Source organism: Sphingomonas sp. CFBP9019 (assembly GCF_034045155.1).
GTDB lineage: Bacteria > Pseudomonadota > Alphaproteobacteria > Sphingomonadales > Sphingomonadaceae > Sphingomonas > Sphingomonas aerolata.
Window position 1 is genome coordinate 670,447 of sequence record NZ_JAXCWK010000004.1, and the last position, 47,673, is coordinate 718,119.

Consider the following 47,673-nt stretch of genomic DNA (forward strand, 5'->3'; position numbering starts at 1 on the left):
TCGTGCGACGGGCACCGGCTGGGCAAGGAAAACTGGAATGCGCCGATCGTCTTTCCCGCGGGCACGCCGATCGAGCTGACCAGCGCCGCTCGGCTCGATTTCCTGATCACCGCGACTCAGCGCGGCGCGATCAACGCAACGATCGAATATCTCCACTGGATCACCCGCCGCGTCCAGGACAATGGCCGCGGCGTGGCCAAGACGCAGATTGTCGTATCATGACCACATTCCCGACCCGATCCGCCCCCCCGTCCGCCTCCCTGTCCGCACGTCCCGGCCATGCGACGCATGCGGCAATGCCCACGCAGCTGGGCGGGGCGTTCGACTTTTCCGATGTCGCAGGCCGCCCGATCGGGCCTTCGGACTTTCGCGATCGCTGGACGCTGCTGTTCTTCGGGTACAGCCGCTGCCGCGCGAGCTGCCCGATGGCCATTCCGCGGATGGTGCAGACGGCGGAACGGCTGCGCCAGTCGGGGATCGCGGCGCGTGCGCTGTTCGTCGACATCGACGTGCCGCCGCTCGGCGTGGTGCGATTCCGCCGGCCGGGCGCGGCGGCGGCGATGGCGTTGCAGGCGCCGCCGCATCACGGCCATGGCGAGCTCGACCGCATTGCGGCGATGCGCGCGCTGGCCAAGAAGTTCGACGGGCGGCTGGTGGTCGCGACGGGCACGCGCGCACAGCTGTCCGCCGCGACCCAGGCATTCAACGTCGCGCGCGAGCACATCCCGCCAAGGCCCGGCGAGATGGGGCACAGCATCAACCACTCCTCGCTCATCTATGTCCTCGCGCCCGACACGCGTGTCGCGGGCTATGCGATGCACGACCAGCCGTCGGTCGCGCTCGAGGACATGATCCGTCATCTGGCACGCCGCCGGGGCTGACCCGGCGGCTTTTGTGTCCAGTATCGTCTCGACCGGCTGACTCGCTCGCCGGATCGGGACCCCGCCGCCGGAACGAGCCCCCCCTCACTGGCGGCGGGGTAGCGCCGCGCATGGCCCCGCTCGACCTCGCACAGACCGGGATTCGAAGCGTGTTCGGGTCCATCGCCAGGCGAAGCGGCCGCGAACCCGGCCGTTCGGCCTAGGACGGGGCCTAGGCTGCCAGGGGCCGGCGTAGGTCCTTCATGGGCCTTATCCAGCCGAACGAAGAATGGAAGGTTGGCGTCACGACGTGTGCCGGTCTTCGATCACGACCCGATCACGATCGCTCGAGACGTTTCGCGTTTCGTCATTCAGAGGGGAAATTGCATCATGTCTGGTGACTTTACCGTCGATCTGGGAGACCTGAACTTCATCCTGGCGCAGATCAGGATCAGCGAGCGCAATGCCGCTGGCGAGTCACTCGCGGATATCCTGGGCCCCCAGGCGCAATTAATCCCCTATGGTCTGCGGACCGTCGACGGCAGTTACAACAACTTGCTGCCGGGCAATGCGGTGCTGGGCGCGGCGGACCAGCTGCTGCCGCGGCTGACGACGCCCGTTTTCCGCAATCTGAACGACGGCGCGACGTTCGGCACCGGGCCCGGCGGACCGGTCCTGACCAACACCAATTACGGCACGCCGGGCAGCGTGGTCGATGCCGATCCGCGGCTGATCAGCAACCTGATCGCCGACATGACCAACACCAATCCCGCGGCGATCGCCGCCTGGTACGTCAACGCGCATGCGCAGGCGGCCTATGCCGATGCGCATGGCGGCGACGCGCCACCCGATGGCTATATCCCAACCAACGAGGAACTGGCGTCGATCCCGAACCTGTCGCCGGACATCGGCCTGTCGCCGTCGTTCAACGCGTGGATGACGTTCTTCGGCCAGTTCTTCGATCATGGGCTCGACCTGATCACCAAGGGCGGCAACGGCACGGTGCTGATCCCGCTGCAGCCCGACGATCCGCTCTATGTGCCCGGCGGCCCCAATTTCATGCCGCTGACCCGGTCGACGCAATATGACGCCAACGGCAACCCGGTCGTCGGTGGGACCGAAACGGTCAACACGACGACGCCGTTCATCGACCAGAACCAGACCTATACCTCGCATGCGTCGCATCAGGTGTTCCTGCGCGAGTATAAATTCTCGGTCGATTCGGACGGCGACGGGGTCAAGGATTCGCATGCGGTCTCGACCGGGCGGCTGCTCGACGGCGCGATCGGCGGGATGGCGAACTGGGCCGAGACCAAGGCGCAGGCGCTGACGATGCTCGGCATCCGGCTCGACGATTACGACGTGCACAATGTGCCGCTGCTGCTGACCGACGCGTATGGCCGGTTCATCCCCGGCGCGAACGGCTATGCCCAGATCATGCTGAAGGACGGCACGCTGCTCGAGGGGACGGCCGAGGGCGTCGCGGTGCCGGCGAACGCGTACTTCACCGGCCACGCGTTCCTCAACGACATCGCGCATCATGCCGAACCGGTGCTGGTCGACCTCGATCACAATCCGGCGACGCCCGCGGTGCGGCAGACCGCCGATACGGACATGCTCGACTTCAATGGCGACGGCGTGTCCGACGAGGCCGACCTGGTCGCGGGCGAGGGGCGGATCGTCGATGTGGATGGCGACCACGCGATCACGCTCGACGACCTGCGCGACGTCAATCTGGACGGCGTGATCAACGCGCGCGACCTGATCGCCGACGACAACAACCCGCTGACCTATGACGACGAGATGCTCGACGCGCATTTCGTCACGGGCGACGGCCGCGGCAACGAGAATATCGGGCTGACCGCGGTCCACACGGTCTTCCATTCCGAGCACAACCGCGTGGTCGAGGCGGACAAGCTGACGATCATCGCATCGGGTGACCTTGCCATCGTCAACGAATGGCTGCGGCCCGCCGCCGACGGTACGCGCACCGCGATCACGCAGGCGGAGCTCGATGCGATCGAGGCGCTGACCGGGACGGCGAAGACGCAGGCGATCGCCGCGCTCGACTGGGATGGCGAGAGGCTGTTCCAGGCGGGGCGGTTCAGCACCGAGATGCAGTATCAGCATCTGGTGTTCGAGGAATTCGCGCGCCGGATCCAGCCCAATATCGATCCGTTCATCTTCAGCAATACCGCCGACATCGACCCTGCGATCACCGCGGAGTTCGCGCACGCCGTGTACCGGTTCGGCCATTCGATGCTGACCGACACGATCGAGATCACCGATCCGACGCTGTCGACGCAATCGCTGAGCCTGGTCGAGGCGTTCCTGAACCCGCAGGCCTTTGGCGAAGCGGGTCTGGATCCCGTCACCGGCGAGGAGGATGCGGCGATCGCCGCGGGCGCCATCATTCGCGGGATGACGCGCGTCGAGGGCAGCGAGATCGACGAGTTCGTGCCGGATTCCCTGCGCAATTTCCTCGTCGGGCTGCCGCTCGACCTCGCCGCGCTCAACATCGCGCGCGGCCGCGATGCCGGCGTCGCGGCGTTCAACGTGGTGCGTGCGGAGCTCTATGCCTCGACCAACGAGTCGCAGCTCAAGCCCTATACGAGCTGGTTCGACTTCGCGCAGAACATCAAGAACCCGCTGTCGATCGTCAATTTCATCGCCGCTTATGGCACGCATCCGCTGATCACCGGCGAGACGACGCTGGAGGGCAAGCGCGCCGCCGCGACCCTGCTGGTGATGGGCGGCGCGGATATCGTCGTCCATGCGAATGCCGCGATGGGCGTCGAGGAGCATGTGCTCCAGGCCCCGGCCGATCGGCTCAACTTCCTGCAGAGCAAGGGCAACTGGGCGCCCAACATCGTCGACGGGGTCAATAGCCACGAAACCGGGCTGAACCTGGTCGATCTGTGGATCGGCGGTCTGGCCGAGGAGAAGATGGAATTCGGCGGGATGCTGGGTTCGACGTTCAACTATGTGTTCGAGCACCAGCTCGAAAGCCTGCAGAACGGCGACCGCTTCTATTATCTCAGCCGCACCCAGGGCATGAACATGCTCAACGAGCTGGAGAAGAGCAGCTTCGCCGATCTCGTCATGCGCAATTCCGACCTGGGCGACGTGCATTCGACGCATATCGACGGCCAGATCTTCAACACCGCGGACTATATCCTCGAACTCGATCCGCTGACGCCGCAGGTCACCAATATCGGCGAGGACGGCACGTATCTGGCGGGCGGCACGTTCGATCCGGTCTGGGAGGACAGTTTCCAGCAGGCGTTCGATCCCAAGGTGGATCGGATCGCCCCGGGCGAGGACGTCGACGGCGACGGCCATGACGATGGCGGGATGCTCAAATATAGCGGCGGCGAGCATGTCGTGCTCGGCGGGACCGAGGGCAATGACCGGCTCTATGGCGACAAGGGCATCGATACGCTGTGGGGCGATGGCGGCGATGATTACCTGAACGCGGGCACGGAATCCGATCAGGTCTATGCCGGTGACGGCGACGACATCATCGAGGATCCGTTCGGCGACGATTTCCTGCGCGGTGGCGAGGGCAATGACGTCGTCAGCGGCGGCTCCGGGCTCGACATCATGTTCGGTGGCGGCGGCCAGGACTTCATGGTCGGCGGCACCGACGCGAAGGAGATGTTCGCCGGCCGCGGCAACGACTTCCTGCTCGGCGGCAGCGGCAGCGACGGCCTGATGGGCAATGAAGGCGACGACTGGATCGAGGGCGGCGACGGCTTCGACAGCGTGACGGGCGAGAATTCGAACCTGTTCTTCAACAGCCCGATCATCGGCAACGACATCCTGAACGGCGGCGGCAACGACACCGATTATGACGGGGAGAGCGGCGACGACATCATGATCCAGGGGGCGGGGATCCAGCGCAACAACGGCATGGCCGGGTTCGACTGGGTCATCCACCAGGGTGATACGACCGCCGCCAATTCCGATCTCGGGCTGAGTGCCGCGGTCAACCAGCAGGCGTTCACGCTGCGCGACCGCAACGACCTGGTCGAGGCGCTGTCGGGCTGGAAATATGCCGACACGCTGACCGGCCGGCAGATCCCGCTCGGGCTCGTCAGCACGGGCGCCAATTTCCCGGACCTGCTCGGCGACGACAATCCCCGGATCCTCGGCAACAACCTGTACGAGGACGGCGTGCGGCTGATCACCGGGCTGCGCGAGCTGCTGAGCTTCAAGACCTGGGATGCGAACGATGTCGATGCGCTGGTGATGGACGGCAGCACGACCGACGACCTGCTGATCGGCGGCGGCGGTGCGGACGTCATCAAGGGGCGCGCGGGCAACGACATCATCGACGGCGACGCCTTTATGCACGTCTTCATCAGCGTGCGCGAAAACAAGGACGGCTCGGGCCCCGAGCTGTTCCGCGCGGATTCGCTGACGGAGATCCAGGCGCGACTGCTGAACGGGACGATCAACCCCGGCCAGCTCGTGGCATCGCGCGAGATCGTCTACCGCGAGACCGTCAACGGCTATGCCACGGGTGCAGCGACGATCGGGTCGGGGATGGATACCGCGGTCTATATCGGCAACCGCTCCAACTTCACGATCACGCTGCGGCCCGACGGGCGGGTCAGCGTCGTCGACAATATCGGCGACGAGGGCAGCGACATGCTGCGCAATGTCGAGCGGATCCAGTTCGCCGACAGCATCGCCGAGATCAACCGGCAGCATGTCGGCAGCTTCGGGATCGATAACGTCGAGCCGGAAATCGATCAGGTGCTGACGGTCACGACGGGCAGCTTCATCGATTATGACGGCACGACGAGCTTTGCGCGGCAGTGGCAGCGTGAAGTCGAGGGGACGTGGGTCGATATCGCGGGGGCGACCGGCGATACCTATCAGGTCACCGTCGAGGATATCGGCCAGCCGCTGCGCGTCGCGACCAACTATACCGACAATCGCGGGTTCAGCACGCAGGGGACGAACCAGCCGGAATCGGTGGTCTATTCCGACGCGACGATGGCGGTCGCGATCCCCGATTACGCGATCCTCGGCGACGAGGAGGCCAATGCGCTCACCGGCACGGAGGACGCCGACCTCGTCTTTGCGCGCGGCGGCGATGACACGCTGGTAGGGCTCGACGGGGACGACCGTCTGTTCGGCGAAGACGGGAACGACAGCCTCGATGGCGGCAGCGGGGCCGACCGGATGGCGGGGGGGCTGGGCGACGACACCTATGTCGTCGATGACGGCGGCGACACGGTCGTCGAGGGCAGCCTGGGCGGCACCGACACGGTGACCAGCAGCATCAGCTACACGCTGGGCGCGAACGTCGAGAACCTGGTGCTCGGCGGCTCTGCGGGGATCAGCGGTACCGGCAATGGCGGCGACAACGTGCTGACCGGCAACGGTGCCGCCAACACGCTGACGGGGCTCGCCGGTGCCGATTTCCTCGATGGGGGAGCGGGCGCCGACACCATGGCGGGCGGGCTGGGGGACGACACCTATGTCGTCGACAGCACGGGCGATGTCGTCAGCGAAAGCGGGGGCGACGGGACCGACACCGTCATCAGCAGCATCGCCTACACGCTCGCGACGGGGCTGGAAAACGTCACGTTGACTGGAAACGCGGCGCTGAACGCCACCGGAAACGCGGTCGCGAACGTCGTCACCGGCAATGACGGGGACAATAGTCTGGCGGGGCTTGCGGGGGACGACCGGCTGACCGGCGGCGGCGGCAACGACCGGCTGGACGGCGGCACCGGTGCGGACACGATGGCGGGCGGGCTTGGCAACGACACCTATACGGTCGACAATGTCGGTGACGCCGTCGACGAGACCGGCGGGGACGGGGTCGATCTGGTCAACAGCAGCGTGAGCTTCGCCCTGGCGGCCGGGGTGGATAATCTCACGCTGACAGGCACTGCGGCGATCAACGCGACGGGCAATGCCGATGCGAACGTCTTGACAGGCAATGCCGGGGTGAACCGGCTGACCGGTCTCGACGGCGCGGACACGCTCCGCGGACTGGCCGGCAACGACCAGCTGTTCGGCGGCGGCGGGGCGGACGATCTCGACGGCGGCATCGGTGCCGACCTCCTGTCCGGCGGCACGGGCGACGACATCTATACCGTCGACAGTGTCGGCGACGTCGTCGACGAAATCGACGGCGACGGCGTCGACCTGGTCAAGAGCAGCGTGACCTTCACGCTCGCCGCCGGTGTCGAGAATCTGACGCTGACGGGGAGCGGTTCGCCCAGCGCGACGGGCAACGCCGCCGCCAACATCCTGACGGGCAATGGTGCGGCGAACACGCTGACGGGTCTCGACGGCGACGACACGCTGATCGGGCTGTCGGGCAACGACCGGCTGAACGGCGGTGCGGGCGCGGACATCCTGAACGGCGGCACCGGCTCGGACATCATGACCGGCGGCGACGGCGACGATCTCTATAGCGTCGACACGACCGGCGACATCGTCGACGAGACCGCCAGCGACGGTATCGACACCGTCACCAGCAGCATCACCTACACGCTCGGCACCGGCGTCGAACGCCTCACCCTGACCGGGACGGGGGGAATCGCGGGGCGGGGCAATGCCGCTGACAACGTCATCACCGGCAATGACGGCGCCAACGCGCTGTCGGGTTTTGCCGGCAACGACCAGCTGTTCGGCGGCGCGGGCACGGATACGCTCGACGGCGGCACGGGCCAGGACGTGATGTCCGGCGGGCGTGGCAACGACAGCTATGTCGTCGACGATATCGGCGACGTGGTCGACGAGACCGGCGGCGACGGCCTCGATACGGTCACCAGCAGCGTGTCCTTCACGCTGGGGGCGGGGGTCGAGCGTCTGACGCTGAGCGGGGTGGCGGCGATCGATGCGACGGGCAGCGCGGATGCCAACATCCTGACGGGCAATGCCGGCGTCAACATCCTGTCGGGGATGGAGGGGGCCGATACGCTGCGCGGGATGGCCGGCAACGATCAGCTGTTCGGCGGTGGCGGCGCCGACACGCTCGACGGCGGCACCGGCGCGGACGTGATGGCGGGTGGCCTGGGCGACGATATCTACATCGTCGACACTCTGGGCGACAGCGTCGACGAGACCGACGGGGACGGCGTCGATCTCGTCACCAGCAGCATCACCTTCACGCTGGCCGACGGGCTCGAGAACCTGACGCTGACGGGCACTTCCGGGGTGCACGGCAACGGCAATGCCGGCGCGAACGCACTGACGGGCAATAGCGCGGGCAATATCCTGTCCGGGTTCGACGGCGACGACCTGTTGCAGGGGCTGGGGGGCAACGACCAGCTGCTGGGCGGCGCGGGGCAGGACCGGCTCGTCGGCGGCACCGGCAGCGACCGGCTGACCGGGGGCACGGGCGACGACGTGTTCGTGTTCGTGACCGGGCAGGGCAATGACACGGTGGTCGATTTCGACTTCGATGCGGCCGGGGGACAGGACCTGCTCGATGTTTCGGGTTGCGGCATCACCGCCGCCAATTTCGGGGCACAGGTGCTGATTTCGCAGGTCGGCGTCAACACGGTGATCACGATCGGCACGCAGACGATCACGCTCACCGGGGTGAACGCGACGACGATCGACCACAGCGATTTCGGGTTCTGATCGATGATGCAGATGTTCGGGGACCGGCTGGCGCAGCCGGTACGGGATGCGGTGACGCGCTGTCGGTCGCATCTCCTTGCCGCCTTGCTGTTCAGCGCGCTGGTCAACATCCTGTACCTCGCGCCGACGCTGTACATGATGCAGGTCTATGACCGGGTGGTGCCGACCGGGGGCGTCGTCACTCTGGTGATCCTGACGCTGGTGCTGGGGGCGGCGATCGCCACGATCGGGGTGCTGGAGGCCCTGCGGTCGCGGCTGATGGTCAAGGTGTCGCTGCGGCTCGACCAGCGCGTGTCGCGGGCGATCCTGGCGCGGCTGATCGAGCGCGGTCACACCCGGCAGCGGGACCCGACGACCGCACAGGCGATGCGCGAGTTCGACACGCTGCGGCAGGTGATCACCGCGCCGACGCTGGTCGGGATCTTCGATGCGCCCTGGACGCCGATCTATGTTCTGGCTGCGGTGCTGATCCATCCGCTGCTGGGGCTGTTCATCATCGCCGCAGGCGCGTGCCTCGCGGTGCTGACATGGATGTCCGAGCGGGGGACGCGCGGGCTGATGACCGTCGCGCACACCGCCAATGCCCGGTCGGCGATCGTCCAGGAGGATATCGCCCAGCAGGCCGAGCTCGTCCGCGCGCTGGGCATGGGCCGGGCGATGGTCGACCGGCAGATCGCCGAACGCAGCGACGGGCAGGCGGCGCTGGCCGCGGCGCAGATGGCGACCGCGCGCTATGCCGCGATCGCCAAGTTCATGCGGTTGTTCCTACAGTCGCTGGCGCTCGGGCTCGCCGCGATCCTCGCGGTCCAGCGGCAGATCTCGGTCGGATCGATCATCGCCGCCTCGGTGCTGCTCAGCCGTGCGCTCCAGCCGGTCGAGCTGCTGATCGGTGGCTGGTCGAACCTGCAGAGCGCGAACGAGGCGCTGAAATCGCTGAAGCAGCTGTTCGACACGGACGCGGCGGCGGCGCCCGCGACCGTCCTGCCGGCGCCGCTCGGCCGGATCACCGCGCGCAAGATCACCACGCGCAGCGCCGATGGCGCGGCGATGCTGCTGAAGGGCGTGAGCTTCGACCTGCAGGCGGGGCAGATGCTGGGCATCGTCGGGGCATCGGGGGCGGGCAAGACGACGCTGATCCGCATCCTCGCCGGGGGTATCGCGCCCGAATCCGGACAGGTGCTGCTCGATGGCGCGGATACAATCCTCTGGGATGCGCAGCGGCTAGCGCGGTACCGCGGCTATGTGCCGCAGGAACCCGGCTTTCTGACGGGCACGGTGGCGCAGAACATCGCCCGGTTCGCCGATCCGAACGCGGTGGACCCGGTCTCGTTCGACCGGCGGGTGATCGACGCGGCCAAGGTCGCGGGGTGCCACGCGCTGATCCTGTCGCTGCCCGGCGGCTATGACTGTCCGATCGGGCGCGGCGGCCTGGCGCTGTCGGCGGGCCAGCGGCAGCGGATCGCGCTGGCGCGGGCGATGTTCGACGATCCACCGATCCTTCTGCTCGACGAACCCAATGCCGCGCTGGACGCGGAGGGCGAGGCGGCGCTGATGCGCGCGCTGGAGACCAGTCGCCAGCGCGGCGCGACGATCGTGATCGCGGCGCACCGCACCAGCGTGCTGGCCGCCGCGGATCGGCTGCTCGTCCTCAACGCCGGATCGGTCGACTGCGAAGGTCCGGCCGAGGAGGTTCTGGCCGAGCTGGCGCGCCGCGCCGGCGGGAGCCGCGGCAATGTCGTCGGACTGAAGGGGGCTGTGTCATGAGCATGATCGACGATTCGGCGCGGGTGGAGATCCGGCGCGGCCTGCGCGTCGCGGCGCTGTTCTTCATCGGGCTGCTGGGGGGCGCGTCGATGATGCCGCTCGACGCCGGCGTCTATGCCCGCGGCGCGGTGATCGTGTCGGGCAAGCGGCAGGCGGTGCAGAATCGCGACGGGGGCATCGTCACGGCATTGCGCGCCGTCGAAGGCCAGAAGGTCGCGCGCGGGCAAGTGCTGCTCGAGATCGCGTCGGCGGATCTGCACGCGCTCGAACGCGGGATGACCGCCGAGCTGATGATGCTGTTCGCGCAGCGCGAACGCCTGCTCGCCGAACGCGACCGGCGCGCGGTGATGGCCGAGCCGGTCGAATTCCGCGCGCTGCCGGCGGCGGACCGGGTGCTGGCGGAGGATGCGCTGCGCGGGCAGCGGTTGCTGCTGGCGGCGCGCCTGCGGACCGCGCAGACCGAGAAGGCGGTGTGGATGCGGCGCGCCCACGCCAATGCCGAACAGATTGGCGGGTTCGGGGAGCAGATCACGGCGAACCGCCGGCAACGCGCGCTGCTCGACGACGAGCTGACGGGGATGCGGGTCATCGCCGCCAAGGGCTTTGCCTCGATCAACCGGATCCGCGCGCTCGAGCGCACCCAGGCCGCGCTCGACGGCGAGCATGGCGCGCTTGGTGCGCAGATCCTCCAGACGCGCGATGCGATCGGCGAAGCCGAACTGTCGGCCGCGGGCGTCGATCGTCGCCAGATCGAGGAGGTGGAGGGCAGCCTGCGCGATCTGCTGGTCCGGATGAACGAGCTGCAACCCAAGTTGCTCGCGGCGCGCGAACAGCTCGCCCGCTCGATGGTGCGCGCGCCGGTGGCCGGCACGATCGTCGGCCCGACGATCTACACCATCGGCGGGGTGGTCTCGCCGGGGCAGACGCTGATGGAAATCGTGCCCGATCGCAGGGCGCTGGTGATCGAGGTGCAGGTCTCGCCCGACGATGCCGACGACATGCGCCCCGGCCAGACGACGCAGGTCCGCTTCACCGGATTCCACGACCGCGCGATGCCCGCGCTCGACGCCCGGATCGACACGGTGTCGGCGGACAGCTTCACCGAGGAGCGGACCGGCAATCGCTTCTTCCGGGCGGAGGCGTCGTTGCTGCCGGAAAGCTATCGGACGCTCGTCGCGCTCAAGGGGCCCGGCGCACTGACGCCGGGCATGCCCGCTGAAATCCTCGTCCCCCTCCGGAAACGGTCCGCGCTCGACTACCTGATCGGCCCGTTGAAGGAGAGCCTGTGGCGCGGCGGTCGTGAAGCCTGAGTGAGTGCGGGGTCAGGCGGCCAGCCCGTTCGCCTCGACATGCGCCGCGATGTCGCCGGCGGTGGTCCACCAGATGCGCGGATCGTTCGCCGCGCGGAGTTCGGTCAGTACGCGGGCCAGTGCAGGGACGCGGTGTGCCTGTCCCATGATATAGGGATGGAGCGCGATGCCGAGGACGAGCGGACGCCGGTCGCATTCGGACAGCAGCTGTTCGACGCCGTCGCGGATCATGGCCGCGAACGTCACCGCCTCCTGCTTGCGCGCGATGATCGCGGGCAGGTCGTTGATTTCCTGCGAATAGGGGATGGAGAGCAGTCCGCCATGAGAGGTCGCGAGCCGGGTCGGCTGGTCGTCATGCGCCCAGTCGAGGACATAGCGATAGCCGTTTTCGGCGAGCAGGTCCGGCGTGGCGTCGCTCTCCGATATCCACGGTCCCAGCCAGCCGGTGGGACGTACGCCGAGTGTCGCCAGCCGCTCGGTCACGTCGGCGATCATCTGGTTCTCGCGCGGGTGCGCAAGGGATCCTTGCGCCGTTGCATTGGTGCCGCCATGCGCCGCGATCTCGTCGCCGCGGTCGCGGCACGCCTCGGCGAGCCCCGGGCAGCGATCAAGGACGTCGGCGTTGAGCAACGCGGTGGTGTGCAGGCCCAGCCGATCGAACAAGTCGAACAATCGCCACGCCCCGACCCGGTTGCCATAATCGCGCCAGGCATAGTTCATCACGTCCGGGTCGGTCTGCGCGGGGGCCAGTTCCGGACCCAGCCCGCCGCCGAAATCGAACACCTCGTAATTCACCCCGAAATAGATGGCGAGGCGGCGGCCGTCGGGCCAGTCATAGTCCGGGCGGTCGACGATCGGGCGATAGGCGTAGCGGCCATGTTGCGACGTGCTCATCACGCTGGAACGCGCGGGTCGCGGGATAGAAACGCCATGATGCAGATACTTATGGAATCCATGATCGCGGCCGGAGCGAGCGAGCCGTCGGGTCCGACCCGCTCAGCCGTCCACAGGGGCGAAACCCTCGATGGTGGCACGGTACAGATCGGCGCGCGCCTGGCTCAGGGCGGCGTCCTGGTCGTCGCCCTGGCCGACCACCAGTCCCGCGAGCGCGCGAACCGGGCCGATCCATGCGCCGCTGCCGCGCAGCCTGAGGCGGCGGGTTTCGAAGGCGGCGATGGCTTCGTCGGCGAGATCGCGGGCTGCCGTCAGGGCGACGTCGGTGACGACCACAACGAATTCATTGCCGGTCCAGCGGATGATCTCCTCGTCGGGAAATACCCGTCGCAGGTTCGCGACAAAGGCGCTCAGCACATTGTCGCCGACGGCGTGGCCAAAGCGTTCGTTGACCCCGGCGAGATCGGCGACGCTGAAGATCATGAGGACATAGCTTCGCGCCTGTTCGGCAAGCTGTGCGAAGATCGGCCGCGCGCCCTCGGACGTCAGCGCGCCGGTGGCTGCGTCGCGCATCGGATCCTGCCGCGCCGTACCGAGCGAACCGAGGTCGGACTGGAGCCGGGCGACGTCGCGGCGCAGCTCGGCCAGCTCGCGTTCGGCATCGGCCAGCCGGGTCACGAGCAGCGTCGCATCTGGCCAGTTCTCCGCCTCGCTCGCCATCGCGCTGACGTCGTGGCTGAGCGACCGCGTCAGCGTCTGCGCATCGGTGGTCAGCGCGCCCAGCTCGTTCGCGCGGGCTGTGACCGCGCTGTCGCGTTCGGCGGTCGTGTCGCGTTTGATCGCAAGATGGCGTTCGCTGAGCGTTTCGAGCGCGCGTGCGGTCAGCCTCAGGCCGCCATCCGTCTCGGCCGCCACGGCGCGCGCCAGGTCCGATCCGGGATCGGCGACCACGGCAAGCGCGAACGTATAATTTTCAGCAACCGGTGCGAGACGATGTGCCTCGAGAAAGGCGAGCGCGTCGCGCGCCGCACGAAAAGCCTCTGGCATGCTTGTCTCGAACCTTTTTATGTACTGGATTGTACAACGCGGGATCGCGCGCGTCCGTTTCATCCCGCCGCCCCCTAGCGCGAAAGAGCTTGCGATCAATCCTTGCGCGGCGATCGGTTCCGCGTTCGGGGGCGTGTCGCTGCGACGGGTGGCGGCTGATCGCGGGCGGCAGCGGCGCGGTTTTTCTTATGATGGGGGGCATGTTCCGGGATGGGACGGCCCGCCGGCGCCCGTTGTCCGCTATAGAGGGGTATGTTGCGCCAAGGGGGGAGTCCGGTCGTACCGGTTTCAGTCCATTGCCGGAATAGCTGCACCGGGCTGCTGGGCGGTGCTGCGCGCATGCTGGGGGCGCTGCGACGACGGCAAGGTGGTGGCGGTGGCATCGCGGCGGCGGGCCGCGTTGCGCAGGCGGCGCGGTGCGTGCCGACCGGGTGGCGCCCCGATGGGATGAGCCGCGCATCTCGGCTCTGGTTTCTTCAAACCGCCTATGGCAGAGCCTTGGCCCTGCTGAGCATAAGTCGAGATTGTGGCGGGCAGGGAGCTGGCACTGTGGAAAATACTAAAGTTACCGGCACGCGCGGTGCAGTGTTCGATCGTTTTGGCTCGACCTCGCATCGTCACCAACTGCGCATCGCTCTTTATATCCTGTTGGTGTTTGCTGATCTGCTCGCGGTGGTTGCTGCATTCGAGCTCGGTATATTTGCAAAATATGGCCGTTTTGCTGTTACGTCGCATATGAACGTCGTCATCGTCACGGCGCCGATATATGTGCTGACGGCGTTCAACAATGGCGCCTACTCGATCGACGTGCTGCGCAAGGCCCGGGCCGGCATCATGCGCTCGGCGACCGCGCTTTTACTAGCCTTTTCAAGCTTCTTGTTCATCTCCTACTATTTTCGGGCGGTGCAGGCGGAATCCCGGGGCGTCATCAGCATCGGAATGCTCGGCAGCTTCGTGCTTCTCGCAGTCTTTCGATTGGTCATCGATCGGTTTGTCCGCCTGACGATTGGCGGCAACGTGACCACCGATCTGGTGATCTTGGACGACGTCGAATTCGCCGTGCCTGCACATTGCAAAGTCGTTGAGACGCGGGCCGCGAACCTTCGCCCGAACATGCAGGATCCGATGATGCTCGATCGACTCGCGCGTCAATTGCGTGGTGTCGACCGCGTCGTGATCGCCTGTCGGCCCGACAAGGAGCGCGAATGGGCGATGCTCCTGAAGGGGGCGGGCATTCGCGGCGAGATTATTTCGAACGAAATCGACCAGGTCGGCGCGATCGGGCTCGACAATTTCGTCGGGCGGTCGACCCTGGTTGTCGCGGTCGGACCGCTGAGCACGCGCAACCGGATGATCAAGCGGACGTTCGATCTGGCCTTTGCGGTGCCCGCGCTGATCGTCGTGCTGCCGCTGCTGCTGATTACCGCCGCCGCGATCAAGATCGACAGCCGGGGACCGGTCTTCTTCCGGCAGGATCGCGTCGGCCGCGGCAACGCGCTGTTCAAGGTGTTCAAGTTCCGGTCGATGCGGGTCGACCAGTCCGACGCGAGCGGCAGCGTTTCGGCGTCGCGCACCGACGACCGGATCACGCGCGTCGGTCGCGTGATCCGCGCGACCAGCGTCGACGAGCTGCCCCAGCTGCTGAACGTGCTGCTCGGATCAATGAGCATCGTCGGGCCGCGACCGCATGCACTGGGGTCGCTGGCGGGGCAGCAGCTGTTCTGGGAAGTCGATGAACGCTATTGGCACCGTCACGCGCTCAAGCCGGGGATCACCGGTCTCGCGCAGGTGCGGGGTTTCCGGGGTGCGACGCATCGCCGCGACGATCTGACGCAACGCCTTCAGGCCGATCTGGAATATATCCTGGGCTGGTCCGTGTGGCGCGACTTTGGCATTCTCGTATCTACGGTACGGGTCGTTGTGCACCGCAACGCATTCTAGCGCACCGTAAAACACGTACAAAAAATGCCGCGACAGCAATTTAACATACGCTTTCTTAACCACCAGTATGGCATGGTGTCGTCATGCCCCTTCACGCACCTCTTGCTAACCTGGCTGACCCCGTATCGCCACATGCGGCGTTTCGTGGCGGCGATCCGCTTTCCGGCGCTACGACGGATTCGTTCGACGGGGCGCGATCCGTCGCAGACCCGCTCGGGGCCGAGCTTCAGGTCGTCGACCCGCGTGCCGCCAGCCCGTTGGCCGGCGACCGGATCGACTACGAGAACTGGCTCCTCCCGGTCGAGCCCGCCTCGCTGGGTGAACGCGCGATCCGGGCCGGTTCGACCATCGCCGGCGTGGCGGTCTTCGCCGCGGCGCTCGCTGGTGTCCTTGCCTGGATCATCTAGCGTGCGGGCGGAGATGACGGCGATCGAGCCGGTGGCCGAGCGCCGGCGAAAGCCGAGTCGTGCGGCAATAGCGCGCGCGAGCACGGTCCGTGCGGCCGATGCGCGGGCGATCGACGTCCGTGTCGAGGATCTGTCCGAAGGCGGTTTCCGATTCTCTAGCGCCAGCGTCCTGCCGGTCGGTGCCCATATCCGCGTCGGCCTGGCCGGTGCGGGGCAGGCGACGGCGCGGATCGCGTGGCGCGACGGCGAAGCGCATGGTTGCGCGTTCCAGCCCCTGCTGACGAACGACCAGATCCAGTCGGCCTTCACGCACACGATCTGCGAGTCTGCGGTCCTGTCGTTGATTCCCGAAAGCGCGGTGGTGCCCATGCCCGCCGCGGGTGCGGCGCTGGCGCCGCCGCAGCGCTTTGCAGCGCCGGTGCGGCTTATCCTGCTGGTCGTGGCGAGCTGCTCATGCTGGGCTCTCGCGACGCTGCTGCTGCGCGGACTTTCATCGTTCTGAACCGACGCTGACGCTGGTGTGGTGGTCTGCGCGTTGCAGCCCTGCCCCGGGGGCGTCTGCCGGCCTTGCCGACCCGCTGAACGCACAAGATTTTCAGGATCTTAGCTAATTTTGCGCTCGTCTAGATATTAGTATTGATTATTTATGACCCCTGTCCCATGTTGAGACAAGACGGTTGAAACGACCGCTGAGGAGAGTGTTCATGACTGCGCTTCCCGGCCCGGCTATCCAGGCCCCATCCTATCCCGAAATCCCCTCGGCCGTGCTCGGTCTTATCACTGGCCTCGCGGTCAGCGTTGCGCTCTGGGCACTGATCGTCCTGATGGCGTTTTTCCTGGCCTGATTTCGAGCACATGGGCGGTCGCTATCTCGCGTCCGCCTGTGTCTGACGATCCCGGTCGTCGGATTGCCAAAGTGCTTGGTTGCCCGGGGTACGACGGTTCGTTTTTGCCCTAAGGCCGCCGTGATCTTCAGGCTTGAGCGTTGGCCTGACCCGCTCGACGCAACAGGCCTTGTACGTTCGCGGTGACGTCGCCGTCGGCGGTATAGGCATCGTAATCGATGCCGAGCGACGATACGCTCCTCCTCGGCGAATCGCCCCGGAATATGCGGCCAAGTACCCCGACGTTGTCAGCCCTGCACGCCGCGCTTCCGCAGGACATCTTCATACACATCGGCGAACTGCCGCGCGACGCTACGCCAGTCATAGACCAGACTCGCGGCGATGTTGTTCGCGCGGTTCGACTCATAGGCGGCGCTCGCATCGCGGTGCGCGGCTTCGATCCGGGCCGCGCCCGCCTCGACATCGTCAATGTCGAACAGGATGCCGCTGCCGGACGAGCGGACCAGCCGGCGGAAGGGCGGGATGTCGCTGACGATCGGGGTTAGGCCAGCGGACAGGCCTTCGACCACGCTCAGCCCGAAGCCTTCATAGCGTGACGCCGAGCCGATATAGCTGGCCTCGCCGATCAACGCCTTGATGCCCTCATCGCTGGGCGAGGGCACAAGCGTGACCGCCCGTTCGGTACCGGTCCGGCGCATATGCTCCTCGATCTGTGCAGGCGTGACGTCGGCCGGGCCGCCCGCGATGATCAGCCGCCAGTCGCCGTGAAGCCGGCCGAGCGCGGCGACGAGGTCGATCAGGCCGGTGATGTTCTTGTTCGAGGAAAAGCGGCCGATATAGATCATCGTCCGCGTCGGCTGCGGCGACCCTGCGCCCTGCCATTTGCCGATGTTGACGCCATTCTCGATCGTCACCGTCTTGCTCGCGGCGATCTCGTTGAACCGGGCGGCGTCGCTTTCGCTCGAGGCGATGATCCGGTCATAGGCGAGCGACGACGCGCGCGTGACGCTCGCGAAATAGGCGAGCTTCAGCCGGCTGGCGAAATCCGTGTGGAAGAAACCGCCATGCGTCGAGGCGACCATCGGCCGGCGGTGGAGCGGGCGGGTGAGCGCCATGCCGTCGAAGAACGAATCGATCGCATGGACATGGACGATGTCCGCCTGGCCGAGATGCTGCAGTACGGTGGGTGCGAGCGGATAGCGCGTCGAGCCGCGGAACGGGATCCGCTGCACGGGCACGCCCTGATAGGTGTCGCGCGGCGGCAGCGTCGCGTCGAGACGCGAAAACTGCCGGTCGAGCGTGACCACCGACGTCGTGATTCCGCAGTCCCGCTTGAGCGCGACCGCGAGATTGCTGACGGCGTCTTCCAGCCCGCCAATGGCCGGATAAAATTGACGAACGACGTGAAGAACGTGCATCGGCTTCCCAACGTGATCCAGATTGCCAGCCCCTTTGTCTGATTACGGCCAACCGTCCAGCCCAAAGTCGATGGAGTGTCATGCATGTCCGATAAGCCAGCGCCGGCGCAGCCTAAGCGTTCCCGTGTCGTCATCCTGTCGGCATTTCAGGATTACCGGACGCCCAAGCGCGCCAGCATCCACCAGGTCGCGCATGCGCTGGCGCAGGATGGCTGCGACGTGTCGTTCATCTCGACCCGGTTCAGCCTGATCTCGAAGAAGAAGGGCGATTCGCGCCTGTTCCTGTGGGACCAGGCCAATGCCTGGCACAAGGTGGACGGCGTCAATTGCTATCTCTGGCGGACGCCGCTGCATCCCTTCGCGACCAACAACGCGGTCGCCGATGCGGTGATGGCGAAGCTGTTTCCGCTGTTCGCCAGGCTGCCCAATGCCGATATCGACGGCGCGTTCCAGGCGGCGGACTTTATCGTCATCGAATCGAGCGTCGCAGCGATCTTCATCGACCGGATCAAGCGGCTCAACCCGACCGCCAAGATCATCTATTACGCCACCGACCGGCTCGATACCGTCGGCGCGCATCCCTATGTCCGCCGCCATCTGGTGAAGAATGCGCGGCATATCGACCATGTCTGCCTGCGGTCGACCAAGATGGTGTCGGATTTCCTGTGGGCGAAGGATCGCCTGTACCGCGCCGAATTCGGGATCGATCCCGCCGACTTCGAGACCGTCGGGCCGTCGCCCTATACCGCGCAACGCAATGCCGTCGCGGTCGGGTCGATGCTGTTCGACGAAAGCTTCTTCCATGCGGTCGCGCCGCAGTTTCCCGATGTGCATTTCCACGTGATCGGATGCGGGAAGAGCTTCAAGGGGCCCGACAACGTGTTCGTCCACAAGGAAATGCCGTTCCGCGACACGCTGCCCTATATCAAGCATGCGAGCATCGGCATCGCACCCTACCGGCTGGCGCCGGGGGTCGAGTATCTTGCCGAGTCGAGTCTGAAATTGGGACAATATGAATATCTGCAGATCCCCGCGGTCTGCCCCGATTTCGCGGTCGGGACGAACCCGTTCCGCGCGGGCTATGTGTCGAACGATCCGGCGTCGATGATCGCGGCGACCGAAAAGGCGCTGGCGCTGGCGGGGCAGGTGCCCGCGCGGCATTTCTCGACCTGGACAGAGGTCGCCGACCGCGTGCTTCGTCCCGAAAACTACCCTGACGCCCGCATCGTCGCGGACTAAATGAGCGGGGCTGGCGCGTCGCCCGCGGGCGCGGGCCGGCCCGCCAACCCTCTCGGATATCGGCGTTTGATCGGTATCGGCACGGATCGCTGGAGCAGCGTACCGGCCCGCCGCATCAGGTGAACCACCTTATTGATGGCTGGCGGTTCATCTTCTAGGAGTTCCGCCGAATATCAATGTCCGTACGACGATCGTAGGGACCAACATCGTCTGAGGGATTATAATGCGCATAGCGATGGTGGGATCGGGTTACGTTGGTTTGGTGTCGGGCGCATGTTTCGCCGATTTCGGACATGACGTCATCTGCATCGACAAGGATGCCGGCAAGATCGCGGCGCTCGAAAACGGCATCATGCCGATCTACGAGCCGGGTCTGGATGCACTGGTGGCGCGCGGCGTCGAAGCCGGGCGGTTGCGCTTCGGTACCGATCTTGCCGCAAGCGTGAAGGGCGTCGACGCGGTCTTCATCGCCGTCGGTACGCCGTCGCGGCGCGGTGACGGTCATGCCGACCTGTCCTATGTCTATGCCGCCGCCGAGGAAATTGCCGGCGCGATCGACGGCTTCACCGCGATCGTCGACAAGTCCACGGTCCCGGTGGGCACTGGCGACGAGGTCGAGCGGATCATCCGCCGGGTCAATCCGAATGCCGACTTCGCAGTCGTGTCGAACCCCGAATTCCTGCGCGAAGGCGCCGCGATCGACGATTTCAAGCGTCCCGACCGCGTCGTGATCGGCAGCGACGATGAGAAGGGCCTCGCGGTCATGCGCGAGATCTATCGTCCGCTCGCCCTCGGTCGTTCGCCGCTCGTCGAGATGAGCCGGCGTGCTGCCGAGCTGACCAAATATGCCGGCAACGCGTTCCTCGCGACCAAGATCACCTTCATCAACGAGATCGCCGATCTGTGCGAGAAGGTCGGCGCGGACGTGCAGGACGTCGCGCGCGGCATCGGCCTCGACAACCGCATCGGCTCCAAGTTCTTGCATGCCGGCCCGGGCTATGGCGGCTCGTGCTTCCCGAAGGACACGCTCGCACTGCTCAAGACCGCGCAGGATCACGACGCGCCGCAGCGCATCGTCGAGGCGGTCGTCGCGGTGAACGACAATCGCAAGCGCGCAATGGGCCGCAAGGTCATCGCCGCCGTCGGTGGCGACGTTCGCGGCAAGACGATCGCGGTGCTTGGCCTGACCTTCAAGCCGAACACCGACGACATGCGCGACAGCCCGGCGATCGCGCTGATCCAGACGCTGCAGGATGCCGGCGCGACGATCAACGTCTATGATCCCGAGGGTCATGAGCAGGCGAAGGCGGTCATCAAGGATGTGACCTATTGCACCGGTCCCTATGAGACGATGGAGGGCGCCGAGGCGCTTGTCATCGTGACCGAATGGGACATCTTCCGCGCGCTCGACTTCAAGCGCGTCAAGTCGCTGCTGGCGTCGCCGGTGCTCGTCGACCTGCGCAACATCTATCCGCGCGACATGGTCGAGAAGGCCGGGCTGACCTATCACGCGGTCGGCCGCTGATCGACCGGGACGGGCGGCGCGCCGATCGGTGCGCCGCCTGTCTAACTAAGCCAAGGGCCAGTCCGGTTATTCGACCAGGCTGGCATATTGCATATGATCCGGGTCCCGCATCGTGTCAGGGGGGATGACCGCATCGTCGGTATCGCTGGTGGCTGGTGTGCCCGCGTCGGCGCCGGTCGCCGGTGCAGGTGGTGCCGCTGCTGCAACCGCAATACCGGATTCGCTCGGTCCGGCCCCCGACCTGACGACGACGATCCCCGCCTGTTCGGGGGTTTCGACCGCGGATCCGCAGGCGGCGAGCATCGCCAGCGCTGCGATGCCGACCATGCCGCGCAGGGCAGCGCCGATGCGGGCAGGTCGACCACCATCACAAAGTGAGCGCGGCAGGACGCGGTTCAGGGCATGCGGGCGAGCGGCCGGGGCCGTCGCGGCGGACGCGACGGCGCGATGCGCGTCGTGGATCAGGGGCATTGGAAATTCTCCGTTGGCACCCGATCCTTCATCCGGCCGGTGCAAAGGAGGCCTCTTCAAACCTGGTTAGCGGCGGGTTTAGGGTAATGGAGATCCTGTTCTACCATGATCAACCGCCGCTGCCGGGGCCGGCGAGTCCAGCCGGCCGGATCAGCGCCCGGGCAGGGATGGGCGCAGCACGTAGAAAATATAGGCGACACTGGCCGCGAGCACGAGCACGGCGGGGATCGCATAGCCTTCGTTGCCGAGCCAGTTGCTCAGCGCACAGGCGATCGCGGGCGGCAGATAATGCCACACCGTATCGACCGGCTCATCCTCCATCGAGCGTTGCAGATAGAGCAGCGCCAAGCCCGCAAATACCGCAACGCTGAGCCAATCGTAAATTGTTTCCATGATATACTTCCCAAGCCGCCCGGAACCCGGCCGGCGCCACATTCCGTCAGAGGCGATCCCTATGCCCGGTCCTTCTAGATTTTCTCACCGTCTCGGGCAAATGCAGTATCTTGCCCCCGCTCTCGCGCTGGGACTGCCCTGACGACAACCGCGGCGCTGCGCCAGACCCCGAGCGGCCGCGACATCGAGGGCTGACTGGCTCACGACCACGCAGCTGCAAACGGGAACCAGCCAGCGTCAGGCGGTGCTGCGAAAGGCGGCAAAGATCGACTATGCGAAGGGCTTCGCGCCCGAGGTCAGCCCGACGCCAAATTCTTGAACCGCGCGAGCATCGCCTCGGACAGCCGCATCGGGTCGAGCGGCTCCAGATCGGGCCGGCCGCCCGGTGGGCTGGTGCGAAGCGTGTCGATGCTCGCGCGCAGCGCCGGCGGCGCGAGCGGGGGATCGAACACCGTGACCCAGCCGCCGGCGATCTCCGCCGCCAGGCTGGGCAGCGTGCCGACCGCCGGGGCCAGCAGCGGGCGGTCGAGCGACAGCGTGACAAGCGCGGTGCCCGAATTGAGCGTCGAAATCTGGTTCATCAGGCACGCGTCGCAGGCGGCGATCGCCGAGGCGAAGCGCGCATCGTCGAGCGGACCTGTCACGATGCGGATCGTCCCGTCGGACCGGTCCGCGACCGCGGTCAGCTGCGCGGCGATGTCGTCATCGCCCGCATCGCCGGCGATCAGCAGCATCTCATCGGGCCGGCGGATCGCGAGGAACGCCTCGGCGGCCTCGACCAGGTTCTTGCTGGGGCGCAGCGACCCGATCATGCCGAGCACCCAGATACCGTCGGGGATCGCCCAGGCCGCGCGCGCTTCGGCGCGGGGGATCGCGGGATAGTCCTCACGATAATGCGGGTGCGGAATGATCGTCCCCGCGACCGCGGCGATCGCCGGATGCGCGGCGCGATAGCGCTCGAGCGAGGCGGCGGACAGGCCGATCAGGTGATCGATCTGGCCGAGGAGCGGTGCATGATAGGCGTGCCAGATCCGGTGCCGCCAGCCGGTCAGGTCGCGGTGCGGCGTGACATTGTGCGCGGTCACGACGAGCTTGCCGCCCGATCGCCGGATCCCCCGCGCGGCGTTCAGCACGCGCGCGGCCTTCGCCGCGACGATCGCCGGGTTGTTGCTGCCCGAGCCTTCGAAGATCCCCTCGGGCCAGTGGATATGGAAGATGTCCGCGGCGGGGATGCGCCGCATCAGCGGACGGAACGCGGTGACCGAGGCCGCGGGCGCGCGGAACGCGCCGTACATGCGGCGGACATAGGGGTTGAGGTCGCTCGGATCACCGGCGGGCCAGGCGAGGACGCGGAGCGGATCAGCCACGGGCCACCGCCGTCCGCGCGAAGCGAATGAGCGCGAGCATGTCGCGGCGGCCGATCACGAACAGTGCCGCGGCATAGACAACCGCGCCGACCGCGACGTGGATGACCAGCGCGAGCAGCGGGGAGGGGACGTCGATCGTCCGGTGCAGCAGAAGCAGCGCCCCGACCATCACCGCGGATGCGGCAAGCGAGGGTGCTATGCGAGCAGCATAGGCCATCGGTTTTATCCTCAGCAGGTGGAGGGCCGCGCCGACCGAAAGCGGGTAGAGCAGGACGGCGCGGACGGTGAAGCCGATCGCGAGCGCCTGGAGACCATAGCGCACGACGACGAGGAACAGCGATATGTTGCTGACCGCGTAGATCGAGGTGAGGACCGTCTGCCAGTGCGGCTTGTCCTTCACCAGGATGATCGCCTGATTATACTGGCCGATCGTCGTCAGATAGGCGGTGCCGGCGATGATCGAGATGATCGGTGCCGCCTCCATCCATTTCGCGCCGAGCGCGACGCGCACGACCAGATCGCTGACCGCGATGAGCGACAGGAACATCGGCGCGGTGATCGCGGTGGTGAAGGATACCGCGTTCAGAAACGCGCCACGGAGCCGTTCCTCGTCGTCGCGAAGCCCGGCAAAGGTCGGCAGCGCGACGCGCGACAGCGCGGACGCCATCAGCTGGTTGAGGCCGAGCAGGATGCGCTTGGCGGCGTTGTAGATGCCCGTCGCCGACGCGCCGAGATAATAGGACGAGAAGAAGGTGTCGCTCTGCGTATTGGCGAAGTTGGTGAAGCCGGTGATCGCGACATGGCGGCCATAGCGCCAGGTCGCGAGCAGCTTGGCGCGCTCGACGCGCAGGCTCGGCCGCCAGTCGCTGACGACCCAGAGCAGGATCGTCGACAGCAAGGAGGTGGTGAGCTGCTGGACGACGAGCGCGGTCAGGCCCCAGCCGTTCATCGCGAGGAACAGGCCCGCACCGCCGCCGACGAGCAGCGCGAGGATCGAGCGGATCGCGAGCGGCTTGAACAGCAACTGGCGCGTCATCCACGCCTCATGCGTGCGCGACAGTCCTGAACTGAGGAGCAGCACCGAGGTCAGCCGGAGCGCGAACTCGATCCGCTCATTGTGCATGATCTCCGAGATGAACTGCGCCGACAGCAGCATCAGCGCCGCGCCGATCACCGCGCCGATCTGGATCAGCAGGAAGCAGGCATTGTAGTCGCCGGCGTCGGGCGCACCGCGCGAGACGATCGCGGTGGCGAAGCTTTCGACCGAGATCTGCTTGAACAGCTCGACGAAGAGCAGACAGGTGGCGAGGATGCCGAAATCGGCGACCGGGACGAACCGCGCGGTCACCAGGAAGACCAGGAGGTTGATGACCTGGACGAGCGCGCTGTTGACGACCGACCAGATTGCGCCGCGTCCGACCTGTTTACCTAATGAGGGGGCAGCCATGACTCACTCCCACAAATCGTGCGGGAATGTCGCGAGCAGCGCCTGGGGATCGAAGGATATCGGCGGCGCGCCCCCCATTTCGAGCGCTTCGGCGACACTGTTCGCGGAGTCGATGCCGGATCGTCCGGTCCCGCGCGCATAATCGTCATATTTGAACGGCGGCTCGGTCTCGGTCAGGCGGACATGCCGCGCGGGAATGCCGAAGGCCTCGGCGATCACGACGCCGTGGAGCGAGCTTGCGAGCACCAGATCGGCACCGACGATCTGCTCGACGACCGCGTTCCAGCCGCGCAGCGGCGACACGAACGGCAAGCCGAGCGTCGGCGCGAGCGTGAGGTCGTGGAGGTTGGGGACGAACAGGACCGGCCGGGCGCTGTGCCGCTTGAACCGGTCGGGGAACAGCGTCGGCAGCAGCAGCGCGGGGTCGCCATAGACCGCCGGGACGTTCAGCCCGCGCTCCGCGAGGAAGGCCGCGGTCAGCGGACCGCGGACCGCGCGGATGTCGAGTGCGTCGAAGGCGTGGCGGTCGGCGGGAATCTTGCCGTTGACGCCCGAGCCCCAGACGGTGTCGCCGGTCTTGGCGAAATGCATCACCGATCCGACCGTGAACAGCGTCGCGTCGCGCGCCGTCTCCTCGTCGAGGCTGCGCCCGTGCAGCGCGAGGACACGCTCGGCGACGACCGTCGCCAGCCGGTCGCCGAAGTTGATCGCGCTGCCCGCGGGACGCCATTCGAACACGTCGACGCTCGGATAGCGTTCGTCATAGGAGGGCGGCGGGGCGTTACGCAGGCGCGAGAGTGCGCGGTGCAGGCGAGGAGGCATCATCTGTTTCATCGCTTCATCCGTTGTCCGAGCGTCGCGGCCAGGAAGGTCGCGTTGCCGACGAGATAGCGAGACGCCATCCGTCGGGGCTCCTGCAGAAGGCGGAAGGTCCATTCGATGCCCGCACGCTGCATCCAGAGCGGCGCGCGGACGAACTGGCCCGCAGTGAAATCGAGAAAGGCGCCGATGCACAGGATCACCGCATCGACCGCGCCAGCATTGGCGGCCGCCCATTTTTCCTGCCGCGGCTGTCCCATGCCCGCGAGCACGAGTCGCGCGCCCGATGCGCGGATCTGCTTCGACAGCGCGGGCGCCTCGTCGGCGCTGAAAAAGCCGTGATGGCTGCCCGCGATACGGATGTTTGGGAAGCGCTCTGCAAGGATCGCGCCGGCCCGCTGCGCGACGCCCGGCGGGCTGCCGAGCAGGAAGACGCCCGTTCCCGCCGGCAGCGCGGCGAGCACCGCGGGCGTCAGGTCGGTGCCGTTGAGATTGGCCGGGAAGCGCGTGCCGTAGAGCAGCCGGCTGGCGATATCGACGCCGCTGCCGTCGTTGAAGAACACGCCCGCCCGCGTCGCGGTCACGAAGGCGGGATCCGCCCGCGCAAGGTTGACGCTGTGCGCATTGCAGAAGCCGAAGATGGCCGGACCGTCGCCTTCTACCGCGGCAACGACCTGTGCAACGGCACCCGGTACATCGGTGGCGACCACATCGATGTGGCCGATTCGCCGAATCTCCATCATGCCCACCATGCTCAATCGATCAGGATCGAGCCGAGCACGGGGGTGGCATGCTCCTGCAGCACGGCCGCGGCGTTGCGCAGCGCGCGCGCATCCGACCGGTTGCGGCGCGCGACGATGATCGCCGCGTCGAGCCCGAAACAGGCCTCGAGCTGTGTCGCGCTGGCGGGGCCGGCATCGAAGATGACCAGCCCATAATGGTCGCGCAGCGGATCGAGCGTGTTGGCGAGACGCTGCCGGTCGAAGAGTTCGGACGCGTTGGGGACGCTAGGACCCGCCGACAGCAGCGACAGGCCGGGGATCGCGGTGGTCTGGGCGATCGCCTCGACGCGGCCGCCCGACGACAGCAGCGTCGACAGACCGGTGCGGTTGGGCAGGCGGAAGAGCCCGTGCTGACGCGGTGCGCCGATGCCGCCATCGACCAGCAGCGTCGAATAGCCGGCCTGGGCGCACGCGACCGCGAGATTGGCGGTGAGCACGGTGGTATGCAGCGTTTCGTCGTCGATCCCGATCATCGCGATCCCCTGAAGCGGAGAGCCGTCGGGACGGACGTCGCGCGTCACGATCGCGCGAATGTCGCGCGCGGTGACCGCGATGGGATCGTCGGGCGCGAATGCTGCGACGACGAGCGGATCGACGCGCTCATCGCCCTCGGGAAGAACGGTGAAGCCCTGCTGCAGCTCGATCGCGCGGCGCACCTGCTCCTCAGTCGCGAAGCCGAGCTGGACCGCCGCCTCGCCGAACAACAGCCCGGTTTCAGCCTGGCGGTGCTCGATCTGGCGATGCGCCTCGGGCGACAGCGACAGCAATTTGCCCAGAAGCTGCCGCTGGCTGGGCGCTTCGGCACCCGGCGCGACCGCGGGACGAACGACATTTGCCGTTTCGCTCGAACGAAGCCTCATAACGTCTGCCTTCCACCCAGCAGCGACGCGACGCGCGACTGCGAAAACGATACCGAGCCCAGCACGGGCACACCCATGGCCGTCGCTGCGCCGCTCGACGTCCGCACCCGCGGCCGCCACAGTTCGAGCGCCAGCGCCGTCCCCGCTGCCAGCATTCCGCCCAGCACGAGGCCGAGCGCCAACCGCATCGGTACGTTGGGCGAGGAGGGGAACATCGGCGGCTGCGCGACGTCGAGCTGGACGACGTTGGTCGACGGCGCCTCGCTCTGGAGCCGCATCGTGCCGAGACGCTGGGTCACGGTGTCATAGGCCGCACGGGCCGAATCGACGTCGCGCTGGAGCACGTCGAGCTCGGCGCGGTCACCCGCCAGCGACAGCATCTTGCCGCGCTGCTGGTTCAGCAGGGCGCGCATCTGGCTTTCCTTGCTGCTCGCCGCACCGCTGGCGACGCGCACCGCATTGGTGCTCGTCCCGGTCTCGACCGCGAGCCGGCGACGCAGCGCCGACAGTTCCGCCTCGGCGGCCTGGCGCTGCGGGTGGTTCGGGCCGAGATCCGCGCTGAGCTGTGCGACTTCGGCTGTCTTGGCCGAGATTTGCGTGCGCAGACCCTGGACGACACCGGCCGACTGCACGTCGAGCCCGGTGCTGCCGCCGCCAGCGCGTGCGCCGGCATCCGCCGCCGCCGCTTCGGCCGCGGTCAGCTGGCCGGACAATTCGGTCAGGCGGGCGGCGTCGGTGTTGTTGGTTGTCGTGTCGACGATCCCGGTGCGACGCTGGAACGCGGTCAGCCGGCCCTGCGCCTGCTCGAGCGCGGTGCGGACCTCGCGCGTGCGATCCTCGAACCAGCGCGAATAGGTGCGGGCGGGATCGGTCTGCAGTTGCAGGCGCGCATCGAGGTAGCTGGTGGCAAAGCCATTGGCGACCTGGGCCGAGAATTGCGGATCGGCCGATTTGAAGCGGATCGCGAGCACGCGCGAGGTCCGGCCCGGTATGACCTCGAGCCCGCCGAGCAGCTGACGACCATACCAGGCGTTGACGTCGCCGGCGCCACCGGTGCGCGCACGCCACTGGTCAGCAACCTGCGGGTTGGCGGCAAGCTTCAGGTCGCGGACGACCGCGGCGGCGATCGCCTCGCTCTGCAGGACGTCGGCCTGGGTCGCGACGAGCGCGGCCACGCCATCCTGCTGCGGCGCCGCCTCGTCGGTAACCGACTGGGCCGGGCCGCCGTCGAACAGCAGCGAGGACTGCGCGACATAGGTCTTGGGCGTGACGGCCGTCCAGAGTGCGACCAGCACGACGATCAGCAGAATGATCGCCAGCTCGATACGCCAGCGCGCCTTGAGCGACGCGATCAGATCAGCGGGTATTAGCAAGGTTGCTCTCCTGCGGTGCGCCAAGCCGGGCCGCCGTGGTGGAAACAGGGGTCGTCATCAACAGCGCGATCAGCATCTGCGGCGCGGTACTGTCACGGAAATACACGCCATCGTGTTCGCCGTCATTGCCCCGTTCGCGGACCAATGCGGGGTCTAGCATCGAAATGGCACGATCATATCGATCGGTATCAAGCAAAACGACGTCCATCGTCGCGGCGGTGCGCGCCAAGGCCTCGAGCGCATCGCGCTGTTCGAGCGTGCAGCCGAGCACGACCTTCGCAAACAGCCGTGCATCGGGCTCGTTCATCTGCGCCCAGTGGCTGAACGCATCGACGAAGCCGGTGCGGGTATGCGCCTTGGTGACGATATCCGCGTCGCTGCTGACAGCGGCGAGCGACGAATGCCCGGCCAGCATACGCAGGTGATAGGGCGAGCCACAGGCGGCATCGGCGATCATCGCGCGCGCATCGGTATCGAAGCGGACGCCGGTATTGGCCTCGCCGCGTGCGATCAGCGCGTCGACGCTGTCCGCGCCGATCCGGCCCAGCGACACGATCCGCATGTGCCGGCGCAGCGACGGGTGGCCGGCGACGACGTCGGACACGGTCCGCGCGATCCCGACCAGCACGAACAGCACAGGCACGAGCGCGTCGGACAGCAGCTTCATCGCCGCAGCGACGTCGCTCTTCACGCTCGCATCCTCGATCCGGTCGAACTCGTCGAAGATCAGGATCGTCGGCGCGGTGACGCGGTCTGCCACCAGATCGACGAACGCCCGCGGGCCGAAATTCTCCGGCATCTGTTCGAGCTTCTGCGCAAAGGCACGCTGTCCGCCCGGCGCGAAGGCTGCGGGCGGGAGCGCGTCGAGATAGAGCCTGATGATGTCGGCGAAGGTCGCATGCGGTTCGCACGCGAAATAGAGCACGACGGCGCCCGATTCATCCGCATGCTCGCCGAGCACGCGCACCAGCGACGTCTTGCCCGAGCCACGCGCGCCGTGGATCACCGCATGCTGATGAAAGTCGAGCGTCGCGGCGAGCAGATGGTCGAGCTCGACCGCGCGTCCGAACAGCTCGCCGCGGGTCCGCACCGGGCGTGCGGCATCGAACGTGTCCGCGATCCGGCGCCGGTCGCCGATCAGCCGCGTCGCGGTGCTTGCCGGGGCGGGATCCGCGGGCAGGTCGACGACCGGCGCGGCGGGCGGGGTGTAGCGATGCGTCAGCTCGATCACGGGGGGCTCGGCCCATCCGCGGCCGTCCAGCCAGCGCGTCAGCGATGCAATCCATGACTTCAACATAATTCTTGTATCTGCCTTGCCGATCCGGGGAGCGGGTACGCGACGTTGCTGCAACGCACAATAGGATTGCCGTACGGCTCCACGGGGCCACTATACCCTGTGATCATTAAGATTTGTGCCGTATCAGGATAGACATTTGCGGTTTGTCCCCGGTCTTGTCGGGTTGAACGCTGTACATATACGGCCCCCACAGGGCGCCGCCTGCCCAATAGGTCCAACCGAGCCAGACGTCCGAGCCCGCGTCAAGTGTGCCGAGCACCGCATCGAGCGCGGCGAGGCAGTTCGGGTCACCGCTGACGCCGAATTCGCCGAGAAATCCCCGTGCCTTGTTGGCACGCAGCCAGGCGGTGGCCGAGTCGAATGCCTGTGCGGCGGCCTTTGGCGACACGCATTCCGGATGCGTTCCCGAAGAGTCGGCATCCGGATATTGATGCATTTCGAACGCCATGTTGTTCGCCGGGTCGACGAGCGTTTTCAACGCATCGCCGTTCGAGTCGCTGCCTTTCGTCCAGGAATGGGCACCCGACCAATTCGTTCCCGGGACGAGCACCAGATTGCGCGCGCCCGTCGCGCGGATCGCCTGTAACGACGCCTCCGCAATCGGTCGCCACGCCGTGGCGGAGAGGCCATTGGGTTCGTTCATCATGCCGAACGCGATACGCTTGTCCCCGGCATAATGGCGGGCGAGGCGGGTCCAGAGGTCGGCGAGCATCGCGCCGCGCTGGTCGATCTGGTCGAGCCGTTGGCCCCGGTATTTGGCGTAATTGTGCACGTCGAGGATGATCAGGCCGAACCCGCCGAGCCCCGCGATCGATTCGTCGAGCCGTGCGAGTTCCGCGGCGTCGATCGGGGCATTGGGCCGCGGTTGCAGCCGTTCCCAGAGAACGGGCACGCGGATCGCGTTCATGCCCGCGGCGACGAAGGGCGCGGTCTCCTGGGGCTTGGGGTAGAAATAGTCGAAGCCGTAGCGCCCGGGAATGCGCTTCGAGGCAAAGCCGCCGGTCGCGATGTTGACGCCGGTATAGCGCGGATGCGCAGGCTTGCGCGGCCCAGTCGCGGAGGGGGCATCGGCGGCGGGATCGAGCGTGATCGGTAGACCGGTTCGCGCGGGCGCAATCATGACCGCAACGCCGGCCGTCGCGACCAGCGCAGCGCCTCCCAGCGCGATGAACAGGCCGTTATGTCGCATCGGCACGCCCATCACCCAAGCCGGTGACCCGTGCAAGCATCACACGACCAACGCCGGGGGAATCGCGACGGCTGGCCCGGGTAGCGGGGTGCGCCGGCGCTGGCGGCACGGGACATGGCGGGGCACTAGGGTATGAAAAAGGGCGCCCCGTTGCCGGAGCGCCCTCTTCTCAGGCCGTGGCCGCAGACGTCAGGCTGTTGCGAAACAGACCTGGCGACGACGAATGCGCAGGGCATCGCATGAAACGAGACATCCCGGCCACCGGAATCCGATCACTGATTCAGAGCCATTTTTCGTTGATGAAGACCGAGTCCTCGGCCTTGAGTTCGCCGTCGAGATCGACCTTCTTCAGCTTCTCGCCGTCGCGGAAGATCGTGACGTTCCGCGTCGATCCGGCGAGCGTCGGACCACCGGCGCGGGCCAGCGCCTGGCGAACCGTCATCCCGGTCTTCAACGGGAAGGATCCGGGCGAATTCACCTGGCCATAGACATAGATGACGGGCGCGACCGGAACGAAGAGCGTGTCCTTCGCCTCGAGCAGCGTCGCCGCGCTCCATTCGCCGCTGAGGTCCGACAGGAGGATACGGTGTTCGACCGGATCGCCGACGCGCTTCAGGATCGCAAAGTCCGCGCTGGTCCCACGCGTGCCGCCCGCGCGGGCGAGCGTCATGCCGACGGTCAGCTGCAGATCGAGCGGATAGATGCCGGGGGTTCCGACCTCGCCGAACACGGTCACCGAACTGCTGACGAACTGCGTGACCTCAACATTGACGACGGGCTTGACGAAATAGCCGCCGCTCCGCAGCCGGGCGGCGATATCCGCGGCCAGTTCACGCGCGGTCTGGTTGCGCACCTGGACCGCGCCGAGGAACGGCAGGGTGATCGTGCCGTCGCTCTTGACGCGCGTCTTGACCACCTGGCCCGGGCCCTGGCCGAAAATCGTCACCTCGACCTCGTCATCGGGGGCCAGGCGATAGCCGTCGTTGGGTACGGCACCCGCCGGCGCGGGTGTCGGGCGCGCGGTTGGTACCTGCGCCCCGGCGGCCGCAGCGGCCATGAGCAACGGCAGAACAAGCGAATGCGCCATGCGGATCTTCATCATCATCCCCTTAGAAACGGGCCGTGACACCCGCCGATGCGGATGTGGCCGTATAGTCGTAAATCGCATTGTCAGCCGTGCGGCGCTGGTGAGCGACGTTCAGGCTGAGCCGTAGCGACCGGTGAAAATCGAATGCATAGCTTCCGCCGACGACGTTCAGCCTGTCCTTGCCGCGTGGTGGCTGAAGCGTGAGCGCCAGATCCTCGCCGCGCGGATCGCGTCGCGCGCGCTGGGCGAACAGCGTGGCGGTGCTACGCGCCGAGAGCAGATAGGACACGTTGAGGTTGTAGCTGTCGGCGATGATATAGGTCGCGCCAAACGAGCTCTGATTCTGCACCGCACGGCGGCCGGAGCCGACGATCGTGAACCGGGGCACCGGGCGTATCGTCACCTGCGCGTCGAACGACGGGCCGCTGAAGGACGGCACGGCCGCGCGCTTGGGGTCGGCATGCGTGATGCCGCCGCCAAGCCGGAAGCTGACGCGCGGCGCGACCGAACGTTCGAAGACCAGCTGGACGTCGGTGATCATCGTCGAATCGTCGATCCCGGTCAGATCCTCGATACCCGGGCGCGCGATCTTCGCAACCGAGCCAATGAGCTGCAGCGTACCGAGGCTGGGCCGCCCATAGCCGATCCCCGCGCGCAGCGCCGACTGGTTCGTGTCCAGAACCTTGCGGCTGCTGTTGGTGAGCGACACGCGGTTGACCCCCACCGCGGGAAAGAAGCCCGCCGCGGCGCGGCAGCTCGCGCCGACGTCATAGACCTGGCGCAAGAAGCTCTCGGTCACCACGGTGTTGGTGTCGCCGAGATCGAACTGCGCGCGTTCGAGCGCCGCGCTGCCGGTCACGCTGCAGGGCGCGCCGACCGGGGTCGTCACGCTCGAAGTCAGGTTGATCCGCTCGCGATCGAGGCCGCTGAACCGGGTGTTGAAATCATAGCCGACCGTGCCGCCGGCGGTGACGCGGGTGCGTCCGAAGATGCGATTCAGGTCGACGGCCAGCGCCGGCGAAACGCGGATATTGTCGCGCGGCCCGCTCCCGCGCGCGTCGTTGAGACGCAGCACGTTGCTGTCATAGACACTGGTGATCACCGGCACGACACGAAACCGGTCGACATTGCCCGCAACGGGCACGCTGACGGGTGTGTTGACGTTGACCGTCTGTGCCTGCGCACCGCTCACCAAACCGCCAGTCATGGCCGCCGCGAGCGCGACCTTGCCGATCCGTGCAGTTCGCTCGTCTCGAGCCCTTCGCATTGTTTCCCGTCATGTTTTCAATTGCTACCCGCATGATGCGCGGTCGCATTTCGTCCTTCGAGCTATTCCGGCGCTTGTCAAATCTCGACTCGCGGCACCGGGCCCAAGGGCACCGCGTCTCGATAAGTGAAAAGCGCGATCAGGTCGAGTGACGGCGTCGCACGGTGCTGTCCCTTGATCGTACACCGGGTCGCGACGATTCGGGTGTCAGGCCTCGGCGATCAGGCTGAGAACGTCGCCGATCAGGCGTCGCATCGCGTCGCGCGCACCATCGGCATCGCGCGCGGCGATCGCGACGGCGACCGCGGCATGGTCGGCGATGTTCGCGCTGCGCCCCTTGATCCGGTTGGTGAAGCGGATCGAGGTGCGAAGCGCGGTTTCGACCACCGACTGGAACTGTGCGTAGAAGGGGTTGCGCGACGCGCGCAGGACGGCGACGTGGAACGCGATGTCCGCGTCGAGCGGATCGTCATAGCTGCGCTCCGCAGCGGCCATCCGCGCCAGCCCCGCCTCGATCGCGACGATGTCCTGTTCGGTGTGATACAGCGCCGCGAGCGCCGCCGCTTCAGGCTCGATCCCGATCCGCAACTGGTTGAACTGCTGCAGCAGCTCGACCGAAAATTTGCGGTCGAGCAGCCAGCGCAGCACATCGGTGTCGAACAGGTTCCAGCTGCTCGATGGCTGGACGATCGTGCCCTGTCGCGGCCGCGCGCTGACCAGTCCCTTGGCGGTCAGCATCTTGACCGCCTCACGGGTCACCGATCGGCTGACGCCATGCGCCACCGCGATCTCCGCCTCGGTGGGGAAGGGCCGATCCGTATATTGGCCGGTCACGATGGCCTTGCCGAGCAGGTCGAGCATGCCATGCGTAAGGTTCCGTCCCAGATCCCGATTCTCCAGGGCAACGACGTCGGTCAGCACACGCTCCATAAAGCCTGTGTGGCGCAAACCGGTCCGGCTGTCACCCACTGCAAGCAACTGGGCGGGGTGGATTGTCATATAATTCTGTCGCGCGTGTGCCGGGAAGGCGCTGCGGAAGGGCGAACGGGCAATAACGCTATCGCCGGCGGACCGAACCGCCTAGACGGCGCGCTCCCCGGGGGGCCGCTGACGCGCGGCTGAGAGGTGGGCTGCAGCCCATGACCCGCTGAACCTGATCCGGTTGATACCGGCGTAGGGAGGGCTGGCGGCGCGTCCGTCGTCCCTCCGTGTGGAGTGGACGCAAGACCGTGATGATCCTTCGATTTGACCTGATGACGGGCCGGCCGCCCCGTGTTGCATGCAGCGCGCTGGCAGCGGCACTTGCTGCTGTGGTGGCCTTCGCCCCCGCCGGCGCGCAGACGCGGGCGGATGCGCGGGACGGCGCCGACCCGGTCGATATCCGCGTCGTCGGTCTTCTCGATCCCGAGGGGCTGCTCCCCGACCAGACGGTGCCCAAGTCCGAGAGCGCGATCGCCGCGGCGTTCATCACCAAGCAGGCGCCGACGCTCAACGCGTTCCAGCTGGTCAATCTCCTGCCCGGCGCGACCGTCGCGTCGAGTGATCCTTACGGTCTGTCGACCAGTTCGAGCCTGACGTTGCGCGGGCTGGGGCAGGACGAGATCGGCGTGACGATGGAGGGCGCGCCGCAGAACGACATTGGCTATTATTACGCCTATCCCTCGCAGTTCGCTGATACCGAGAATCTGCAGCGCATCGCGCTGGCGCAGGGCGCGGTCGATATCGCGTCGCCGACGCTGGGCGGTGCGGGCGGGTCGCTGTCGCTCTGGCTCGACGATCCGAGTGCGGCGCCGCGCGGGCTCGTCGACCTGTCGATCGGATCCTATGCGGCGCGGCGCGGCTTCGTCCGGCTCGATAGCGGACGGATCGGCCAGACGGGGCTGCGGGCCTTCGTCTCTTATTCGAACACGCGCGCGAACAACTGGCGCGGTGCCGGCCATGACACGCGCCAGCATGTCGATGCCAAGCTGCTCGGCGAATGGGGCAACGGCAACCGCGCGAGCCTGGCGCTGTCGTTCAACGACGCGAACTCGTCGACCTATCGCAGCCCGACGCTCGCCGAATGGCGCGCGCAGGGACGCGATTTCAACTTCGATGCGCGGTACAGCGCGGGCAACACCAATTACTGGCGGCTGTACCGCGCGCCGTTCCGCAACCTCTATGCGTCGGCGCCGGTGCATCTGGCGCTGGGCGCAGGGGTAACGCTCGACAGCACCAGCTATCTGCAGTTCGGCTACGGCAATTCGCCCTATGGGACGCAGCTCGGCACGACCGGCAATTTCCTCGGCATCGAGCCGCTCGCCGATCCGATCGCGCTGCCGGGTGCGGTCGACGGGGTCGCGACGGTGCTGGGCAATTATACCGGCGACCAGCGCCGCGTGGGCACGGTCAACACGCTGACAATCGAGCGCGGCATCCACCGGCTGACCGCGGGGCTGTGGTTCGATCACGGCACCGACCGCGTCGTCCAGTCCTACACCGCGGTCGGCGCCGACGGCGCACCGGCCGATCGCTGGGGGTATCGCGCAAAGGCGATCCGGACCGCGGACGGCCGGTTGCTCGCCTATGAGAACCAGCGGACCGTGACGGTGACCAAGGCGGCGTTCCTGGCCGACCATGTCACGCTGACCCCGCGTCTTGCGGTCGATATCGGGTTCAAGGGCGTCAACGTGCTGCGCAGCGGGCGCAACTACCTGCCCGGGCCGCAGGACCGCGTCCGCCTCGACAGCTTCGCCGCGCTGCCGCGGGCGGCGGTGCATTACGAGATCGACGACCGGCAGCAGCTGTTCGCCAACATCACGACGAACTTCCGCACGCCGAACGAGTTCACGCTCTACGACAGCTATGCGGGCGGTGCGCTGGTCAGCGCGGGGACGACCGCGCTGAAGAACGAATATGCGGTCTCGCAGGAGCTGGGCTATCGCTATATCGGTACAGCGCTGTCCGCATCGGTGACGGGGTTCCATTATGATTTCCGAAACCGCCAGCTGGCGACGGTCATCAATAGCGGCGGCGCGCTGGTCAATTCGACGCTGAATGCCGGGGGGCAGAGCTCCTACGGGATCGATGCCGAGATCGATTACCGCCCGGCGCGCGGCGTCAGCGTCTATGTCTCGGGCGAATATCTGCGCGCGCGGATCAGCGACGACTTGCCGGTCGGCGACGACTATCTGCCGACCCGCGGCCGGCATGCGGTCTCGAGCCCGACCGTCCAGGTCGGTGGCGGCGGGACCTATGACGACGGACGGTTGTTCGGCAGTGTCGCGGTCAAATATGTCGGCCGGCAATATGCGACGTTCGTCAACGACGAGAGCATTAAGGGCTATGCGACGCTCGACCTGTCGGTCGGCGTGCATCTGGCGTCGATGCTCGACGGCAAGCGGACCGACCTGCGGCTGAACGCGATCAACGTGACCGATCCGCGCGTGCTGGCGGGCGTGCAGTCGGTCTCGACCAATGCGCGTGACGTGATCGGGCGCGGCGGGACGCTGATCGCGGGATCTGCGCCGACCTATTATGTCGGGAGTGGTGCGGCCGTCATGGCGACCATCTCGCGCGGCCTGTGACCGGTGCGGGCGCGATGATCGGCGCGGGCTCGCCGGCGGCGCATCTGGTCCACGGGATGGGTACCGACATGGCCGCACCGAGCTGGCCGGCAATCACCGCCGAGGAAGCCGCGACCGTGGTCGCGCAGTTCCCGGCCGCCGGTCCGCTCGAGCGCGTGCACTGGCATTCGCCGCGGCCCTTCTCCGCGGCGGCGCTGATCGAGACCGGGCAGGGGATGTTCCTGCTCAAGCGGCATCATCGCCGGATGCGGACGCCCGATCAGCTCGGCGCGGAACACCGGTTCATCGCGCACCTGCGCCCGCACATTGCGGTGCCCGAGATCATGAGGCTCGCCGCCAGCGATAGCGGCGCGCTGGCCCGCGGCGACTGGACCTATGAACTGCATCGCAAGGCCCCCGGCGTCGACCTGTATCGCGACCGGCCGTCCTGGACGCCGTTCCTGTCGCTGGCGCAGGCGCGGGCGGCGGGCGTTGCGCTGGCGCGGCTGCACCGCGCGTCGCAGGGGTTCGACGCGCCCGCGCGCGTGCCGCAACCGCTGGTCGCGAGCTTCACCATCCTGCCCGATCCCGACCCGATCGCGGCGGCGGAACGCTATGTCGCGGCGCGGCCGGCGCTCGCCGCCTTCCTCGCCCCGCGGCCGTGGCGGCGCGAGCTCACATCGCTGTTCAGCGCGCTCGGCGACGGGTTGCAGCCACGGCTCGCCGCGCAGCCGGCCTTGTGGACGCATAATGACTGGCATCCCTCCAACCTGCTCTGGCAGGAGGAGGACGTGCGGACCGTCATCGATTTCGGGCTGGCGGACCGGACCTGCGCGCTGCACGACCTGGCGATCGCGCTCGAACGCAGCGGTGTCGCCTGGCTGGCGCTCGGGCAGGGCGCGGACGCCACGATCGGCCAGCCCGAGGCGGCGTGTGCGCTGCTGGCGGGCTATGCGGCGACGACCGCGTTCGGTGCGGAGGACGGGGCGACGCTCGTCCGGCTGCTGCCGCTGGTGCATCTCGAATTCGCCCTGTCGGAGGTCGCGTATTTCGCAGGGGTGCTCGGCGACATGAGCGCGGCGGCGCTGGCCTGGGACGGCTATCTGATCGGCCATGCGGCGTGGTTCCTGTCCGAACCGGGGCAGGACTTCCTCCGCGGGATCGCCGATGCGGAGAGCGGCGCGTGACGACGCTCGAGATCGCCGCGGTCGCGGTCAGTTTCCTCGGCATCTGGCTGACCGCGGTGCGGCGGCTGTGGTGCTGGCCGGTCAACTTGCTGGCCTGTGCGCTGTACTTCAAGCTGTTCCTCGACGTGCGGCTCTATGCGGACATGATGCTGCAGGCGGTGTTCGCGGGCGCGCTGGTCTATGGGTGGCGCAACTGGACGCGCGGGCGGCAGGATGCGGGTGACGTCGCCGTCGTGCCGCTACGGCCGATCCCCGCGCTGGCGGGGCTTTGCACCGGTGCGGGTGCCGCGATGGGAATCGGGTTCGTCATGAGCCGCTATACCGACGCGGCGCTGCCCTGGATCGATGCGACGCTGAGCAGCTTCAGCCTGGTCGCGCAATATTGGACCGCGCGGCGGCACAGTGCGAGCTGGCTGCTGTGGATCGTCGTCGACATCGTCTATGTCGGGATGTTCGTCGCGAAGGGGCTGATGCTGACCGCGGGGCTCTATGCGGCGATGATCCTGCTCGCGCTGTTGGGCTATCGGCAGTGGCAGGCGGCGCGTCAGAACCAGGCGCGCACACCGAGCGCGAGCGAGACCCCGCCCGTCCTATCACCATCCCTGCGCGCATAACGCGCGGTGGCGCCGTAGCGCCGTTCCCAGGACAGCCCGACATAGGGCGCGAGTTCGCGGCGGATCTCGTAGCGTAGCCGCAGGCCGAGTTCGGCGGTGGACAGCCCCGCGCCGATCCGGCTGCCGGGCATGTCCTGCGCGGCGAGGTTCAGCTCGACACGCGGCTGGAGGATCGCGCGCTGGGTGATGCGCTGGTCGTACCAGGCCTCCGCACGCGCCAGCACGTCGCCCTTGTCGGACAGGAACAGCGTGCCCTCGACGTCGAACCAATAGGGCGCCAGGCCTTCGACCCCGAGCGCGGCATAGGTTCGTTTGGCGCCTGCGCCGAGATCCTGGCGGACGCCGGCTTGCAGGTTCCAGTACGGATCGAGCGCGCGCGAATAGAGCGCCTGCACTTCGGCGGCCTCGACCCGGTCGCCGAAACCGCCTTCGCCTTCGGTCTTGACGACCAGCCGGTCGATATCGCCGCCGAACCAGCCCGCGCCGTCCCAGCGATAGCCGTCGCGACCGCTGCGTACCTGCACCTCGGCGAGGTTGAAGAGGATCTGGCTGAAGCGCATGCCGCCATGCTCGTCGCGCATCATCCGGTTGGCCTTCGCCATCGTTGCGGGATCGTAGAAGCGCGCCGCCGCGAGCGTGGTCGGCGGCGCGGGGGGCGGTGCGGTGCCCGCGGGCTGGTCCGTGCCCGCCGGGGCGGCGGGACCGTCAGACGCGGCCGGGGTGCAATGGCCCATCGCGGCGTGTTCGGGCGAGCAGGCGGCGTCTGGCATGGCTGGCGGGGGCGTGATCGCGCCGGCGGCCGGTTGGCAGTGGCCCATTGCGGCATGCTCGGCCGTGCAGGCGGCGGTCGGGGACATGTCCATCGCCGGCATCGCCGATGCGGCGGGCTTCGCAGCGCGCGCCCGCGCCGGCGTCGCCTTGCGTGCCGCGGGTTTTGCCGGGGCGGTCTTTTTGGGTGCCGGCCTTTTTGGTGCGGGCTTTCTGGGCGCGGGTTTGGCGGGCATCGTCATGCCGGGCATCTTCATTCCGTGCATCTCGTGCATCTGCGCCGCGGCGGGCGTGGCGGTGACGGTCGCGAGGAAGAGAGCGAGCGTCTTCATGCCGCTGCTCCCGCTTCGCTGTCGGGGCGGACGGTGACGACCTGCATCATGCCCGCGTGCATGTGGTAGAGCATGTGGCAATGGAACGCCCAGTCGCCGACCGCATCGGCGGTGAGGTCGAAGGTCGCGGTGCCACCGGGGGCGACGTTGATCGTGTGCTTGCGCGGCGCATGATCGCCGTGCCCGGTCACCAGCTCGAAGAAATGGCCATGCAGATGGATCGGGTGCGCCATCATCGTGTCGTTGATCAGGGTGACGCGGACGCGTTCGCCCTGGCGGAACGGGATCGGCGCCTTGACCTCGTTCAGCTTCACGCCGTCGAACGCCCACATATAGCGTTCCATGTTGCCGGTCAGGTGGATCTGCAGCTGCCGCGTCGGCGCGCGCAGGTCGGGATTGCGGTCGAGCGCGACGAGATCGCGGTACACCAGCACGGTGTGACCGGTGTCGTTCAGGCCCTGCGGCGGCTCGCCGGTGCGATCCATCGGCATCGGCGCGACGGTCTGCACGGTCGGCGTTCTGGGCAGGCCCGGCGCGTTGGCAAAGTCGCGCATGCTGTGGCTCATGGCCGGCATCGGTGCATCGCCGGCGGGAGCCTGCGCGGGCTTGTCCATGCCCGGCATTGCGCCGTGGTTCATCCCCGCCATGCCGCCCATCGCGCCATGATCCATCGCGGCCATGTCGCCCATGCCCATGTCCTTCATCGTCGCGAGCGGGCGTCTGCGCAGCGCAGGAACCGCAGCGACCATCCCGACGCGCGGCGCGAGCGTGGCGCGCGCCATGCCGGACCGGTCCCAGGCCTCGGCGACGAGCGTGTGGGCGACGGGCGCGGCGGGTTCGACGATCACGTCATAGGTTTCGGCGACCGCGATCTGGAACTCGTCGACCGCGACGGGGCGCACGTTCTGGCCATCGGCCTGCACGACCGTCATCTTCAGTCCCGGAATACGGACGTTGAAATTGGTCATCGCCGAGGCGTTGATGATGCGTAGGCGGACGCGCTCGCCGGGCGTGAACAGCGCGGTCCAGTTGTCCGCGGGGCCATGCCCGTTGACGAGATAGGTATAGGTCGCGCCCGTCACGTCGGACACGTCGGTCGGGTCCATCCGCATCCCGCCCCACATCCGCCGTTCGCCCGCCGGCTGGTCCCGGCCCGCGAGCAGGCCGCCGAGCGTCTGCTTCTGATAGTTGAAATAGCCGCCTTGGAGCTTCAGCCTGCGGAAGATGGCGTGCGGGTGAAGCGGGCTGTGATCCGACAGGACGATCACATGTTCGCGGTCCGACATGATCGGATCGGGACCTTCGGGGTCGATCACGATCGGGCCGTAATGCCCCATCTGCTCCTGCAGCCCCGAATGGCTGTGATACCAATAGGTCCCCGCCTGCACGACGGGGAAGTCGTAGGTGAAGGTGGTTCGCGCCGGGATGCCGGGAAAGCTGATCCCGGGCACACCGTCCATCTGGAACGGCACGAGCAGTCCGTGCCAGTGGATCGACGTCTCCTCGTCGAGGCTGTTGGTCACCGACAGCCGGACCTGCTGCCCCTGTTTCAGCCGGATCAGCGGCGCAGGGCTGGTGCCGTTGATGCCGATCGCGTGGCTGCGCGTGCCGTCGATCGTCCGCGTCACATGCGCAACGGTCAGCGCGATATCGGTGCCGGACAGCACCGACAGCGGTGTCGCGATCCCGGCGGACACGGGCTGGGCCCAGGCGGGCAACCCGGGCAGCGCGAGCGCGCCGCCGCCAAGCGTGGCGTCGCGGAGGAATTGGCGGCGGGTCGGTCGGGTCATGCGGATCCTCGGGCCGGGAGCGGTCACGTCTGTCAGGTCATACGCCGCCGATCGGCTTGCCCCTCATGACGTTAGACAAATCAGGCCGCGGCGGCGAGCGCGGCGCGCGCGCGGCGGATCCGGGTCTCGACCGCCTTTGCGCTGATCCCCAGCGCCTGCGCGGCCTCTGCCTGGCTCAGCTCGTGGATCGTGCACAGCAGCAGCGGCTCGCGCAGCGGGGCCGGCAGCCGCGCGATATCGGCCAGCGTGCGGGCGAGGTCGTCGCGACCGATCGCGTGCGTCTCCGTATCCGCCGCCCCGTCCGCGACCCGCTCGCCCGCCTCGATCGGCAACACGCGGGCGAGCATATGGCGGACGCGGCGGCGACGGTGCCAGTCGCGGCATTTGTTGATCGCGATCCGCGCGAGCCATGCGCGCAGCGACCGGTCGCGGTCATAGCGGGACAGCGCGGCGTGCGCCGCGACAAAGCTGTCCTGCAACAAATCGAGCGCCTCGTCGGGATCGCCGATCTGCGCGAGGATCAGGCGGTAGAGCGGCTGTTTGTGCCGCCGCATCAGTGCCGTGAACGCCGCCTGCCGGTCCGCCGCGGGCCCGGCGAGATGCGCGGCGACCAGCGCGGCGTCGTCATAGGCATCGAGATCGATGCTCGTGCGGCGCGCGGTCCTGTCGGGGCGGGGCGGGATCAATGCGCGGGGGTCAGCGCCTGCACGACGACCCGATCGAACGCCGCGGTCTGGTCGGCGCGCATCACGCCGCGCATTGCAAAGACATGCGCGAGCGTCGCCTTTTGCAGCGCGCCCATCGTCCGGTGCGACCGGTCGACCGCGGCGGCGACCGCGGGGCCATTGGCATGTTCGCGCTCGATCGCGGCGGCGAGACGGACATTGTCGGCGCGCAGCTCCGCTTCCAGGGCCGCGCGGCGGACCGCGAACTCGGCCTCGAGCCGGTCGAGCGCCGCCTCCTGCGGGGCGTCGAGCACCACGTCGCGGTGGAGCAGCGTGTGGAGTTCGGTGCCGTGCGCTGCGCCCGGCGTCCGGATCCAGCCGCCGATAAACACCCCGGCGATCGCCGCGAGGAAGGCGAGGACGATCGTCGGTGCCGCGCGCCGGACCGCGGACGTCATTGCCCGAGCAGCAAGGTCGAGGGGGCAAGCGCGCCGTCGATTCCGATCGGGATCGACGCCTGCGCAGGCGCGCCATGGCCGATCGGTGCCGCCCCGCCGATCAGTCCCAGCACCAGCGCGGTACCGACCGACCACCGCCCGACCAGGAGGCTGGTGTGCCGACTGCGCGCATTCTCCGCGATGGCGTCGAACACCGACGCTTCGACGCCATCAAGCGCACGCGGCACCGGCATCGCCGCCAGCCGGGTCAGTCCTTCATCGACAGGATCCTGCATCGTCCGCTCCCTCTGCATCCAGACATACGCACCGCCGCGCGCGATCCCGCATGATTTTTGCCCGCTGGCGAGAATGGGTTGCCGCCGCCGTGTCGCCGCTAGTGCTTGAAGCAGTGCGCGCGGTGCCATTGCAGGAAATGGGGGTGCGGCCGATCGGCGGCGCGGGCCGGCGCGGTGGCATAGCCGCTCGCGTTGACGACCCCGCGGATCGTGTCGGGATCATTGGCCTGGCGCGATACGAGGATGGCGAGATCATCGGCGAGCGACAACAGCCCGCGATCGAACATCCAGTGCGCGGTGCCCGACAGCGCGAGCCCGTTGCTGACGATATCGGGGCCGTTCGCCTCGACCGGGCGGATATGCGCCGCCTCGACCTCGGCGCGGCCGCCGCCGTTGATCAGCTTCAGCCCGGTGATCGCGCAGCGTTCGTCATAGGCGCGCAGGACGGTGCGGCGGAAAATCCGGTCGCGGACGATCCGGGAGGTGAGGCTGGCGATGCGCGGACGATCGCCCTCGATCAGGAACGGGCTGCGCTCCTCATGCCAATGGCCAACGTCCACCGTGTCGGCCACGGCATCGCCGGTGCGCGGCAGCAGCGGGGTCTCGTCGTCGAGGCCGAGCGTGACGATGCGGTTGAAGTCGGCAGGCGAGATCGGGCGCACGGCGGACTGGGCACGGCCGGATATCCGCCCCTGATCGTTGAGAACGCCGCGTTCGACTGGACCGTCGGCGCCAGAAAAGGGCACGGGGGTGGCAAAATCTAGATAGGAGCCGGGTTCGATCAGCGCGAGAAACATGGCCGCCGTCGACGGATCGGGGATGATCCGCTCGACCTTGGCGACCGCGAAATAGCCGCGCGTGGCCGCGACCTTGCGGGGTTCGTAATAGAGGATCCAGTCGCCGATACTGGGCTGCGCACGGCTCAGATACTGGGCGGGGAACTGGTATCGTTCGGCCGGGCTGTCGTCGTAGATCGCGTCCGAGCGGTGAATGAATACGCCAAAGGCCATTGCTGACCTTAGCGCATCACTCCCGATCCACCAGCCACGACAGCGCACGCCCCGACCAGAGGATCAGGCGAACATTTCCATCTGGCGTGGCTTCGGCGCGACGATCGGGCGGAGCTCGGCGCGGTCGGACAGCGCGACCGGGCGCCAGTCCTCGGCGATGATGAACGGGCGGATCTTCGCGACCGACACGGTCAGCCGCGCGACATCGGCAAGGTGGAGGCGGCGCCAGCGGCGGCTGGTCAGGATGCCGTTGACCGCCTTTACGCCGAGCCCGGGGACGCGGAGCAGCATCTCGCGCGGGGCACGATTGACGTCGACCGGGAACGACCCGCGGAACTTCAGCGCCCAGGCCAGTTTCGGATCGATGTCGAGCGGAAGCATGCCCGTTGCATCATCCGCCGCGGCGACGACCTCGTGCGGCTGGAATTCGTAGAAGCGCATCAGCCAGTCGGACTGATAGAGCCGGTGTTCGCGCATCAGCGGCGGGCGCTGCAGCGGGAGCACCGCACTGGCGTCGGGGATCGGGCTGAACGCCGAATAATAGACGCGGCGAAGACCGAACCGGTCGTACAGCGTCGAGGCCTTGCGGACGATGTCGCCATCGGTCGCGGCATCGGCGCCGACGATCATCTGCGTCGACTGGCCCGCGGGGGCGAAACGCGGCGCGGACTTGTACTTGGCCTTGGCGTCCTTGCCGTCGACGATCGAGGCCTTGACCTCGCGCATCGCGGTCTCGATCCGGACGCCGTCCTTCTCGGGGGCGAGCCGCTTGAGCCCGCCTGCGGTCGGCAGCTCGACGTTGATCGACAGGCGATCGGCATAGAGTCCCGCCTGATGGACGAGCTCGGGATCGGCGTCGGGGATCGTCTTGAGGTGAATATAGCCGCGGAAATGATGATCCTCGCGCAAGCTGCGCGCGACCTCGACCATCTGCTCCATCGTGTAGTTGGACGAGGCGATGATCCCCGAGGAGAGGAACAGCCCCTCGATATAGTTGCGCTTGTAAAAGGCTATCGTCAGGTCGACGACCTCCTTGGCGGTGAAGCGCGCGCGGCGGACGTTCGAGCTCTTGCGGTTGATGCAGTAATGGCAGTCGAAGATGCAGCTGTTGGTCAGCAGGATCTTGAGCAGCGAGATGCAGCGGCCATCGGGCGCATAGGCATGACAGATCCCCATGCCCTCGGTCGAGCCGAGCCCCTTGCCGTCCTTCGAATTGCGCTTGGCTGTGCCCGACGACGCGCAGGATGCGTCGTACTTCGCGGCATCGGCCAGGATCTCGAGTTTCTCACGGGTGTCGAGCTGGGCCATGCGTTCATCTTACGTTCCGCACAGATGCCTGTCGATTGATGCGGATCAACTGTCCGGGGGATTATCCAAACAGGCCAGCGACGTAGCGGATGATGTCGACGAAGCTGCCGAGGCTGATCGGGAGGAGCATCAACGCGAGCGCATAGACGAGGAGCATGCGGCTGAGCGCCTTCTCATGGCGGAAGGCGGGCTTGCGCGGCGGAAGATCGTCCTTGCGCGGCCAGATCGTCGAGTCGTCGAGGAACATCCGACCATTATAGCGCGATTGCTCGCGTTTCGCAGCGGGTGACGCCTTTATGCCGCGACGAGGATGGTGGCGGCCTGCAGATCGACCGAGACGAGGCGACTGACCCCGGGTTCGATCATCGTCACGCCGAACAGCCGGTGCATGCGGCTCATCGTGACCGCATTGTGCGTGACGACGAGGTAGCGCGTGGCGGTGTCGCGCGCCATCCGGTCGAGCAGGTCGCAGAAGCGGTCGATATTGGCGTCGTCGAGCGGCGCGTCGACCTCGTCGAGCACGCAGATCGGCGCGGGATTGGTCAGGAACAGCGCGAAGATGAGTGCGACCGCGGTCAGCGCCTGCTCGCCGCCCGACAACAGCGTCAGCGACTGGAGCCGCTTGCCGGGGGGCTGGGCGAGGATCTCGAGCCCCGCCTCGAGCGGATCGTCCGAATCGACGAGCTCGAGATGCGCGCTGCCGCCATTGAACAGCGTTGCGAACAGCCGCTGGAAATGGCCGTTCACCGTCTCGAACGCCGCGAGCAACCGCTGTCGCCCCTCGCGGTTGAGCGTGCCGATCGAGCCGCGCAGCCGGTGGACCGCCTGACCCAGCTCGTCGCGGTCGGCCGCATTGCCGACCGCCTCGGTTTCGAGTGCGGCGAGCTCTTGGTCGGCGACGAGGTTGACCGCGCCGATCCGCTCGCGCTCGGCGGTCAGGCGGTCCTGTGCGCGGCTCTCGTCCGCAGGGGTGCGGACATCGGCGGCCGCGAAGTCGAGGCGTTCGGGCAGGACGGGGGCGGGGCAGGCGAAACGCTCGCCCGACAGCCGCCCTAGTTCGCGGCGCTGCTGCTCCTGTGTGTCGACACGGACGAGCGCGCCGGCGCGGTGCTCGCGTGCCTCGGCGAGCGCTTCGGCCGCGCGGCGATGCGCGTCGTCGGCGGTGCGAAGCGCGGCTTCGGCGGCGCGTTCGGCGGTCTGGAGCGTGTCGGCGTCGGCGCGCGCGGCGGTGTGCTCGGTATCGAGCGTGGCGATCGCGGCATCGAGGGTGGCGGGACGGTCCGCGAGTGCCTCTGCATCGGCGGCGACGTCGCGGGCGCGGCGGTCCAAGGCGGTGATGCGGGTTGCGGCTTCGCCGGCACGCGCACGCCAGCTGCGGATATCGGCCTGTGCGGCGGCGAGGCGTTCGCGCGTTTCGGCGCGCAGCCGGTCCTGCGCGGCGCGGTCGCTGCGCGCCTGTGCGACCGCGCCGCGGCGGCCCTCGGCGTCGCGGTGGAGCGTCGCGACCGCGTCGGCGCTGGCGCGGCCGTCGGGCAGTGCCGCGGCCGCGGCCTCGGCGGCGGCGAGCTCCGCGGCGGCATCGGCCTGTTCGGCATGGACGCGGTGCGCGCGCTGATCGAGATCGGCACGCTGTCCGGCGCGGCGTTCAAGCGCGGCGACGGCGCGATCTTCGCTGCGCTGCGCGTCACGGATGCGGGTCTCGGCCGCGGACAGGCGTGCGCGAGCGTCGTGCGCAGCGTGGCGGTGCGCGGCGATCCGTTGGTCGATCGCGGTGCGCGCCACTTCGTGCGTGGCGAGAGTGGCAGCGGCGGCGGGGCGCGCGGCCTCCAGCGCGTGCAGGCGATTGCGCCGTTCGAGCCGCTCGGCGGCCGCGGCGCCGCTGCCCTGTGCGACGAAGCCGTCCCAGCGGCGCAACACGCCGTCGCAGGTGACGAGGCGCTGGCCGACCGCGAGCGGCTGGCCGTCGTCACGGTCGGTGACGAAGACCTGGGCGAGCCGGCGCGCGAGGGAGGCGGGTGCGTCGACGTCGGCGGCAAGCGCGGTGGTGCCGGACGGGCGCGCGGGATCACCGGGCGCGGGCGCCGCGCCGGCCCAGGCGGCGGGGTCGGTATCCAGATCGTCGCCGAGCGCGGCGGCGAGCGCGCGCTCCAACCCCGGCATGGCGGTGACATGGTCGAGCAGCCGGTCGCGGCCGCTGCGCTGGGTCGCGCGGGTGAGCGCGGCAGCCTCGCTGTCGAGTGCTGCGAGTTCGGCGCGGGCGGTGGCGCGCGCGGTCTCGGCGGCATCGCGCAAACCACTTGCGGCGCGTTCGTCGCTATCGGCCTGCGCGAGCGCGTGGCGGGCGGCGGCGGCGTCCTCCAGCGCGGCGAGACGCGCCTCGGCGGCGGCGGCGCGATCCGCCTCGAGCGGGGCGGAATCGCCGAGTGCGCGGTGCGCCGCCTCGATCTGCGCCGCGTCGCGTGCGGCGCGATCGGCGCGGGTGCGCGCGGCAGCGAGCGCGGCGGC

39 protein-coding genes and 1 riboswitch (1 of these 40 only partly in view) are annotated in these 47,673 nt (G+C 67.7%); of the genes, 14 read left to right on the forward strand and 25 right to left on the reverse strand.

Annotated features, from left to right (window positions below; genetic code table 11):
* From SOM18_RS14915 to SOM18_RS14935, 5 genes are all read left to right on the forward strand, one after another.
* A protein-coding gene (locus tag SOM18_RS14915; protein ID WP_320481903.1) for a multicopper oxidase domain-containing protein crosses the window boundary here: on the forward strand, positions 1–222 show its final stretch. The gene continues 840 nt to the left of window position 1, outside the view; only the last 222 of its 1,062 coding nucleotides appear in the window; its start codon lies beyond the left edge, outside the window; the stop codon is at positions 220–222.
* Positions 219–881, forward strand: a complete 663-nt coding sequence (locus tag SOM18_RS14920) for an SCO family protein (RefSeq protein WP_320481904.1) — start codon at positions 219–221, stop codon at positions 879–881. The genes SOM18_RS14915 and SOM18_RS14920 overlap by 4 nt, the downstream gene beginning before the upstream one ends.
* 369 nt (positions 882–1,250) lie before the next feature.
* Positions 1,251–8,474 (forward strand): peroxidase family protein, encoded by a 7,224-nt coding sequence (locus tag SOM18_RS14925; RefSeq protein ID WP_320481905.1) that lies wholly within the window; start codon positions 1,251–1,253, stop codon positions 8,472–8,474.
* 3 nt (positions 8,475–8,477) lie between these two features.
* Positions 8,478–10,238, forward strand: coding sequence for a type I secretion system permease/ATPase (locus tag SOM18_RS14930; RefSeq protein ID WP_052381002.1), 1,761 nt, complete (start codon positions 8,478–8,480; stop codon positions 10,236–10,238).
* The gene (locus SOM18_RS14935) at positions 10,235–11,548 is read left to right on the forward strand and encodes an HlyD family type I secretion periplasmic adaptor subunit (RefSeq protein ID WP_252574620.1); all 1,314 of its coding nucleotides are present in this window, start codon (positions 10,235–10,237) and stop codon (positions 11,546–11,548) included. Before SOM18_RS14930 ends, SOM18_RS14935 begins: the two co-directional genes overlap by 4 nt.
* 12 nt (positions 11,549–11,560) lie before the next feature.
* Here the strand turns inward: SOM18_RS14935 and SOM18_RS14940 are convergent, their stop codons facing one another.
* On the reverse strand, positions 11,561–12,442 hold the full coding sequence (locus SOM18_RS14940) for a polysaccharide deacetylase family protein (protein ID WP_031441808.1): 882 nt from the start codon (positions 12,440–12,442) through the stop codon (positions 11,561–11,563).
* A gap of 102 nt (positions 12,443–12,544) precedes the next feature.
* Positions 12,545–13,489: a GGDEF domain-containing protein gene (locus SOM18_RS14945; RefSeq protein ID WP_031441807.1), complete on the reverse strand. Its 945-nt coding sequence runs from the start codon at positions 13,487–13,489 to the stop codon at positions 12,545–12,547.
* A gap of 549 nt (positions 13,490–14,038) precedes the next feature.
* Between SOM18_RS14945 and SOM18_RS14950 the strand changes: the two genes are divergently transcribed.
* The 4 genes from SOM18_RS14950 (at position 14,039) to SOM18_RS14965 (ending at position 16,682) form a co-directional block, all read left to right on the forward strand.
* A complete protein-coding gene (locus SOM18_RS14950) occupies positions 14,039–15,430 on the forward strand; it encodes an exopolysaccharide biosynthesis polyprenyl glycosylphosphotransferase (protein WP_320481906.1) in 1,392 nt (463 codons plus the stop codon).
* Positions 15,431–15,513: 83 nt separating this feature from the next.
* Positions 15,514–15,837: a hypothetical protein gene (locus SOM18_RS14955; protein WP_031441805.1), complete on the forward strand. Its 324-nt coding sequence runs from the start codon at positions 15,514–15,516 to the stop codon at positions 15,835–15,837.
* A 1-nt stretch (position 15,838) separates the two neighbouring features.
* Entirely contained in the window at positions 15,839–16,339 is a 501-nt protein-coding gene (locus tag SOM18_RS14960; RefSeq protein ID WP_031441804.1) for a PilZ domain-containing protein, read from the forward strand.
* Positions 16,340–16,541: 202 nt separating this feature from the next.
* The gene (locus SOM18_RS14965; protein ID WP_156360375.1) at positions 16,542–16,682 is read left to right on the forward strand and encodes a hypothetical protein; all 141 of its coding nucleotides are present in this window, start codon (positions 16,542–16,544) and stop codon (positions 16,680–16,682) included.
* A gap of 287 nt (positions 16,683–16,969) precedes the next feature.
* Here SOM18_RS14965 and SOM18_RS14970 read toward each other — a convergent pair whose 3' ends face one another.
* Positions 16,970–18,100 carry a glycosyltransferase family 4 protein gene (locus SOM18_RS14970; protein ID WP_031441803.1) on the reverse strand — a complete coding sequence of 377 codons (1,131 nt, stop codon included), beginning with the start codon at positions 18,098–18,100 and terminating at the stop codon, positions 16,970–16,972.
* Between the two features lie 84 nt (positions 18,101–18,184).
* On the opposite strand from SOM18_RS14970, the gene SOM18_RS14975 reads away from it, so the two are divergent.
* Together SOM18_RS14975 and SOM18_RS14980 are read left to right on the forward strand one after the other, a co-directional pair.
* The gene (locus SOM18_RS14975) at positions 18,185–19,339 is read left to right on the forward strand and encodes a hypothetical protein (RefSeq protein ID WP_031441802.1); all 1,155 of its coding nucleotides are present in this window, start codon (positions 18,185–18,187) and stop codon (positions 19,337–19,339) included.
* A 223-nt stretch (positions 19,340–19,562) separates the two neighbouring features.
* Positions 19,563–20,864, forward strand: a complete 1,302-nt coding sequence (locus SOM18_RS14980) for a UDP-glucose dehydrogenase family protein (protein WP_031441801.1) — start codon at positions 19,563–19,565, stop codon at positions 20,862–20,864.
* Positions 20,865–20,930: 66 nt separating this feature from the next.
* On the opposite strand, the gene SOM18_RS14985 is transcribed toward SOM18_RS14980, so the two are convergent.
* The 13 genes from SOM18_RS14985 to SOM18_RS15045 form a co-directional block, all read right to left on the reverse strand.
* Positions 20,931–21,335 carry a hypothetical protein gene (locus tag SOM18_RS14985; protein WP_031441800.1) on the reverse strand — a complete coding sequence of 135 codons (405 nt, stop codon included), beginning with the start codon at positions 21,333–21,335 and terminating at the stop codon, positions 20,931–20,933.
* A 150-nt stretch (positions 21,336–21,485) separates the two neighbouring features.
* Positions 21,486–21,728: an XrtV sorting system accessory protein gene (locus SOM18_RS14990; RefSeq protein WP_031441799.1), complete on the reverse strand. Its 243-nt coding sequence runs from the start codon at positions 21,726–21,728 to the stop codon at positions 21,486–21,488.
* A 296-nt stretch (positions 21,729–22,024) separates the two neighbouring features.
* The gene (locus SOM18_RS14995) at positions 22,025–23,095 is read right to left on the reverse strand and encodes a hypothetical protein (protein WP_320481907.1); all 1,071 of its coding nucleotides are present in this window, start codon (positions 23,093–23,095) and stop codon (positions 22,025–22,027) included.
* On the reverse strand, positions 23,088–24,542 hold the full coding sequence (locus SOM18_RS15000) for a lipopolysaccharide biosynthesis protein (protein ID WP_042467778.1): 1,455 nt from the start codon (positions 24,540–24,542) through the stop codon (positions 23,088–23,090). The genes SOM18_RS14995 and SOM18_RS15000 overlap by 8 nt, the downstream gene beginning before the upstream one ends.
* A 3-nt stretch (positions 24,543–24,545) precedes the next feature.
* Positions 24,546–25,376, reverse strand: a complete 831-nt coding sequence (locus SOM18_RS15005) for a polysaccharide pyruvyl transferase family protein (RefSeq protein WP_200874059.1) — start codon at positions 25,374–25,376, stop codon at positions 24,546–24,548.
* A complete protein-coding gene (locus SOM18_RS15010; RefSeq protein ID WP_320481908.1) occupies positions 25,373–26,104 on the reverse strand; it encodes a WecB/TagA/CpsF family glycosyltransferase in 732 nt (243 codons plus the stop codon). Before SOM18_RS15010 ends, SOM18_RS15005 begins: the two co-directional genes overlap by 4 nt.
* 11 nt (positions 26,105–26,115) lie before the next feature.
* Entirely contained in the window at positions 26,116–27,003 is an 888-nt protein-coding gene (locus tag SOM18_RS15015; RefSeq protein WP_037530233.1) for a CpsD/CapB family tyrosine-protein kinase, read from the reverse strand.
* The gene (locus tag SOM18_RS15020) at positions 27,000–28,376 is read right to left on the reverse strand and encodes a GNVR domain-containing protein (protein ID WP_042467776.1); all 1,377 of its coding nucleotides are present in this window, start codon (positions 28,374–28,376) and stop codon (positions 27,000–27,002) included. Before SOM18_RS15020 ends, SOM18_RS15015 begins: the two co-directional genes overlap by 4 nt.
* Entirely contained in the window at positions 28,360–29,673 is a 1,314-nt protein-coding gene (locus tag SOM18_RS15025; protein ID WP_052381000.1) for an ATP-binding protein, read from the reverse strand. The genes SOM18_RS15020 and SOM18_RS15025 overlap by 17 nt, the downstream gene beginning before the upstream one ends.
* 106 nt (positions 29,674–29,779) lie before the next feature.
* The gene (locus SOM18_RS15030) at positions 29,780–30,862 is read right to left on the reverse strand and encodes a glycoside hydrolase family 5 protein (protein ID WP_320481924.1); all 1,083 of its coding nucleotides are present in this window, start codon (positions 30,860–30,862) and stop codon (positions 29,780–29,782) included.
* Between the two features lie 280 nt (positions 30,863–31,142).
* On the reverse strand, positions 31,143–31,961 hold the full coding sequence (locus SOM18_RS15035; RefSeq protein ID WP_160172665.1) for an SLBB domain-containing protein: 819 nt from the start codon (positions 31,959–31,961) through the stop codon (positions 31,143–31,145).
* Positions 31,962–31,971: 10 nt separating this feature from the next.
* Entirely contained in the window at positions 31,972–33,216 is a 1,245-nt protein-coding gene (locus SOM18_RS15040; RefSeq protein ID WP_081874419.1) for an outer membrane beta-barrel protein, read from the reverse strand.
* A 207-nt stretch (positions 33,217–33,423) separates the two neighbouring features.
* Positions 33,424–34,146, reverse strand: a complete 723-nt coding sequence (locus SOM18_RS15045; protein ID WP_042467771.1) for a FadR/GntR family transcriptional regulator — start codon at positions 34,144–34,146, stop codon at positions 33,424–33,426.
* Between the two features lie 164 nt (positions 34,147–34,310).
* Positions 34,311–34,399, forward strand: a riboswitch (TPP riboswitch).
* Positions 34,400–34,469: 70 nt separating this feature from the next.
* Here SOM18_RS15045 and SOM18_RS15050 point away from each other — a divergent pair.
* From SOM18_RS15050 to pnuC, 3 genes are read left to right on the forward strand one after another with little or no spacing between them, the layout of a single operon-like run.
* Complete coding sequence (locus SOM18_RS15050) at positions 34,470–36,782, forward strand: TonB-dependent receptor (RefSeq protein WP_414712128.1); 2,313 nt, start codon at positions 34,470–34,472, stop codon at positions 36,780–36,782.
* A gap of 14 nt (positions 36,783–36,796) precedes the next feature.
* Positions 36,797–37,948, forward strand: coding sequence for a phosphotransferase enzyme family protein (locus SOM18_RS15055; RefSeq protein WP_414712129.1), 1,152 nt, complete (start codon positions 36,797–36,799; stop codon positions 37,946–37,948).
* Complete coding sequence (gene pnuC / locus SOM18_RS15060; protein ID WP_042467024.1) at positions 37,945–38,562, forward strand: nicotinamide riboside transporter PnuC; 618 nt, start codon at positions 37,945–37,947, stop codon at positions 38,560–38,562. Before SOM18_RS15055 ends, pnuC begins: the two co-directional genes overlap by 4 nt.
* On the opposite strand, the gene SOM18_RS15065 is transcribed toward pnuC, so the two are convergent.
* From SOM18_RS15065 to SOM18_RS15105, 9 genes are all read right to left on the reverse strand, one after another.
* Positions 38,493–39,662 (reverse strand): copper resistance protein B, encoded by a 1,170-nt coding sequence (locus SOM18_RS15065; protein WP_320481910.1) that lies wholly within the window; start codon positions 39,660–39,662, stop codon positions 38,493–38,495. The two genes, pnuC and SOM18_RS15065, sit on opposite strands and share 70 nt — an antisense overlap.
* Positions 39,659–41,452, reverse strand: coding sequence for a copper resistance system multicopper oxidase (locus SOM18_RS15070; RefSeq protein ID WP_320481911.1), 1,794 nt, complete (start codon positions 41,450–41,452; stop codon positions 39,659–39,661). The genes SOM18_RS15065 and SOM18_RS15070 overlap by 4 nt, the downstream gene beginning before the upstream one ends.
* A gap of 80 nt (positions 41,453–41,532) precedes the next feature.
* Positions 41,533–42,138 carry an RNA polymerase sigma factor gene (locus tag SOM18_RS15075; protein ID WP_414712123.1) on the reverse strand — a complete coding sequence of 202 codons (606 nt, stop codon included), beginning with the start codon at positions 42,136–42,138 and terminating at the stop codon, positions 41,533–41,535.
* Positions 42,135–42,575, reverse strand: a complete 441-nt coding sequence (locus SOM18_RS15080; protein WP_031441723.1) for a periplasmic heavy metal sensor — start codon at positions 42,573–42,575, stop codon at positions 42,135–42,137. The genes SOM18_RS15075 and SOM18_RS15080 overlap by 4 nt, the downstream gene beginning before the upstream one ends.
* Positions 42,572–42,850, reverse strand: coding sequence for a hypothetical protein (locus tag SOM18_RS15085; protein WP_042467721.1), 279 nt, complete (start codon positions 42,848–42,850; stop codon positions 42,572–42,574). Before SOM18_RS15085 ends, SOM18_RS15080 begins: the two co-directional genes overlap by 4 nt.
* A gap of 98 nt (positions 42,851–42,948) precedes the next feature.
* A complete protein-coding gene (locus tag SOM18_RS15090; protein WP_031441722.1) occupies positions 42,949–43,860 on the reverse strand; it encodes an HNH endonuclease in 912 nt (303 codons plus the stop codon).
* A gap of 63 nt (positions 43,861–43,923) precedes the next feature.
* A complete protein-coding gene (locus SOM18_RS15095) occupies positions 43,924–45,168 on the reverse strand; it encodes a putative DNA modification/repair radical SAM protein (RefSeq protein ID WP_031441721.1) in 1,245 nt (414 codons plus the stop codon).
* A gap of 61 nt (positions 45,169–45,229) precedes the next feature.
* Positions 45,230–45,415 carry a hypothetical protein gene (locus SOM18_RS15100; RefSeq protein WP_031394247.1) on the reverse strand — a complete coding sequence of 62 codons (186 nt, stop codon included), beginning with the start codon at positions 45,413–45,415 and terminating at the stop codon, positions 45,230–45,232.
* A gap of 47 nt (positions 45,416–45,462) precedes the next feature.
* Positions 45,463–47,673 (reverse strand): chromosome segregation protein (locus tag SOM18_RS15105; protein ID WP_320481912.1); only part of this gene is annotated, 2,211 nt, incomplete at its 5' end.

What these genes read in the sequence shown, in the direction of transcription:
- SOM18_RS15055 (WP_414712129.1), top strand. Translation starts at nt 36,797, where the DNA reads ATGATCGGCGCGGGCTCGCCGGCGGCGCATCTGGTCCACGGGATGGGT.
- SOM18_RS14935 (WP_252574620.1), top strand. Translation starts at nt 10,235, where the DNA reads ATGAGCATGATCGACGATTCGGCGCGGGTGGAGATCCGGCGCGGCCTG.
- SOM18_RS15100 (WP_031394247.1), bottom strand. Translation starts at nt 45,415, where the DNA reads ATGTTCCTCGACGACTCGACGATCTGGCCGCGCAAGGACGATCTTCCG.
- SOM18_RS14965 (WP_156360375.1), top strand. Translation starts at nt 16,542, where the DNA reads ATGACTGCGCTTCCCGGCCCGGCTATCCAGGCCCCATCCTATCCCGAA.
- SOM18_RS15035 (WP_160172665.1), bottom strand. Translation starts at nt 31,961, where the DNA reads ATGAAGATCCGCATGGCGCATTCGCTTGTTCTGCCGTTGCTCATGGCC.
- SOM18_RS15015 (WP_037530233.1), bottom strand. Translation starts at nt 27,003, where the DNA reads ATGAGGCTTCGTTCGAGCGAAACGGCAAATGTCGTTCGTCCCGCGGTC.
- SOM18_RS15000 (WP_042467778.1), bottom strand. Translation starts at nt 24,542, where the DNA reads ATGGCTGCCCCCTCATTAGGTAAACAGGTCGGACGCGGCGCAATCTGG.
- SOM18_RS15070 (WP_320481911.1), bottom strand. Translation starts at nt 41,452, where the DNA reads ATGACCCGACCGACCCGCCGCCAATTCCTCCGCGACGCCACGCTTGGC.
- SOM18_RS14970 (WP_031441803.1), bottom strand. Translation starts at nt 18,100, where the DNA reads ATGCACGTTCTTCACGTCGTTCGTCAATTTTATCCGGCCATTGGCGGG.
- SOM18_RS15090 (WP_031441722.1), bottom strand. Translation starts at nt 43,860, where the DNA reads ATGGCCTTTGGCGTATTCATTCACCGCTCGGACGCGATCTACGACGAC.
- SOM18_RS15085 (WP_042467721.1), bottom strand. Translation starts at nt 42,850, where the DNA reads ATGCAGGATCCTGTCGATGAAGGACTGACCCGGCTGGCGGCGATGCCG.
- SOM18_RS14925 (WP_320481905.1), top strand. Translation starts at nt 1,251, where the DNA reads ATGTCTGGTGACTTTACCGTCGATCTGGGAGACCTGAACTTCATCCTG.
- SOM18_RS15095 (WP_031441721.1), bottom strand. Translation starts at nt 45,168, where the DNA reads ATGGCCCAGCTCGACACCCGTGAGAAACTCGAGATCCTGGCCGATGCC.
- SOM18_RS14930 (WP_052381002.1), top strand. Translation starts at nt 8,478, where the DNA reads ATGATGCAGATGTTCGGGGACCGGCTGGCGCAGCCGGTACGGGATGCG.
- SOM18_RS15025 (WP_052381000.1), bottom strand. Translation starts at nt 29,673, where the DNA reads ATGTTGAAGTCATGGATTGCATCGCTGACGCGCTGGCTGGACGGCCGC.
- SOM18_RS15050 (WP_414712128.1), top strand. Translation starts at nt 34,470, where the DNA reads ATGACGGGCCGGCCGCCCCGTGTTGCATGCAGCGCGCTGGCAGCGGCA.
- SOM18_RS15010 (WP_320481908.1), bottom strand. Translation starts at nt 26,104, where the DNA reads ATGATGGAGATTCGGCGAATCGGCCACATCGATGTGGTCGCCACCGAT.
- SOM18_RS15065 (WP_320481910.1), bottom strand. Translation starts at nt 39,662, where the DNA reads ATGAAGACGCTCGCTCTCTTCCTCGCGACCGTCACCGCCACGCCCGCC.
- SOM18_RS15030 (WP_320481924.1), bottom strand. Translation starts at nt 30,862, where the DNA reads ATGCGACATAACGGCCTGTTCATCGCGCTGGGAGGCGCTGCGCTGGTC.
- SOM18_RS14990 (WP_031441799.1), bottom strand. Translation starts at nt 21,728, where the DNA reads ATGGAAACAATTTACGATTGGCTCAGCGTTGCGGTATTTGCGGGCTTG.
- SOM18_RS14955 (WP_031441805.1), top strand. Translation starts at nt 15,514, where the DNA reads ATGCCCCTTCACGCACCTCTTGCTAACCTGGCTGACCCCGTATCGCCA.
- SOM18_RS14945 (WP_031441807.1), bottom strand. Translation starts at nt 13,489, where the DNA reads ATGCCAGAGGCTTTTCGTGCGGCGCGCGACGCGCTCGCCTTTCTCGAG.
- SOM18_RS15080 (WP_031441723.1), bottom strand. Translation starts at nt 42,575, where the DNA reads ATGACGTCCGCGGTCCGGCGCGCGGCACCGACGATCGTCCTCGCCTTC.
- SOM18_RS15005 (WP_200874059.1), bottom strand. Translation starts at nt 25,376, where the DNA reads ATGAAACAGATGATGCCTCCTCGCCTGCACCGCGCACTCTCGCGCCTG.
- SOM18_RS15045 (WP_042467771.1), bottom strand. Translation starts at nt 34,146, where the DNA reads ATGGAGCGTGTGCTGACCGACGTCGTTGCCCTGGAGAATCGGGATCTG.
- SOM18_RS14920 (WP_320481904.1), top strand. Translation starts at nt 219, where the DNA reads ATGACCACATTCCCGACCCGATCCGCCCCCCCGTCCGCCTCCCTGTCC.
- SOM18_RS15040 (WP_081874419.1), bottom strand. Translation starts at nt 33,216, where the DNA reads ATGCGAAGGGCTCGAGACGAGCGAACTGCACGGATCGGCAAGGTCGCG.
- SOM18_RS14940 (WP_031441808.1), bottom strand. Translation starts at nt 12,442, where the DNA reads ATGAGCACGTCGCAACATGGCCGCTACGCCTATCGCCCGATCGTCGAC.
- SOM18_RS14985 (WP_031441800.1), bottom strand. Translation starts at nt 21,335, where the DNA reads ATGCCCCTGATCCACGACGCGCATCGCGCCGTCGCGTCCGCCGCGACG.
- SOM18_RS14980 (WP_031441801.1), top strand. Translation starts at nt 19,563, where the DNA reads ATGCGCATAGCGATGGTGGGATCGGGTTACGTTGGTTTGGTGTCGGGC.
- SOM18_RS14975 (WP_031441802.1), top strand. Translation starts at nt 18,185, where the DNA reads ATGTCCGATAAGCCAGCGCCGGCGCAGCCTAAGCGTTCCCGTGTCGTC.